This is a genomic window from Haemophilus parainfluenzae (assembly GCF_003253005.1).
GTDB lineage: Bacteria > Pseudomonadota > Gammaproteobacteria > Enterobacterales > Pasteurellaceae > Haemophilus_D > Haemophilus_D parainfluenzae_M.
The window spans coordinates 57,672-115,342 of record NZ_QEPZ01000004.1 but is presented as its reverse complement, the minus strand read 5'-3'; the positions used below and the strand labels follow the sequence as shown (position 1 = coordinate 115,342).

Sequence of the window (57,671 nt, the reverse complement as noted above, 5' to 3'; positions counted from 1 at the left end):
TAAAATACACAAAAAATTAGCCCATATTCTACCGCACTTTAATACTTTCAAAAAATTTTTTTATTAAATCTTTTCAAGATAAGAATTTAAGCGTAAATTAGACGTAATTTTTGAATGAAAATCTAATTATCATAGGATGTTATTAATGCGCTCATTTCCAAAATCAGACAAATTAGAACACGTTTGCTACGATATTCGAGGACCGGTTCACAAAGAAGCTTTACGCCTAGAAGAAGAAGGCAACAAAATTTTAAAACTTAATATCGGCAACCCGGCCCCATTTGGTTTTGAAGCGCCAGATGAAATTTTAGTCGATGTGATCCGCAACCTACCATCTGCACAAGGTTATTGTGACTCTAAAGGCTTGTATTCAGCACGTAAAGCTATCGTGCAATACTACCAATCCAAAGGTATTCATGATTCAACGGTAAACGATGTGTACATCGGGAATGGGGTATCTGAATTGATTACCATGTCAATGCAAGCCCTTCTTAATGATGGTGATGAGGTATTAGTCCCAATGCCAGATTATCCGTTATGGACAGCTGCGGTGACGCTTTCTGGCGGAAAAGCGATACATTATTTATGTGATGAAGAAGCGGGCTGGTTCCCTGCTATTGATGATATTCGCGCGAAAGTCAATGCCAAAACCAAAGCTATCGTCGTGATCAACCCTAATAACCCGACAGGTGCGGTTTATAGCAAAGAGTTACTCGAAGAAATTATCCAAGTTGCACGTGAAAATAATCTGATTATTTTTGCTGATGAAATTTATGACAAGATTCTCTACGATGGTGCAATTCATCATCATATCGCCGCCCTTGCTCCAGATGTATTAACCATTACGTTCAATGGTTTATCAAAAGCGTATCGTGTTGCAGGTTTCCGTCAAGGTTGGATGATTTTAAATGGGCCAAAACAACATGCAAAAGGCTATATTGAAGGCTTAGATATGCTGGCGTCCATGCGTTTATGTGCAAACGTACCAATGCAGCATGCCATTCAAACGGCATTAGGTGGCTATCAAAGCATTAATGAATTTATTCAACCTGGCGGTCGTTTACTTGAGCAACGTAATAAAGCCTACGAGTTGCTCACTCAAATCCCTGGTGTTAGCTGCGTAAAACCAATGGGAGCAATGTATATGTTCCCGAAACTCGATATTCAAAAATTCAATATTCATAGTGATGAAAAATTTGTGCTCGATTTATTACGTAAAGAGAAAGTACTTCTCGTGCATGGTAAAGGGTTTAACTGGCATTCACCGGATCACTTCCGTGTAGTGACACTTCCTTATACTGGCCAATTAGAAGAAGCCATTGGTAAATTGGCACGATTCTTAGAAACTTATCGTCAATAATAAAAAAGAGCGGTTAATTAACCGCTTTTTTTATTTCATGATTTACAACTACGCCCAGAAATAGCGCACCACATGGAAGAAAATTGGTGCAGAGAAACAAAGCGAATCCATACGATCTAAAATACCACCATGGCCACTGATCATATTCCCCCAGTCTTTCACACCCATACTGCGTTTCATTGCCGACATCACGAGTCCACCTAAGAATCCCATTAAGCAAATTAACAGACTCATTAAAAACGCTTGCCACGTATTAAATGGTGTCATCCAATGAAGCATCACCCCTAATAAACTTGCGCTTAATACCCCCCAAAAAAAGCCTTCTACCGTTTTTGATGGAGACAAGGTTGGCGTAATTTTATGTTTGCTGAAGAATTTACACCAAACACGAATCCACGATCACTTTTACCCATTGGGCCATCATAACGACGCGTTTTGCCTTAAACTTTCCCCAAAATACCACATAACTCACTCAACGCGGCAAGCCAAATAATACTTGAGATTTGAACTCCATCAAAAGGCGCGACAAAAGCAAAAGGAAGGTAAAGTGCTGCATCAGAGACTACATCAGTAATTTCATTAAGATAACCCCCTAATCGGCTTTTTTGATTGAATTCACGTGCGAGCATGCCATCAACAGCATTTAACGCCATACGCAAAAACAACCAAATAGGAATAAGGAAGAAAAGAGAAGAAAATGTCGGGAATAGTGCGAGAACCACACCTAATAAAGTTGAAAGTAAGCAAGCAATTAGCGTAACTTGATTTGCTGTTACGCTAATTGCCTAACTAAAGGCCGAAATAAATTCTGAAATTTGGGTTTTAAAGCATAGATACTCATCTACCATCTCTTTGTTTTTATTAAAAAATATAAATATGTTTCCAATAATAGGACGGTATAGAGTACTACTCAAGTTTTTTATTCATCCATATAACCTAAACTTCTCAAGGCTCGTTCATCATCCGCCCAACCAGACTTCACTTTGACCCAAAGTTCAAGGTGTACTTTATTATCAAATAAGCGTTCCATGTCAGCACGCGCTTCCATACCAATGGTTTTAATTTTTTGTCCTTGAGCACCGATCACCATTTTCTTTTGACCTTCGCGCTCAACCAAAATCAAGCCATTGATTTCATAAGTACCACGTTCATTTACTTTAAATTGTTCAATTTCAACAGTCACAGAATAAGGCAGCTCTTCCCCTGTGAAACGCATTAATTTTTCACGGATAATTTCTGACGCCATAAAACGCTGTGAACGGTCTGTTACATAATCTTCAGGGAAGTGATGAACACCTTTACGTAAGGACTGACGAACAATTTTCTCTAATTGATGGACATTATTACCACGTTGCGCGGATATTGGCACAATGTGAGCAAAGTTAAACTTACTGCCTAAATCTGTAATAAATAGCAATAAATCATCTTTATTCTTAATATTATCAACTTTGTTGATGGCAAGTACGACAGGCGCTTTGGCATTACGTAATTTATTTAACACCATTTCATCATCGGCATTCCAATGTGTGCCATCCACGACAAAAATAATGAGATCCACATCCCCGATCGCTGAGCTTGCTGCACGGTTCATTAAACGGTTAATGGCTCGTTTTTCTTCGATATGAAGCCCCGGCGTATCTACGTAAATTTCTTGGTAGATGCCTTCCGTTTTAATTCCCACAATACGGTGACGCGTGGTTTGCGCCTTGCGAGACGTAATCGAGATTTTTTGCCCCAAAATTTTATTTAACAGGGTGGATTTCCCTACATTTGGGCGCCCTACGATAGCGATAAAGCCACAATAGGTCTCTTGCTCTTGATTTAATTCAGTCATTTAATTTCCAATGTTTTTAAGATTTGTTCTGCGGCCGCTTGTTCTGCTTTACGGCGGCTAGAACCTTTCGCAATAAAAGTGCGGTCAATATTTGGTACGTTTTTTACCGTACATTCCACGGTGAAGGTCTGACAATGGGCTTCGCCTTCAATTTTTATTACTTCATAGGTTGGTAAGGCGAAATGCTTACCTTGTAAATATTCTTGCAAGCGTGTTTTGGCATCTTTTTGGTTATCACCCGGCTTAATTTCAGTGAGTAAAGTTTTATACCAACTACGCACAATATCTGCCGCTTTATCAAAGCTTGAATCCAATGCCATTGCGCCAATTACCGCTTCAACACAATCAGCTAAAATAGATTCTCGACGAAATCCTCCACTTTTCAACTCTCCAGAACCTAAGGACATATAATCCCCAAGTTCAAAATTTCGGGCAATCATTGCCAGTGTAGGCTCACGCACTAATGTTGCTCGCATTCTGCTTAGTTCACCTTCATTACAACGAGGGAATTGATGATAAAGCGCATCTGCGATGACATAATTGAGGATAGAATCACCTAGAAACTCTAGGCGTTCATTATGTTGAGTGGCGGCACTGCGGTGTGTCAGTGCCAATTTTAAGTTTTTTAGATCGGAAAATTGATAACCAATTTTTCGTTCTAGTCGATCTAAATGATTCATATTAATTAATTTTTGTAAAGAAACGGTCTAAACGGAAGCCTGTAGGCCACTCATTTGGTTCTTTTTCTAAACTCATCCAAATATAAGTGGCTTTACCCACGATATTTTTTTCTGGTACAAATCCCCAAAAACGGCTGTCATCACTATGATCACGGTTATCCCCCATCACAAAATATTGCCCTTCAGGCACAATCCATTCTGCAGTAGGTAAGCCTTCTTGTGGATAGAATTCAATCCCCGAATAACGGCGCATTGGCTCCACTAAAATCGTGTGTGTCACGTCACCGATTTCCAAATATTCCACTTGCGTTGGGAATGCTGGATTTGTGGGTTCTTGTTTATATTCAAACGCTTTAGTTTGGCAATCTACTTCGCATGGTTTGCCATCTTTACCATAAACCAGTGTTAAAGCACTTTTTTCAACATCAAGGATAATACGGTCACCGCCTTTACCCACAATACGTTTGATGTAATCCACACCTGACATATTGTTTTTAGATGTTAACGCAAGATTTTCAGCATATGCTGCTCGCGTTGCCCCTAAACTCGTACGAAGTAACGCTTGTTCCGGCGCTTTAAACACGATTACATCACCACGTTCTGGTTTGTTACCTTCAATAATCGTATTTTGGAAAATAGGATCTTTAATGCCATAAGTATATTTATTCACGACGAGAAAATCCCCTACTCGCAATGTTGCTTCCATTGATCCCGATGGAATTTGAAAGGGCTCAAAAATAAATGAACGAACAAGAAACACCACGGATAACACAGGAAAAAGCGAAGAAATAAATTCTGAACCTTCTGAAATTGGCTCAATTTTCGCTTTTTCTTCATCCGTTAATGCTTTACCTGAACGTTGTTCTGCACGTGCGATTTGACGACGGCGTCTCGGCATCACGGCAAAGCGGTGATAACACCATAAAATGCCGGAAAGTGCGGTTAAAATTAGCAATAAAATACTGAATGTGTTAGGCAGTTGGAAATAATCTAACGCTTTCCAACCGGCAAAGCCCACGGCTAACAACAGAATAAAAAATACATTCGACATTGCTCTACTTTCCTATTTATCTTTACCAACATGTAAAATCGCTAAAAACGCTTCTTGCGGCACTTCCACATTACCTAAAGATTTCATTCGTTTCTTACCTTCTTTCTGTTTCTGTAAGAGTTTTTTCTTACGGCTCACATCACCACCATAACATTTCGCCAATACGTTTTTACGTAATTGTTTTACGGTTGAACGCGCAATAATGTGGTTACCAATCGCCGCTTGGATCGCGATATCAAATTGTTGACGTGGAATCAGCTCACGCATTTTTTCAACCAATTCACGACCACGATAAGGGGCATTATCTTTATGAACAATCAATGCTAACGCATCAACACGATCACCATTAATCATGATATCCACACGCACCATGTCCGCCGCTTGGAAACGTTTGAAACCATAATCTAAAGACGCATAACCGCGCGATGTTGATTTCAAGCGGTCGAAGAAATCTAATACTACTTCGCCCATTGGAATTTCATAAGTTAACGCAATTTGGTTACCGTGATACACCATATTGGTTTGTACACCACGTTTTTCTACGCAAAGGGTAATGACATTGCCTAAGAATTCTTGTGGCACGAGCATATTACACTCTGCAATCGGCTCACGAATTTCCGCAATATTATTTAACGGTGGCAGTTTTGATGGACTGTCCACATAAATTACTTCACCATTGGTCATTTCGACTTCATAAATTACAGTTGGTGCCGTGGTAATCAAATCAAGATCGTATTCACGCTCTAAACGCTCTTGAATGATCTCCATGTGTAAAAGCCCCAAGAAACCACAACGGAAACCAAAACCTAAAGCCGTCGAGTTTTCTGGCTCATAGAAAAGCGACGCATCGTTTAAGCTTAATTTACCTAACGCATCACGGAAAGCCTCATAATCGTCAGAGCTAACTGGGAATAAACCAGCATAAACCTGCGGTTTTACTTTCTTAAAGCCTGGCAATACATGGCTTGCCGGATTATGTTGATGGGTTAAGGTATCTCCTACTGGTGCACCTAAAATATCTTTAATTGCACAAACAACCCAGCCTACTTCACCGGTATTTAATACGGTCGTATCCACTTGTTTCGGCGTAAAAATCCCTAAACGATCAACGTTGTAAGCCTGTCCGGTAGACATTACTTTGATTTTATCACCTTTACGCAATACACCATTTTTAATACGAACCAATGACACCACGCCTAAATAATTATCGAACCAAGAGTCAATAATCAACGCTTGTAATGGTGCATCAGGATTACCTTCTGGTGCAGGAATTTTCGCAACGATTTCTTCTAATACATCTTCGATACCCACACCAGTTTTAGCCGAACAGCGTACCGCTTCCATCGCATCAATACCGACGATGTCTTCAATTTCTTCTGCTACACGTTCAGGATCTGCTGCGGGTAAGTCGATTTTATTTAAAATCGGCACTACTTCTAAATCCATTTCAATGGCGGTATAGCAGTTTGCCAAGGTTTGTGCTTCAACACCTTGTCCCGCATCCACAACTAACAATGCCCCTTCACAAGCCGCAAGAGAACGTGACACTTCATAAGAGAAGTCCACGTGTCCTGGTGTATCGATAAAGTTTAATTGGTATGTTTCACCGTCTTTGGCTTGATAATTTAAGGTTACACTCTGCGCTTTAATGGTAATACCGCGCTCACGCTCAAGATCCATGGAATCCAACACTTGTGCTTCCATTTCACGATCCGAAAGGCCCCCACAGGTCTGAATTAATCGGTCAGAAAGGGTCGATTTACCGTGGTCAATATGGGCAATAATAGAAAAGTTGCGAATATTCTTCATAAATAGATTAGTTTTCTCAAAAATCATTAAATTTAACTGGTGGATTGTACCTGAAAAGCACGGAAATCGCTAGGGATGAAAGGGAAAAGTGCGGTTAAATTATCAAACCTTTTACATAAAACAAAACCCCGAATTACTTCGGGGTTTCTTTTTTCATTCAAACTGAAATTATAGGCTTTCAGTGAAAGTACGAGTAATAACGTCGCGTTGTTGTTCTGGTGTTAAAGAGTTGAAACGTACTGCGTAACCAGAAACACGGATAGTTAATTGAGGGTATTTATCCGGGTTGTTTACTGCATCTTCTAACGTTTCACGACGTAATACGTTTACGTTTAAGTGTTGACCACCTTCAACTTTAACAGTTGGTGCTACATTTACCGGTAATTCACGATATTCGATTTGGCCTAATTCGCTCACTGCTACTACTTGGTCTTCTGCGAATTCAGCTTTTGCACATAAACAACGAGCTTCATTTTTTTCGCTGTCTAATAACCAGAATGAGTTTAAAAGATTGTCATTTGCTGCTTGAGTAATTTGAATACCTTTGATCATAAAGTGCCTCCTAATTTGGCGGTTGTATATTTATTAAACTGTGCAAATTTTATCAAACTATTTGAAGAATTCAATTAATTTTGACCTAAAACAGATTCTTTTTTTCGAGTATTTTTGCAAAATTGATCTAGATTAAGATTTTAGCTGTAACAAGGCTTCAATACACATTTAGAATTAACAAAATATTAACACAACTCACAGATAAAGCCTTTCTAAGCAATTTCATTTATAATATGCCTAAGCTTATCCAATAAGGAAATACAGAATGAAAACCTGGACAGATGTTATCGGTCAAGAGAAAGAAAAACCTTACTTTAAACACATTCTACAGCAAGTTCATCAAGAGCGACTAGCCGGAAAAACCATTTACCCACCGCAAGACGAAGTATTTAATGCCTTTAAATATACGGCGTTTGATGAGGTGAAAGTCGTCATTTTAGGACAGGATCCCTATCATGGTCCAAATCAAGCGCACGGCTTAGCTTTTTCTGTGAAACCCGAGGTTGCCATTCCCCCTTCTCTACTGAATATGTATAAAGAATTGGCTAACGATATTCCTGGTTTTCAAATGCCAAATCATGGCTACTTAGTGAAATGGGCTGAGCAAGGTGTATTGTTGCTTAACACCGTGCTAACTGTAGAACGAGGCATGGCACATTCACACGCTAAATTCGGTTGGGAAATCTTCACAGACCAAGTAATTGCAGCACTCAATGAATATCGTGAAAAAGTAGTATTTTTACTTTGGGGAAGTCATGCGCAGAAAAAAGGGCAATTTATTGATCGCAATCGTCATTATGTTTTAACAGCTCCGCACCCTTCTCCACTTTCTGCACATCGTGGTTTTCTAGGATGTCATCACTTTTCTAAGGCCAACGAATACTTAAAGCGACACGGTTTAACTGAAATTGATTGGCAAGTTTAAGATTGTGGATCAACATCAAGCGGGAGATTTTTTTCCCGCTTTTCTTCCTTTTTCTGCTCTCGTCTTTTTTTAAAAAAATCACTCAATTTCTGGCCGCACTTTTCTGCCAGCACGCCAGAGGTAATTTCTAACGTATGATTCATTTTATAATCATCAAAGAAGTGAAAGCGAGAACCTACAGCCCCCGTTTTATAATCTGACGCACCGAAGACTAATCGTTTAATCCGGCTATGTAAAATCGCGCCAGCACACATGGTACAAGGCTCTAGAGTGACATAAAGTGTGGTATTGAGCAGACGATAATTTTGAATATTTTGTGCGGCATTACGCAATGCGACAATTTCAGCGTGAGCGGTCGGGTCATTTTCAATGATAGACAAATTCCAGCCTTCACCGAGAATATTTCCTTCATCATCTACCAACACAGCCCCGACTGGAATCTCGCCGAGTGCCTCTGCACGATCGGCAAGCATCAGGGCGTGTTGCATAAATTTCTCGTCTAAATCTGACCGCACTTTGAATGCCTAAACAGAGAAAGGATATTTGATTGGTTCGTGAGATTGATAACCCACCACCTTGAAATCATCCATCGTTACCCAAGTTTCAAGATCTTCAAGGGTTTTAACATCAGGATTAATTTCTAATTGTGGTGAAGGGAATGGTTCACGTTTTAATTGCACATCACGCATTAACTCAAGTTGGTCTTCATAAATATGCGCATTTACAATTTTATGATATGCCTTACCCGGTTTATTGCCGGTAATTTGCGCCATCAAAGCAAGGAAAGTAAAGACCTGAATTTGATTGAAGTTTAAGCCAAGTGGCACATCACAAGAGCGTTGGTAGCTCGTTAAGTGCAATGTATCGCCCACTAAAGAGAAAGTATGTGTGTACATGCAAGGACGCAAACAGCCTAGATCAAATTCGCCTGGATTGAAGAAAGTCAGAATTTCACCGCGGTCATCAATCCCTCGGCTTAAATTGTTCACAATTTTACGAAGTTGATCGATGGTTTCGCCATTCGGTTTACGCCATGCTCTGCCTTGTACACCATAAACGCGCCCCATATCATCAGTGCCTTTACGATGTGGATTGGCAAGCCAAGCCGCATTTTCATTGGCATTTGCATCCCATGTTTTGGTGCCAAGCTTGCGGAAATCTGCGGCGTTATCGTAACCACGGATATAGCCTAAAAATTCCGCAATCGCTGCTTTCCAATAGCTTTTACGCGTTGTAATTAAGGGGAATTGATTATTGGCAACATCATATTCTAAATCCGCATTAATCACAGTAAGGCAACGCTTGCCAGTACGCTCGTTAGCAACCCACTCACCTTCATTTACAATGCGTCGACAAAGATCTAAATATTGTTTCATAAAAAACTCCTTACTGATGAACCGCACTTTTCGTGCGATTGTATGCCCATGCCATAATTAATCCACCACCAATAATCATCGGTAAGCAAAGGGCTTGACCACGTGTCATGATGCCTAAGAAAGATTCCACTTCAGGCTCACGGACATATTCAACGATAAAACGAAAAATCCCGTAACCAACCAGGAATAATCCTGCTACAGAACCTGCAGGGCGAGGCTTTTTAATAAAGACATTCAGAATAATAAACAGCACGAAACCTTCTAAAAATGCTTCATAAAGCTGTGAAGGGTGGCGAGGCAACAATAATGGATCATTTGGGAAAATCATGGCCCAAGGCACATCGGTTTCTCGTCCCCAAAGTTCTAAATTGATAAAGTTACCAATTCGTCCCATTCCTAAACCAAATGGAATCAAGGGCGCCACGAAATCTGCCGTCTGCCAGAAACTTCTTTTTTGGGAATAAGAAGTCAAAATCATTGAGATAATCACACCAATTAACCCACCATGGAATGACATTCCCCCTTCCCAAACACGGAATAAATACAGCGGATCTTGCACAAAATGATCGAAATTATAGAAAAATACATCACCAATGCGACCACCTAAGAATACGCCCATAAAGCCATTAAAAAGTAACGTATCCACTTGATCGACGGTCCAGCCACTGTTTGACTGATTGGCACGACGAACCGCTAGCCAACGAGCAAAAATGAAACCTAATAGATACATTAAGCCATACCAACGCAGCCCTATATTGCTATCACCAAAAGTGAAAATAGTCGGATCAAAATGTGGCAGCATCAAAAATTCTGAATTCATAACATTCCTTATTTAATAAACATATCAACCGCGATCGCAATTAATAACAAGGCGAAGCCTTTTTTCAAGGTTGATACAGGGAGTTTTGAGGTCGCTGTTGCCCCTAGTTTAGAAGTGAAGAATGAAGTGCCCGTAATACCAAGCACGGCAGGCAAATAAACATAACCCAGAGAATAATCTGGCATGGAAGGATTGCCCCAACCACTCACCATAAAGCTAAACATGCCTGATAAACCAAGAAGTGCACCACAGAATGCAGAAGAACCGATGGCTTTTTTCATATCAATCCCGCGGGAATTTAAAAATGGCACGATAAAACCACCACCACCTACGCCCGCTGCGCTTGATGCCATCCCAATTAAAATACCACCAATAACAGAAGCTTGCGTTGTTAAAGGTTTGGTTTTCCCTGTGCTTTTCTTAATAGAAATCACCATTTTAGTCGCTAAATACACGACTAAACAGGCAAAGATTTTAGCGGATACCTCACGATCAAGCTTGCCAATAAACAAACCAGAGATAAAGACCGAAATCATGACCATCGGTGCCAATACTTTAACGGCATTCCACTCTATATTGCCTAGTTTATGATGACGCTGCGCAGAAGAAAATCCGGTAATCACAATGGTCGCAAATGAAGTTCCTAATGCAGCGGACATCAGCAATGGCTCAGGCACGCCTATCATCGGCAATAGATAAACCAAGGTCGGGACAATAATTAATCCTCCACCAATGCCAAATAATCCAGCGAGAAAACCAACAACAGACCCGACAAGCAAACAAAGTAGAATAAAAGTGAGCATTATTGTCCTCTTGACTTATAAGATGAACGTTTTTGATATTTAGAAAAACCACTTTTACGCGGCGCATGATAAGGTTTATTTGCCTCATGCTCTTGCGTATTTTCAAGTAATGTCTTTTCGTTGCCAAACATTACTTGAGCAAACTCTTTCATCGCTTTGCGATAAACATCTTTCTTAAAGGACACCACCTGACGTACGGGATACCAAAAATTTACCCAACGCCAACCATCAAATTCCGGTGATTTTGTTGTGTTCATATTAATATTTTTTTCATCCCCCACTAATTGCAACAAAAACCAACGTTGTTTTTGCCCAATACACATGGGTTTGCTGTCATAACGCAGCAATCTTTTCGGCAGCTTATAACGCAACCAATGTTTAGACGCGTAAAGCACCTTCACATCTTTGGGTTGTAAACCAACCTCTTCATATAATTCACGATACATAGCTTGTTCAGCACTTTCATTATCGTTAATCCCACCTTGCGGGAATTGCCACGAATTCTGCCCGTATCGTTTAGCCCAAAGCACCTGCCCTTTGCGATTACAAATGACAATGCCTACATTTGGACGGTAGCCATCAAAATCGATCACTATCGTTCACCTTAAATTTTGTACAAAAATAATTTACAGATTGTTTCATAAATTCGCTTTTTTATCAACCGAATGGGCATATTTACCCTATTGTGGATAACTCTGTGGGTAATACTTGGATAATCTAAATTTAACTGTGTATAAAGATCAAAAATCGCTTTTCACACTTCACTTTTTTCATTTTTGCATAACCTTTAATCAAAAACTTTCCGAAAAAAATGACCGCACTTTTTCTAATCAAAGTGAGGTCAAAAATTCAGCTATTTTTTAATTTAAACATTCTTTGCTTGGTGAAGAAATAACATCAGTGAGTTATTCAATATTTCTGTGGATAAAATTGTGATTGAGCAAATGGCGAGTGTTGCATAACTCTTCTCAGCATTTTAGCTTTAATTTTAGAGAGAAAATTTTCTCTTTAATTTCATTAAGATAAGGCTTGCTCACAGAAATTATCTTACTCACATTCAATCAAAAATTTTAGTGGTTATTTTTTATCCAAGCCTTTTTTGACTAACGCTAAATAGCGTTCCCACTCAAAATATTGACCCGGATCGATCTTACGACCAGGCGAAATATCACAATGCCCAACGATACGATCTAGCGTTATTTTCGGGTAAGCTTGCATGATATCTCGTGTTAATGCAGCAAGCATTTGGTATTGTTCCTCCGTAAAAGGTTGTTCATTACTGCCCTCTAGCTCAATACCAATCGCAAAATCATTACATTTATCGCGTCCTTCAAAGCAAGAAAGTCCTGCATGCCACGCTCTGTCATCGAAACTGACATATTGCGTCACCTTACCATCCCGTTCAATTAAACAATGGGCTGACACTCGAAATTGATAAATCTCTTCAAAATAAGGATGGATAGTGGGATCGAGTTTTCCTTGGAAAAAATCATCTACATATCCACCACCAAATTGTTCTGGTGGCAAACTGATGTAATGAATGACGAGTAATGAAATATCCTCTACATCAGGACGTTCATCAAAATGGGGGGAAATCACTTTTCTTGTCTGGCTTAACCAGCCATTTTTTATCTTATTCATCTGTTTTTCTGCAATTAAATTTCATTTTTGCGATCTCGATCGCAAAAGAAGTGCGGTCAGTTTTACTTTCATTTTTCCCTTTTACACAATGTTGCCGCCAATTCTGGCATTTTTTATTCAACCAAAAGGAAATTTAATTTAATGAAACTGACTTTTTCTAAACCTTTACATAAAGGTTTTACGTTAATTGAATTGATGATCGTGATTGCGATTATTGCTATTCTCGCGACGATCGCCATTCCGTCTTATCAAAATTATACCAAAAAAGCAGCCATCTCCGAATTATTGCAAGCTTCGGCACCTTATAAATCTGATGTGGAGTTATGTGTCTATAGCACCAATGCCCCTACAAACTGTTCAGGTGGTTCAAATGGCATTGCTGCAGACATCACTACTGCAAAAGGCTATGTTAAATCCATTACTACGAAATCGGGTGTGATTACGGTAACAGGAAATGGCACATTGGATGGGATTAGTTATTCATTAACTGCAGCAGGCTCTACCTCAGCAGGTGTCACTTGGACGACAGCTTGCCCAAGTAATGCGGATTTATTCCCAGCAGGTTTCTGCTCTCCTACCAAATAGCAAAACATGGCCTATCAAGCAATGGCAAAAAATGGCGAGATTTACCATATCTCGCCACAATATTGGCAACAAAACCAACAGCAACAAGCATTGCTGTTACGTTACTTTGCGCTACCACTTAAAGAAGACGAACATCATTTATGGCTTGCAGTAGATTCGCTGAATAATCTTGCGGCTTGTGAAACCTTTGCTTTTTTAAGTGGAAAATTGGTTGAACCGATTTTATTTGAAACGACTCAACTCAAACAACTTTTACAATCCCTTGCACCGAAAGCCAATCAAATAGAAGAACAAGCGACGTTTTATCATCATTCAGAAGACGAAAGCACTGCCAATTTATCTAATGAAGATGAACCTGTTATTCAATTATTAAACAGTATTTTTGAAACCGCCCTACAAAAAAATGCCTCCGATATTCATTTAGAAACTCAGCCAAATGGGCTTTTAGTTCGTTTGCGTATTGATGGCGTACTTCAACCACAGCCGATCATCAGTAAATCGCTCGCCAATCGTGTGATTTCTCGTTTAAAACTCTTAGCCAAACTGGATATCAGTGAAACTCGGCTACCACAAGATGGCCGCTTTCAATTCAAAACTATGTTCTCCGATATTTTAGATTTCCGCCTTTCTACCTTGCCCACGCATTGGGGAGAAAAAGCGGTATTACGATTACAACAAAATAAACCTGTTCAATTAAGTTTTGCTGAACTTGGCATGACACAAAACCAACAAAGTCAATTTCAACATGCACTCAGCCAACCGCAAGGTTTAATCCTGGTGACTGGACCAACGGGAAGCGGAAAAAGTATCTCACTTTATACCGCACTTCAATGGCTCAATACGCCAGATAAACATATTATGACGGCAGAAGATCCCGTTGAAATTGAATTGGAAGGCATCATTCAAACTCAAGTGAATCCGCAAATCGGTTTAGATTTTAGTCGATTACTTCGTACATTTTTACGGCAAGATCCCGACATTATTATGCTTGGTGAAATTCGAGACGAAGAAAGCGCATTAATGGCATTAAGAGCCGCTCAAACTGGCCATCTAGTACTTTCTACCTTGCATACCAATGATGCCATCTCAGCAATTTCGCGCTTACAGCAATTAGGCATTCAATCTCACGAAATTGAAAATAGTCTCTTATTAGTTATCGCACAGCGATTGGTGCGCAAACGTTGCTTAAAGTGCAGTCAAGAGTTTGGTGATTCTTGTGATTGCCATCAAGGGTATCAAGGGCGTATTGGGGTGTATCAATTTTTACAATGCGAAAACAACCGTTACCAAACCGATTTTGACTCACTTTATCAAAGCGCGTTAGAAAAAGTAAAAGATAACATCACTGATCTCGATGAAATTCAACGCGTGTTAGGTAAAAAATAGGTATCACTATGGCGAAGCAAAAACTCTTTTATTTCCAAGCCTATGATCAGCGGCAACAATGGCAAAAAGGTAGCCTTGTTGCTCAATCTAAACAAGTTGCTCAATTCCAGTTAATAGCAAAAGGTTTTAGCCACATTCGCTTGCAACAAGATTGGCAACTTAATCAGAAACCTAAAAATGCAGAAATCAGTGCCTTATTGAATCAACTGGCTACTCTGCTCAGCTCTGCTATTCCATTAAAAAATGCATTACACATTTTGCAAGACAACTGCACACAATTGGGTTTGCATCAGTGGCTTGACGCCTTAATTGAATTAATTGAAAGTGGTCTTCCGTTTTCACAAAGCTTGGAAATACAAGGAAAGTATTTAAATTTTCAAGAAATTCAGCTCATTCAGGTGGGAGAAATGACAGGAAAACTGGCAGAGGTATGCACTAAAATTGCAGAACGTCGAACGCAATCATTAACGCTTCAACGCAAATTGCAAAAAATTATGCTTTATCCAGCCATGGTATTAGGTATTTCGCTTTCACTTACGTTGATTTTATTACTTTTCGTTGTACCACAATTTGCTGAAATGTATGGTGAAAACTCAGCTGAATTGCCTACATTAACTGTCGTATTATTAGCTATGTCTCAATTCCTACAACATCATTTTGTTGCGCTAATGATTGCCTGCACTTTCGCTATTTTTATGTTGAAGATGGCATTAAAACATTCTCTTTGGCTGAATCAAAAAAAGAACGCCCTAATTAGTCGCATACCAATTTGGGGCAATATCATTTGCCTTTCTCGCCTAATCAGTTTTAGCCATAACCTGCAATTAATGCTTCAATCCGGAGTGGCATTAACACCTGCGTTAAATAGCTTCCTCCCCAAACAACAAACCTGGCAAACACAACGTACCTTAAAAGGTGATATTCTGCTACAACAAGAAGTGCGGTCAATTTTGCATTGGGTTTCTCAAGGTTATCCATTTTCAGAAAGTGTGAGCAGTCATCTTTTCCCAATGGAAGCTCAACAAATGCTACAAATTGGAGAGAAAAGTGGAAATTTTGCGTTGATGTTGAGTCATATTGCCGATAACTATCAAGAAAGGCTCAATCATCAAATTGATTTACTTTCCCAACTTTTAGAGCCTTTAATGATGCTCATCATTGGTAGTTTAATCGGTATTATTATGATGGGCATGTATCTGCCGATTTTTAATATGGGATCCGTAATCCAATGATGATATTAGCTTTTTTCTTATTGGGTGGTTTAGCGGGTATCTTTGTTTGGCTTTATATTGATCGTTTTATCCCCAATCTCCAACAAGAAATTTATCAGAACTATATCGAAATTTATCCTGAAAACAATTCTATTTTCCATAGCGAAAAAGCAGCGATTCAATCTCAAAAGTGCGGTCATATTTTCCTTTATTTTTTAGGGCTTGGACTCTGTTTTGCTGCACTCTATTACTTTCTACAAAATGAATTATTTACTTTATGGCTCGCGATTACGTTTAGTCTACTTTTTGTTATCAGTTGGCTAGACTGGCATTATCAACTGATTTCACCGACACCTTGCCTGTTTTTATTTTTCTTGGGTTTATTCGGCGCACATCAAGAATTTTCAATTCTGACGCTTTCTCAAAGTTTAGAAAGTGCGGTTAGTTTTTTCAGTGTTTTTTATATTATCTATCATTTGTCCAAATGGTTTTATAAGAAGGAAGCGTTAGGCCGTGGCGATTATTGGCTCGCTTTAGGAATCGGCACTTATCTCACCATCACTCACTTACCGCTTTTCTTATTCATCGCCTGTCTATTAGGCATCATAGTCTATTGGATTTCTCGTAAGCCCATTTTACCTTTCGGTCCCTTTCTTTGCTTATCTTTAATCATCACCAGTGCAATAAGCCTATAAATATAATATATTGGCAACATTGAAAAATATTGTGTTTAAGGGATAGATGTAAAACATCCCCCCTAAATCAAGTAGAAAGGAATATTATGACTTATATTGTGGGCCTCACTGGCGGCATCGGTAGTGGAAAAAGTACGATTGCAAATCTTTTTGTTGAACTTGGTGTACCCATTGTTGATGCTGATATAGTGGCAAGAGAAGTGGTTGAAAAAGGCTCGCCGCTACTAGCTCAAATTGCTGAGCACTTTGGAAAATCGATTCTGACTGAAGAAGGCGAATTAAATCGGGCCGAGCTACGAAAAAAAGTATTTGCAGACGAAAATGAGAAAAACTGGCTCAATCATTTATTACATCCCGCAATTCGCAAAAAAATGTTAGCACAGTTAAACTGTCAGACTGCTCCTTATACGTTATTTGTCGTCCCATTACTCATTGAGAATAAGCTCACCACGCTTTGTGACCGCATACTTGTTGTCGATGTAAAACCTGAAACTCAGCTGGCTCGTGCATCATCAAGAGATCATAATAATATTCAGCAAATTCAAGCCATTATGAATGCACAAGTCAGCCGTGAAGAACGATTAAAATGGGCAGATGATATTATTTCAAATGATGAAAAATTGCCTGAAAACTTACTACACTTAAAACAAAAAGTGCTAGAATTGCACCAATTTTATTTAAGTGAATCGAGAAAGAAAAATGTCTGATGAAATTTTTGAAGTCCCCTGCCCGACATGCCAAAAGCCCGTACCTTGGACTCAGGAAAGTCAATTTCGCCCTTTTTGTAGCAAGCGTTGCCAACTCATTGATTTAGGAGAATGGGCTGCAGAAGAAAAAGCCATTCCAAGTGATACAGCAGATTTTGCCATGGACCCCAATCTCAGTGATGAATGGAGTATCAAATGAGTCTTCAGCATCATGATAATGGTGAGCAGGGAGAGTTTTTCTTACTCGATGAACAAGGCAAGAAAATCGCGAAACTCACCTATTTTTATGAAACATCCGATACCATTAATGCTAATCATACGTTTGTTGATGATTCTCTTCGAGGGCAAGGTGTGGCAGACAGACTCTATCAAGCCTTAATTCATTTTATCCAGGCTAAAAAGCTCACTTTGCACCCAACTTGTAGCTATATTGCAAGAAAATGGGAACGAACCCAATCTGCTCAATCACAAGCTTAAACCTATTAATAAGCGTTTTATTTTTAAGGATATTTTTCCGGCTTCGTGCTATCCTTAGCCCCATCTATTTCTGAGAACCATTATTTATCATGCAAGAAAATTATTTAAGTCAGCAGCGATTTGCTGATCTTCCATTACATCCTATCGTACAAAAAGCCCTACAAGACAAGGGATTTGAATATTGCACCCCAATTCAAGCGTTATCATTGCCGATTACCTTACAAGGAAAAGATGTTGCCGGCCAAGCACAAACCGGTACGGGTAAAACGATGGCATTTTTAACAGCAACATTTCATCACTTATTAACGCATCAACCTGATTTTGCTACCAATCAACCTCACGCATTAATTCTTGCTCCAACCCGTGAACTGGCTGTGCAAATTAATAATGATGCAGAGTTGTTAGCTAAAACAAGTGGATTACGAACCGCACTTGCTTATGGTGGTGATGGCTATGATAAACAGCTTAAAGCTATCGAAGCCGGTGTGGATATTTTAATTGGCACTACTGGCCGTGTGATTGACTACGTGAAACAAGGCATTATTCGTTTAGATGACATTCAAGTTGTGGTACTAGATGAAGCGGATCGCATGTTTGATTTAGGATTCATTCGTGATATTCGTTATTTATTACGCAAGTGTCCTTCTCCGCAAGAACGACTCACCATGCTCTTTTCTGCAACGCTCTCTTACAAAGTACGAGAACTTGCCTTTGAAGATATGAATTCCCCTGAATATATCGAAATTGAACCAGAACAAAAAGCGGGACATCGAATTAAAGAGGAACTCTTCTATCCGTCAAATGAAGACAAAATTCCTCTCTTACTGACATTAATGGAAGAGGAATGGCCCGAGCGCTGTATTGTCTTTGCAAATACTAAACATAAATGTGAAGAAATTTGGGGCTATTTAGCGGCGGATGGCCATCGTGTGGGATTACTCACTGGAGATGTAGCACAGAAAAAACGTCTTTCATTGCTCAAACAATTTACCGATGGTGAGCTCGATATTCTCGTGGCAACGGATGTTGCAGCGCGTGGGTTACATATTTCAAATGTGACTCATGTTTTTAACTTTGATCTACCCGATGATCGAGAAGATTATGTTCACCGTATTGGCCGTACTGGTCGAGCGGGTGAAAGTGGGGTGTCTATCAGCTTTGCTTGTGAAGAATATGCAATGAATTTACCGGCAATTGAAGAATACATTGGTCATTCTATTCCTGTCAGCCAATATGACCCGAATTCATTGATTAGTGATATTCCAAAGCCTTATCGTTTAAAACGCAATCCTGTGCCTCAAATGCGAAATACTGCAGCAAGAAAAACAAACTACCGTCGTAAAAACTAAAAAGAAAAGCTGATGAACTCCTTCATCAGCTTTTTTATGATTAATGCAATCCGACTCTTCGACGTGCAGTACGCATCAATAAGAAAACCCATGGCCATAACACACCTGATGCGATGGCACCAAAGATTTCCTGCCAGTTGAAAAATGCCCCATGCAAGGATAATTCAACCAAGAAAATAGCCACTCGAATCGCAAAAACGAAAAGAAGTACCAATAAACTTTGGAACCAAAGAGAAAGGTTGCGCAAAATTAGGTAATATTTGGAAACAAAATAGAAAGCAACAGAAAGCACCAGTGCATGAACCCCAAGAATAGAGCCTAGCACGATATCCCATAAAACCCCGAGTAAAAATGCCCACCCAATGCTTACTCTATCAGGTAACGCAAGCGTCCAATAAAGCAAAACTAAAACCAACCAAGAAGGTTTAAAAGCTTGAAAGCCTGCTGGCCATGGGGCTAATTCCATAATTAATGCTACAACAAAGAAGCATAAAATGGTCGCCCATTGAAAAATAAAACGCCCTTGCATTAGTCTTCTTCCCTATGTTGTTGCTGTTCTGGAGAAATAGGTTCCTCCTGTTGAGGCATTGTAGTCGGAATGTCAGGATCTACAATTTCTTTTCCTGTATGTGGCTGTGAGCCATCCTCTTGATCATCTGTAATTTTGGTTTTGCTCACTGAATGAGTTGCTTCATTAGCTTGACTTTCCAAACGTTGCTGAACAAGACGACGTACTTCTTCTGGAGACATGGATTTCACTTTCGACATATCAAGATTGCTCGGCCAAAGTAAAAGCAAATAACGTAAACGATCTAATTCGGCCAAAGGTTTCGCTTTTACCGTCGCAAAATAATTAGAACCATCACGAGAGACACTTTGTACCACTGCCACTGGATAGCCTTCCACAAAACGGCCGCCCAAACCTGAAGTTACTAATAAATCGCCTTTTTCAATATCTACGGAACGAGGCACATTATCTAAGGTAAGTTCATCAGAATGCCCCGTACCACTCGCTATCACACGCACATCATTACGTAAAACTTGTACTGGAATTGAATGGGTTACATCCGTTAAAAGCAATACGCGACTCGTATTTTCACCCACAGATATAATCTGCCCAATCATTCCTTTTTCATCAATCACGGGCTGACCAACATAAGCGCCATCACGTTCCCCTTGATTAATCACCACTTGTTGACGATAAACATCAGTTTCAGCGGTAAGCACTTCGGCAATTTTTTTGTATTCATCTGTGCGTAAAGGCGAATTAAGCAGTAAACGAAGACGTTGGTTTTCTACTTTGAGTTGATCCAATAATAAAAGATCAGCATTTTTCTCACGCAATTGCTCACGCAATACTTTATTTTCAATGAGTAACTTATTGGTATCAACCAAGTTGCTTGATACACCATCTAGAACTGTTCTTGGCCCATTCGCAAGGTAATACAATCCTCCAACGGCAGTTTCCATCACACTACGCGCCTTTGTCATTGATGAGGTTTGTCCATCAACTAAAATGAGTGTCATCGAAGCAATCACCGCTAATGCGAGTCGAATACCTAATGGTGGTGCTTTACCAAAAATGGGTTTCATTCACTGTCCTAGGGTTGAAAGGAAAAGTGCGGTCAAAAAATCAGACGAATTAAAAACGTCGATTTTTCTGACCGCACTTTTAGAAATTAAATTTCGTCGCTGAAAATATCGCCGCCGTGCATATCAATCATTTCGATTGCTTCACCACCACCACGAGCTACACAAGTTAATGGTTCTTCTGCGATGATTGCTGGTACGCCACACTCTTTTGATAACAATATATCAATGTTGCGTAATAAGGCACCACCACCCGTTAACACCATACCGCGTTCAAAAATATCCGCGGCGTGTTCTGGTTGGCATTCTTCAAGCGCTGTACGTACCGCTGCAACAATACCATTTAATGGTTGTTGAAGGGCTTCTTGTACATCACGAGAAGTTAATTTGAATGAACGTGGTGCACCTTCCGCAAGATTGTGACCGTGCACTTCCATCTCTAAAATTTCATCGCCTTCTTGAATGTACGCTGTACCAATTTCATGCTTGATACGCTCTGCAGTTGGCTCACCAATAACGGAACCAAAAGTACGACGAACATAAGAGATGATCGCTTCATCAAAACGGTCACCACCAATACGTACAGAAGATGAGTACACGATACCGTTTAAAGAAATCACCGCTACTTCAGTGGTACCACCACCGATATCAATGACCATTGAACCAATCGCAGTAGAAACTGGCAAGTTTGCACCGATAGCTGCCGCCATAGGCTCTTCAATTAAATACACTTCTCGTGCACCTGCACCTAATGCTGATTCTTTGATTGCGCGACGTTCAACTTGAGTTGCACCAGCAGGAACACAAACGAGTACGCGCGGGCTAGGACGCATGAAGTTACCGCTATGTACTTGTTTGATAAAGTATTGCAACATTTTCTCTGTCACAGAGAAATCAGCGATTACACCATCTTTCATCGGACGAATAGCCACGATACTTTTTGGGGTACGACCAAGCATTTGTTTTGCTTCTTTACCTACTGCCGCAATACTTTTGTATGCGCCCATACGGTCTTGACGAATTGCCACAACTGAAGGTTCATCAAGTACGATACCTTGGCCTTTTACGTAAATTAATGTATTTGCTGTACCTAGATCGATAGAAAGATCGTTTGAAAATAAACCACGAATTTTTTTGAATAACATAAGAATTCCGTCATTAGTTTGGTGAAAAATTACTCATTTCTGAGCATAGAAAAAAATTGTGCTAAATGTACCAAAAAATCGAGCTTGATAACAGGATTTTTTGCCTTGATCCTCTACACTTACCTCGCTATTTTTTCTAACAAGGTAAGTGCGGTCAATTTTAGTGGCGTTTTATGCCTGATTTCGGTCAGTGAATTGCCACTTACCGTTACCTAAAATCATCAGTTGTTGCTGATGGAAAGCCTGCAAGGTTGAACGATGTCCCACGCTAATAACGGTTGTATAAGGTAAGCGTTCTTTTAATAGACGATACATCGTATCTTCTAAGCCTTCATCCATACTCGCTGTGGCTTCGTCCAGGAATGCGACTTTCGGTTTGTGTAATAGCAAACGAGCAAAAGCCAAACGTTGTTGCTCACCAAGTGATAGAATACGTGTCCAATCTTGCTCTTGCTCTAAACGATCTTGTAAATGCCCTAAAGACACTTGTTTTAACACCTCAATCATCTCATCACGATTAAAGTCCTTTTCTTCATTCGGATAAGCCAACGCAGTCAATAAACTACCCTGTGGTAAATAAGGTTTTTGCGATAAGAAAAGTTGGTGAGTTGGACAATACACATCCCCTTCAGAATACGCCCAAAGCCCTGCTACTGTTCTCAATAACGTGGTTTTACCCACGCCTGAATTACCTTGAATTAATAAGGTTGAACCTTGTGGCAGCATCAAATTTAAATTCTCAATTAAGGTTTTTCCAAATGGATTACTGATGCTTAAATCCTTAAAGATCACGTCAGTTTCATGTTCGTGTAAATAGGAGGTAGATTGACGATTAGCCATATCAATCGCATAACCAAAGCCGGTCAAACGATCCAATGTGGCTTTGTATCCGGCAAAACCATCGTAAGAATTACGGAAGAATGAAAGATTGGAATGCAACTTACCAAATACTTGTAGCGTTTGCATAAGATCACCAAGTTTAATTTGCTTCTCAAAATAGCGACCGACTTGAATAAGCAAAGGAAACACAACAGAAACTTGGCTAACCACTAGGTTAAAACCAGAGAATTTTAAAGTTCGATAAACAATATCCCACATATTATTGATCACCGAGCCGAATTGTTTATAAAGTTGGCTACTCTCGACTTTCTCCCCCGCATAAAAGGCCACACTTTCCGCATATTCCTTGATACGAATTAAAGAATAACGATAGTTAGCGTTTAAACGTTCGTTGACGAAATTCAACATAATTAACGGACGTCCCAAACGGAATGCTATCGCGGTAGTAATAATCACATAAGCGAAGACCAAGAACACCATCATGCGTGGAATTTCAGTACCCAATACCATCATTGGTCCCGCTAATCCCCACAATAAGATCGTATAAGAAATCATGGAGGTGACGGCATCAATCACTCCTGTACTTAAAGAGAGCGTGGTTCGAACATAGGATTGCACATCTTGTTGAATACGTTGATCGGGGTTATCTAAGTTGGCAGACACATACTGGGTTTTATAGTACGCGCGGTCCCCCATCCATTTATCTACTAACTGACCATTCAACCATTCGATCCAATCAATAGAAAAACGTTGCTCTAAATAATAGCTCAGCAATGCAGCAATCACTGAGCTTGTCGCAATCACACAAAACAGCACCATTTGATCCCAAAACACAGGTTCATTAAATTCCTGCAAGGATGTGTACATATTGTTATACCACTCGGAATGCACCAAGCTGATACGTACACTGACCAATGTCATCGCTACAATTAATAAGAAAAATAGCAAAGGTTTAATACTTCGGCGTGGTGAAAGATACCCACCAGCAAATTGCCAAAATTGTTTTCCCCAATGGGTAAAACGGACTAATAAGAAAATACCAAAGCTAAACACAACAGCCGTCATCGCTAATGTTTTTACTATCCATAAAAGTGAATTAATGGCTTCTTGAGCGTAATCCATAATCAACCTATAAAATTTAAAAAGTGCGGTCATTTTAGGCGGTGTTTATTTTTAAGCAAGAAAAAATGTGATGGAGATAACATTTTTTGACTTTGTCACAAGCGGGTAAGAAATCAAGTTGATATAATCCAAAATAGTTAAATTTTTAATAAATTAGAGGTCGACATGAGTGAAACTGCGATTACCATTGGTTTACTTGCCTTAGTTGCCATCATTGGTCTATGGATCGGGCATTTTAAAATTAAAGGTGTAGGACTAGGTATTGGTGGCGTGCTATTCGGTGGTATTTTCGTTGCCCATTTTACCACGCAATATGGCATAAAACTGGATAGCCATACGTTACATTTCGTACAAGAATTCGGGTTAATTCTGTTTGTTTATACGATAGGTATTCAAGTCGGTCCCGGATTTTTTTCTTCCTTACGAAAATCAGGCTTAACTTTAAATGGATTAGGGATCTTAATCGTTGCACTCGGTGCACTCGTGACGACTCTCATTTATAAGCTTGTAGATATTCCTCTTGATGTGACGCTTGGTATTTACTCTGGTGCTGTCACCAATACGCCATCTCTCGGTGCGGGTCAGCAAATTCTTTCTGAATTAGGGATGTCGCAAACGACATCTAATATGGGGATGGCCTATGCGATGGCCTATCCTTTTGGGATTTGTGGCATTTTGCTTTCTATGTGGCTTATTCGTCTTTTCTTTAAAATTAAAGTGGATGAAGAAGCAGCAAATTTTGAAAAAGAAACGGGTAACGATAAAGAAGCGCTCAAAAGCCTATCTCTAAAAGTCACCAATACCAATCTCAACGGCATCCATTTGATTGAAATTCCAGGTTTTGATGATGAAGATGTCGTCTGCTCTCGATTGAAACGAGGTGAGCTTGTTATTGTGCCGAAAGCGGATACCGATGTTCAGCTTAATGATATTTTACATTTAGTTGGTAACCCTGAAGGCTTGAAAAAAATGCATCTGATTATCGGGGAAGAAGTTGATGTTCCAGTCGCAAGCCTAAGTGGAGAAATTCGCTCTGAGCGAGTAGTCGTGACAAATGAAAAAGTGCTTGGAAAACAGATTCGTCATCTCGGCATTCATCAAAAATACGGTGTAGTCATTTCACGTTTAAACCGAGCAGGTGTCGAATTAGTACCAACTGCACATACAACACTTCAATTTGGTGATGTATTACACATGGTGGGTAAAACTGATATTCTCAACCAAGCCATTTCAGTGATCGGGAACGCCAAACAGAAACTGTTACAAGTACAAATGTTGCCAGTATTTATTGGGATTGGCTTAGGGGTATTACTCGGTTCCATTCCTTTCTATATTCCAGGCTTCCCTGTGGCATTGAAATTAGGGCTAGCGGGCGGACCATTAGTTGTCGCGTTAATCTTGGCTCGAATTGGTTCTATCGGCAAACTCTATTGGTTTATGCCGCCGAGTGCGAACTTGGCATTGCGAGAAATTGGTATAGTGCTCTTCCTCGCTGTAGTCGGTTTAAAATCTGGTGGTAGCTTTGTTGACACACTCACTCATGGTTCCGGTCTTGAATGGATGGGATATGGTATTTTTATTACGCTTATTCCATTGATCATTGTCGGTGTGATTGCCCGCTTATATGCGAAATTAAATTACCTTTCACTTTGTGGTCTGTTGGCGGGTTCGATGACGGATCCTCCAGCACTCGCTTTCGCCAATGAACTGAAAGAAGGAAGCGGCGCTGCCGCACTCTCCTATGCGACAGTCTATCCGCTCACAATGTTCTTGAGAATTATTTCACCGCAATTATTAGCCATTCTATTATGGGTTTAACTCCTTCAAACTTGGGGCAGAATAACTGCCCCAATATTTATGCTAAGCACCATTACAACCATAAAACAATTCAAATAAAATCTGCTCCAAGCCTACCCCTTTCCCTCATTCAATGATAGAATTCATCGCTTTATTTAAATAGGAAAAGAAATGTCATTAGTTGAATTTGTAATTGATAAACTCGATGATTTAAAAGGCACTGAAATTGTGCATTTTGATGTAAAAGGCAAATCATCGATCACTGAAAATATGATTATTTGTACTGGTACATCCAGCCGCCAAGTCTCTGCGATGGCTGATAACCTTATTGCAGAATGTAAAAAAGCGGGTTATGAGACCTTTGGTGAAGAAGGCCGTAATACGGCTGATTGGATCGTGGTGGATCTTGGTCAAACCATCGTGCACATTATGCAACGTGATGCACGTGAGATGTATCAGTTAGAAAAACTTTGGGCATAAAGTGCGGTCAATTTTGACTGTGTTTTAAAAGGGAAAAGGATGAAAATCACATTAATCGCTGTGGGCACAAAAATGCCGGCTTGGGTTACCACCGGATTTGAAGAATACCAACGTCGTTTTCCTAAAGATATGCCTTTTGAACTTATTGAAATCCCTGCAGGCAAGCGTGGAAAAAATGCGGATATTAAACGCATCTTAGAGCAAGAAGGCAAAGCGATGCTCGCGGCTTGCGGAAAAGGCAAAGTAGTCACATTAGATATCCCAGGCAAACCTTGGACAACACCACAACTTGCTGAGCAATTAGAGGGTTGGAAAAATGATGGTCGCGATGTGTGCTTACTCATTGGCGGACCTGAAGGTTTATCCCCAGAATGCAAAGCAGCAGCAGAACAAAGTTGGTCCCTATCACCACTCACACTGCCTCATCCATTAGTGAGAGTTGTCGTGGCAGAAAGTTTATACCGTGCTTGGTCACTGACAACAAACCATCCTTATCACAGAGAATAACGTATTACATTACCGATGAATATAAAAAAATTCTTTTCTGCACCAACCAATGAACCGATCCGCGATAAAAAAGCGGAGCGGAATTTGTTTGCACGTCGAACATTGGTGGCATTGATCGGTATTTTGGCTCTCAGTGGCGTGCTATTTGCCAATATTTACCATCTTCAGGTGGTGAATTACGACATGTATCAAACTCGCTCTAATGGTAACCGTATTAAATTACTTCCGCTTCCTCCTACTCGCGGATTAATTTACGACCGTTACGGCGAATTACTGGCAGAAAACCTCACCTTTTTCGGTTTATATATCGTGCCAGAAAAAACAGAAAATTTAGACCGCACTTTTGAAGAATTACGCTATGTTGTGGGACTCACAGATGAAGACATTGAACATTTCAAAAAAGAGCGTCGTCGTGGTACACGCTATACGCCGATTTTACTCAAGCCCAGCCTAACGGAAGAACAAATTGCCCGTTTTGCGGTAAATCAATATAAATATCCAAGCCTTGATGTACGTCCTTATTTCAAACGAAATTACCTATATGGTGAAGCCATGACCCATATTTTGGGTTATGTTGGACGAATTAATGACCGAGATGTTGAGCGCCTAAAAAAAGAAGAGAAATTTGCTAACTATTCCGGTTCTACGGACATGGGGAAACTGGGTATTGAACGTTATTACGAAGAACAACTCCATGGTACAACCGGTTTCGAAGAGGTTGAAATTAATAACCGTGGTAAAGTTATTCGTAAACTACGTGAACAACCAGCCAAAGCGGGTAAAAGTATTCATCTGACCATCGATTTTACCCTTCAACGCTATATTATGTCGCTCCTTTCAGGTCAAAAAGGCGCTGTTGTTGTGCTTGATCCGAAAGATAACAGCGTATTAGCGATGGTTTCAACACCAAGCTATGACAATAATTTATTCGTCGATGGTATTTCTTCTAGTGATTATAAACGTTTACTCGAAGACCCTACTCGACCGCTTTATAGTCGTGCGACACAAGGTGTCTATCCACCAGCCTCTACGGTAAAACCATTCGTTGCTGTTGCGGCATTAACTGAAGGGGTGATTACACCTAACACCACGATTTTTGACCCAGGCTACTGGACATTGCCAAACTCAACAAAACGTTTCCGAGATTGGAAAAAAACGGGGCATGGTTATACGGATTTAAACAAAGCTATTACTGAATCATCGGATACCTTCTTCTATCAAACCGCCTTTAATTTAGGGATTGATCGTTTCTCCATGTGGATGAAACGTTTTGGGTTTGGTATGCCGACAGGGATCGAAATTCAAGAAGAAGCCACGGCTAATATGCCGAGTAAAGAATGGAAACAAAAACGTTATAAAAAACCTTGGGTACAAGGCGATACAATCTCAGTGGGTATTGGGCAGGGGTATTGGACAGCGACACCATTACAAGTGGCAAAAGCGACCTCTATTGTAGTCAATAACGGTAAAATTCATACACCACATTTAATGAAATCAGTTGAAGGTGCCACCATTGAGCCCTATCAAGACCCACTTTTATATGAAGATATTACCGATCCTAAACAAGCTTATTGGGACGCAGCTAAGCGAGGTATGTTCAATGTGGTGAATTCAGGTGCGGGGACTGGACGAAAAGCATTTATCGGCACGAATTACCATGTAGCAGGGAAATCCGGTACTGCGCAGGTTTTCAGCTTAAAAGAAAACCAAAAATATAATGCGGCTGGTTTGAAAAAAGAATTGCATGACCATGCTTGGTTCACTGCTTATGCACCTTACGAAGATCCGAAATTAGTTGTCACGATTATTTTAGAAAATGCAGGTGGCGGCTCAAGCAATGCTGCGCCAATTGTGCGTCAAATTATGGATTTCTATCTAAATAAGCGCTTGCCGCAAATTGAACGTCAACAAAATGCTGAAAAAGAAAAGATGACGGACCAAACTGAGTTAGACGTACCAACGCAAGAACCCCAACCAAGTGAGAATGAATAATGGAAGAAAAAGTACCTTTATGCTTGCGATTATGGCAACGCTTACATATTGATTTCTTATTATTTATTGGTTTAGCTGCCATTACTGCCTATGGTATGCTTGTGCTTTATAGTGCATCTGGCGCGAGTGAAGTCATGTTCCAAAACCGTATCATTCAGGTCATATTAGGTTTTGTTGTCATGATGATTATGGCACAGCTTCCCCCTAAATTTTATCAGCGCCTGGCTCCTTATTTATATTTGGTTGGTTTTATTATGCTGATTTTGGTTGATGCCTTCGGCACAACCAGTAAAGGAGCACAGCGTTGGTTAGATCTCGGCTTTATTCGCTTTCAGCCGTCTGAAATTGTAAAACTTGCGGTGCCATTAATGGTCGCCGTGTATTTAGGTAATCGCCCATTACCACCTAAAATGAGCGAAACCTTTATTGCTATCGCTATGATTATGGTGCCAACTTTACTTGTTGCCATCCAACCTGACTTGGGTACATCAATTCTGGTTAGTGCATCGGGCTTATTCGTGGTATTCTTAGCAGGAATGAGTTGGTGGCTTATTCTTGCTGCAGTAGTTGGCTTAGCGGCATTTATTCCTATCATGTGGATGTATTTAATGCATGACTACCAACGCATGCGTGTATTAACCTTACTTGACCCAGAGAAAGATCCTCTTGGGGCGGGTTATCATATTTTGCAATCCAAAATTGCTATCGGTTCAGGCGGTATATCAGGCAAGGGATGGATGCAAGGGACACAATCCCAATTAGAATTTTTGCCTGAACCACACACTGATTTTATTTTTGCCGTGATGAGTGAAGAACATGGAATGGTCGGCTTTCTTATTCTGATGGCAATTTATTTGTTTATTATTATCCGTGGCTTAATGATTGCGGTAAATGCAGAAACCTCTTTCGGGCGTATTCTTGCTGGTGCTACCACACTGATATTCTTCGTTTATGTTTTCATAAATATTGGTATGGTGAGCGGTATTTTGCCCGTGGTTGGTGTGCCTCTGCCTCTCTTTAGCTATGGGGGCACCTCTTATGTCGCTATCATGGCGAGCTTTGGTTTAGTGATGTCCATTCATACTCACAAACCTCGCTTTATGAAAGGGAACTAATTTCCTTTTTGGCTTTCTTATAGGAATACAGCAATAATATTGACAGTAATAAGTATGAAATTAAAAAACATCTTAAAAACGACCGCACTTTTCACATTAATTATGGGATTTAGTTTATCTAGCTTTGCTGATACCCCAAAAATGTATGGCATCCAAGGGGATTCTTTATCTATAAAAACAACTATTCCTACACCACAAAGTTATGAAGTAAACGGCAAAACTTATACTACACAAGGGGATGAATCAAAAAACTATTCAAAAGAAGGCGCCGCAAGTTATTATCACAATAAATTTAATGGAAGAAAAACAGCCAATGGTGAACGCTACGATTCATCACTTTTTACAGCTGCACATAAAACATTGCCTTTAAACTCTTATGCGGTTGTCACAAACTTACACAATAATCGCAAAGTGATTGTACGGATTAATGATCGAGGTCCGTTTAGTGAGAAACGTATCATCGACTTATCACATTCTGCAGCTAAAGAATTGGGGCTTATTGCTCGTGGAACGGGACATGTTAGAATTGAAGCATTACATGTAGATAATCAAGGTCAAATTTCAGGTGCAGGTGCTAAAACACTCGCTAAGCATGCTAAAACGCAAGAAGCCAGTGATCGTTTAGCCATCAATAAAAATAGCGAAAAAAAAAATCAGAACTCAGACAGCACAAGCGATGCAAAAACTGTCTTCAAGTTAAAACTACTCGCGCTGTCGTCAAAAAATCAAGCAGAAAACATCATCACAAAGCTCGCATTAGATGACATAAAAACCGAAATTAACCAAAATGGACGAAACTACGAAATCCATTTTGGCCCAATTTCGGATCAAGCGGATATTAATCAATTAAAAACAAAATTACAAAAAACGATCAATGGGCAACCTGTAATCGTTTATACTTATAAAAACCAATAAGCTATTAAAGGAAATGCTATGTTAAAACAATCGGCAAAATTGAAAAAAATTGTACTCTGCTCAGGATTAATGGCAGCATCAACATTTGCTGCTGCTGAGGATATTCAATACGGTATCGCAGTACCGGAAGTGAATGCACAAACTTATGTTTTAATGGATTACAATTCTGGTGCAGTACTTGCATCACTTAACCCAGACCAACGCCAATACCCTGCTTCATTAACAAAAATGATGACTAGCTACGTGGTTGGTACGACATTAAAACAAGGTAAAATCCACAATGAAGATATGGTGACGATTAGCGAAACCGCTTGGGGTAGAAATTTCCCTGATTCGTCAAAAATGTTCTTAAATTTAAATCAACAAGTGTCTGTAGGTGATTTAAACAAAGGGATTATCATTGTTTCTGGTAATGACGCTTGTGTGGCAGTGGCTGAACATATTTCGGGCACAATAGCTAACTTCGTTGATACTATGAATAAATACGTTCAACAATTTGGCTTAAAAAATACTAACTTCACTACACCACATGGTTTAGACGATCCAAACCAATATTCAACTGCACGTGATATGGCGATTATTGGTGCACACATTATTCGTGATTTACCGGAAGAATATAAAATCTACGCTGAAAAAGACTTTACTTTCAACAAAATCAAACAACCTAACCGTAATGGATTATTATGGGATAAAACCATTAACGTTGATGGGATGAAAACCGGTCACACAAGCCAAGCTGGCTATAACCTTGTCGCATCGGCAACAAGTCCAAACAATATGCGTTTGATTTCTGTTGTCATGGGTGTACCAACCTATAAAGGCCGTGAAGTAGAAAGTAAAAAACTCTTACAATGGGGTTTTGCTAACTTTGAAACATTAAAAACCCAAAAAGCAGGCGAGGAAATTTCAAAACAATCTGTTTACTACGGTGATAAAGGTGACGTTAAACTTGGTGTCTTAGAAGATGGCTTTATTACTGTACCAAAAGGTAAGCAAACTGACTTAAAAGCACGTTATGAATTAGATAACAAGTACTTACAAGCACCTTTAACAAAAGGCCAAGTAGTGGGTAAAATCGTTTATCAATTAGACGGCAAAGATGTCGCCACTGTGAACCTTCAAGCATTAGAAGATGTGCAAGAAGGCGGTTTCTTAGGTAAAGGTTGGGACTGGTTAGTGTTAACGGTTAAAGGATTATTTAACTAAACACCTTGAAAATTAACCGCACTTCCCCATTTATATCACATCAATAAATTCGTAAGGTGTGTGAATTTAACTGATTCACGCACCTTACTCTTAAGTAAGGATTTAACATGACAACAGAAAATGATTATGAAAAACTGAAAGAATTAATGGAATTCCCTGCTGCAATGACATTTAAAGTCGCAGGTGTTAACCGTGAGAACTTAGCACAAGACATCGTTGCGGTGATACAAAAATATTTACCGGGTGATTATATTCCAAAGGAAAAACGCAGTAGTAAAGGTACTTATAATTCAGTTTCAATTGATATCGTGGCACAAAACTTTGAGCAAGTAGAAACGCTTTACAAAGAGCTTGCTAAAGTTGAAGGTGTCAAAATGGTTATCTAAGATGAAAAAAACAGATTTAATTGTCCGTCAATTAGGATTACAAGATTATCAAGAGATCTGGCATAAAATGCAGGAATTCACGGATAATCGAAATGCAGAAACAACTGATGAAATTTGGTTAGTTGAGCATCATCCTGTTTTCACACAAGGCCAAGCAGGCAAACCAGAGCACTTATTACAAAGTAGTAATATACCTGTTGTTCAATCAGATCGTGGCGGTCAAATTACTTATCATGGCCCAGGTCAGCAGGTGATGTATGTACTCATTGATATTAAACGTCATGAACATTTAAATGTTCGTCAATTAGTGACCGCACTTGAACAATCTGTCGTGAAAACCCTCGCAGACTATGGCATTGAAGGTTATCCAAAACCCGATGCACCAGGCGTATATATTGACGGCAAAAAAATCTGTTCATTAGGTTTACGTATCCGTAAAGGGTGCTCTTTCCACGGTTTGGCATTTAATATCAATATGGATCTCAATCCCTTCCATTGCATTAATCCTTGTGGCTATGCAGGACTTGAAATGTGTCAACTTGCTGACTTTATCGGTAAAGAAGAGGCGACACTTGACAAGGTTTCCCCCAAATTAATTAAACACTTTGCCGAACTTTTGGGCTATAATGTTACAAATTTATAACATTCACTTTTATAACACATAAAAAATGCCTGAATCAGGCATTTTTCTTTAGGAAAGAACAATGTCAACGCCTTTTAAAATGGAACGCGGCGTAAAATACCGCGATGCAGCCAAAACATCAATCATCCCTGTTAAAAACATCGATCCTAATCAAGAATTATTGAAAAAGCCGGAATGGATGAAAATCAAATTGCCATCTAGCTCATTAAAGATCGAGACCATCAAAAACGGGATGCGTCGTCATGGCCTACATTCTGTCTGCGAAGAAGCGTCTTGTCCAAATTTACACGAGTGCTTTAACCATGGTACGGCAACCTTTATGATTCTGGGGGCAATTTGTACTCGTCGTTGCCCTTTCTGTGACGTTGCACATGGTAAACCATTACCGCCCGATCCGGATGAACCACGTAAATTAGCTGAAACTATCCAAGATATGAAGTTGAAATATGTGGTGATTACCTCTGTAGACCGCGATGATTTACCTGATCGTGGTGCAGGTCATTTTGCTGAATGTGTAAAAGAAGTGCGTGCATTAAACCCTGGCATCAAAATTGAGATTTTGGTTCCGGATTTCCGTGGACGTATTACTCAAGCCTTAGAAAAATTAAAAGACAATCCACCAGATGTGTTCAACCACAACTTGGAAAATGTACCACGTTTATATAAAGAAATTCGTCCAGGTGCCGATTATCAATGGTCTTTAAAATTGCTTCATGATTTCAAAGAAATGTTCCCAAACATTCCAACTAAATCAGGCTTAATGGTGGGATTAGGTGAAACCAACGAAGAAATTCTTGAAGTAATGGAAGACTTACGTGCGAATGGCGTCACCATGCTTACACTGGGCCAATATCTCCAACCAAGTCGCCATCACTTACCGGTTGCGCGCTATGTGCCACCAGCTGAGTTCGATGAATTCCGTGATAAAGCCAATGCAATGGGCTTTGAACACGCGGCCTGTGGTCCATTTGTTCGCTCTTCTTACCATGCTGATTTGCAAGCAAGTGGTGGATTAGTGAAGTAATTAAAACAGCTAAAAAAATGACCGCACTTTTAATCTCAAGTGCGGTCATTTTTTATATTATCTTTTACAGCTAGTCAGTCGCTTCCGGCTTTCCTTCCTCGCCCTCATCAGTCTCCATCATGCTTTCTTGACGAAGATCTTCAAGCGTACGACCATTAATTAAGTAGCCATTTTCCGTTTTTTCCACTCTAGAAACGTAATTATCACCTTCTTCTACAAATTCTCGGTGAAGTTTTCCATCATGTTTCACAAAGCTACTTAAATATTGCCAAAAGTATGAATTTTCCTTAATGGCTAAGGCTTTTTCATTTTGATCATCAAACAACATTTTACTTAATGTCAGATTAAATGTGCCTTCAATATTATCTGGAATCATGTCTGATGAATCATCTTCGGGCACTTGAGGCACAATACCACTCACTTCCAATTTAACAGAATAAGCATTAGTCTCTGGATAAGTATTTAGATTTAAATTCAACGTTGCATTATCAACAATTAAATCAAGCTCTTTCCATGAATTTTTGATGTATTTATCAAATGTTGCTGACGTTAAATGTGTGCTGCATAAGGCCCCATAAAACGGTGCTGAGCAAAATCTTGCTGATAAATGCGCTTTGCTGTGATTAATTTTAAATGGTGCATCAACCGCTAATTTTTCAAATTCGAAACCTGCACTTGGGTAACTCGCTTTATTCGCAGACAATGTGATATGTTCATTATATTGATCATTGTCTAATGTTTCCGTCTTATCACTGGCTGATACGTCATCAAGCACTAGATCGGCCATATTAAATGATTTTAATGCGGCCTCAATATTGGTTTTGCCACTAAATTCTCTCACCCATTTATCTTTGGCATTCAAGAAGTCTTTATTGTCTTTTGACGGTGCCTCTTTCTCAGCAAAAGCATCTAATAAAAACGGTACAAACGCCAATTCGTTTGCCACGTTGTAATCATCTAACTGAATATTAACTTTACCGCCTTTAGCTTCCCATTTACGCTCTTCATCGGCAGGAGTTTGTTTCACACTTTCAACATTTAATTTGAAATCCACATTGGCTTTGGTTAAATCTGTATTCGCCAACTTAAGTTCAAGACTGGCATTTTGTAAGTTAAAGTAAGGTTGATTATTTTTAGGCACATTGACAGAAAGTACCGATAATGAACCATCAAAACGATCGTTTTGTGTAAAAATTTTCGTTAACAAATTGACGCCGTCTTTAATATCTAATGAGCCATCACTTAATTTTTTAAATTCATGATGAAAATTGACCGCACTTGGCACGCCATTTTGTTTAATCAATAAATTCAAACCACCTGCTGTTGCTTGGCTTTCTTCTGTCGTACGGCTTTTATTGGCAATGCGTAAAATATCACTACTAAATTTTGTACTTAGATCACGTTTATCTGATTCTCCAGGTTTCACATCAAAATGATAAGTGGCATTTTTAAAATAAACATGTGTATTTTCCCCATTTAACAATGCCACTTCGGCATTTTTCGCGGTTAAGTCAATACTTGATAGGTCATATTGATTTGCTCCAACAGGCACAAGGCGAGCTTCACCCTCAATTTCTTCAAGTTTCGTGTCTTTATCGTAATTAAAACCACTTAAGTTTGTTTTTAGCTCAACTTCTTTATTTTTTAAGAAATGAAGACCAATAGAAAGGTTTTGGGACTTATTCGCAAAATCACGGAATTCCGTCAAAATATCAGACTGTAAATAATCCCCTACCGGCGAAAATTTACTATTAATCGTGTTTTTATCAATCGTGATATTTAATGTTTTATTTAATTGACGAACTAATTGATCAGATAACTGAGACTCCGCTGTAATGAAGAAAGGCAGTGCGGTGAGCTTAGTTGAAATCACATTTGTGCTTTTCGCATCGCTATCTTTTACACTAAAGATTAACTCTCGAATAAAAAAGTTTTTCGCAGTTTGTGTCACATTTAATGTTGCTTGGTTATCCAAAGAATAAGGGAAATTTTTTAATACCTGATCGATTTTATGATTGGTGTAAAATTGTGCGCCGATCCCAAGTGCCAATGCGATAGCCGAAATCGTCAATGCTATTGTTCTTTTCTTGCTCATAATGTCCCCAAATACGATCTCAATTTACGATCTCAAAATCCTTTTGAAAAATTAACCGCACTTTAATCTTCAAAGTGCGGTCAGTTTCCAGTCTATTTTAACCTAAGATTTTATCTAACTCTTGACTTACAGCTTCCACTTTTTGAGTACCATCTAAACGGAAATATTGCGTATTACCTGCTTTTGCTTCAGCTTGATAATAATCAATTAATGGGCTGGTTTGTTTGTGGTAAACCGCTAAACGATCTAACACAGTTTCTGGTTTATCATCGGCACGGATAATTAAATCTTCACCCGTTACATCATCTTTACCTTCCACTTTTGGTGGGTTGTAAATGATGTGATAAGAACGACCAGACGCTTGGTGAACACGACGACCACTCATACGTTCAACGATCACTTCATCCGGCACATCAAACTCTAAAACGTAATCAATTTTCACGCCTGACTCTTTTAACGCATCCGCTTGTGGAATCGTACGTGGGAAACCATCTAATAAGAAACCATTTGCACAATCTGGTTGAGAAATACGATCTTTTACTAACGCAACAGTTAATTCATCCGGTACTAATTTCCCTTCATCCATTAATGCTTTTGCTTGTTTGCCTAATTCTGTCCCAGCTTTAATCGCGGCACGGAACATATCCCCTGTTGAAATTTGTGGGATACCAAACTTGTTCATAATAAATTGTGCTTGTGTGCCTTTTCCTGCACCTGGTGCACCTAAAAGAATAATTTTCATACAAATCTCCAATAAATAATAGCCCCGTTTAAAATACCGTTAAAGCCTTGTTTGGTCAAATGATTTTACTGTTAATTTTGACCGCGCTTTATTTTATTTTAAGCTTTTTCATTTCCTTTTTCATTCCATGGTGCCACCCAGAATAAACAAATCATTCCTGGGATAGCGAGGAATAAACAAATCCAGAAAAAATGATAGTAGCCTACTGCCTTAACCAAGTAACCCGATAACATACCAAGCCCTTTACTCGGTAAAGCAGAAAGACTGGTAAATAAGGCTAACTGAGTAGCAGTATAAAGTGGATTGGTTTCACGGGCCATAAAGGCGACAAAGGCAGCAGTACCCAGACCGACACCGATATATTCCCCCGCAATCACGAAACCTAATTTCCAAAGTTCTGCGGCGCCAATTGGGTCAAAATGCCCAAATGCCGCTAACCAAATAAATCCACCAATAGTGATTAATTGGATAAAACCAAATACCCATAATGCACGATTAATGCCTAAGCGCAACATAATCACGCCACCCACGAGACCGGCTGAGATACTTGCCCAAAGTGAGGTACTTTTTACCACCAACGCAATATGTTCTTTTTCAAAGCCCATGTCATAGACAAATTTCGTTTGTAACGTGGTAGCAAATGAATCACCAAATTTATACAAGAACAAAAAGAGTAAAAAACCGATCGCTTGGGCAACACCTTTACGTTGGAAGAACTCTTTCAGCGGTATCCAAAACACCATATAGAAAGGTTGATCACGATCGACCTGTGCAATGTTTGGTTCTTTCGCTAAAAAGAGCGTCATAAATATGCCCACTAGCATACAAAGTGCGGTCAATAAAAAGACGGTTTCCCATGGATAAATTGTCGCTAAATAAAGCGATAGCCCACCTGGAATTAAGCCTGCAACACGATAAGCATTGATATGAATGGTGTTTCCCAATCCTAATTCATTGTCCGTTAAAATTTCACGACGATAAGCATCGAGTACAATATCTTGTGTCGCTGAGAAAAAGGCAATGAATGTGGCAATTTTAGCCACTGTACTTAATTCAGCCACGGGATCAAACTGACTTATCGCATAAAGGGAAATCAGCAAAACCATTTGAGAAATCAATAACCAACTACGGCGACGCCCTAAAAAATGCGGGAAATAGCGGTCTAATAATGGCGCCCATAAAAACTTCAAACCATATGGCACCATCACCCCTGTCAATGCACCGATTAATTCAACGGAAAGCCCTTTATCTGTCAACCATACAGGCAACATTTGCAATAACACGAAAAGTGGTAAACCCGAACTAAATCCAGTGAAGACACAGATCAGCATTTTGCGGGTAAATATTTGACTAGAAAGGGATTGTTCTGACATAAAGTGCGGTTATTTTTGAGCGTGTTTTATCTGATTAAAATATTAAGGGCGGAATGATACTCCGCCCAATAAGAGTGAGATTAATCTCGGTATCCTTTCGGATTATTTTTTTGCCAATTCCAAGTATCTTTCATCATTTGCTCAAGACCACGTTCTGCTGTCCAATTTAACTCTTTTGCAGCAAGACTTGGATCGGAATAGCAGGTTGCAATATCGCCTGGACGACGCGCAACAAGACGATACGGAATTTCGATATTGTTCGCTTGTTCAAACGCTTTCACCATATCAAGCACAGAATAACCGGTACCTGTACCTAAGTTATAAATGTGTAAACCTGCGTCATTTTCATGGCGATTTAATGCTTTTAAGTGACCAATCGCTAAATCCACCACGTGAATATAATCACGTACACCTGTGCCATCATGAGTATCATAATCGCTACCAAATACCGAAAGTTGCGGTAATTTACCGATCGCAACTTGGCTGATGTAAGGTAATAAGTTATTTGGAATACCATTTGGATCTTCACCAATCAAGCCGCTTGCGTGAGCGCCTACTGGATTGAAATAACGTAAAATCGTCATGCTAAATTGTGGTTCAGCTTTCGCAACATCGGTCAGAATTTGTTCCACCATGTATTTAGAGGTTCCGTAAGGGTTGGTTGTACCGCCCACTTTGCAATCTTCTGTAATTGGAATAATTTCCGGATCACCATAAACCGTTGCAGATGAACTAAATACAAAGTTCCACACGCCTGCTTTTTTCATTTCTTGAATGAGAACAATCGTGCCTGCGACGTTATTCATGTAGTATTCAGCGGGTTTTTGGACACTTTCTCCCACGGCTTTTAAACCTGCAAAATGGATTACCGATTGAATGCTGTTTTCAGCAAAGATTTTTTGTAATAAAGCACGATCCAAAATATCGCCTTCATAAAATTTCACGTCTTTGCCCGTGATTTCTTTGACGCGTTCTAAAGATTTTGGCGATGAATTGCATAAATTATCCAATACCACGACATCTTTATTTGCATTTAATAATTCCACTACGGTGTGTGAACCGATATAGCCAGCACCACCCGTTACTAAAATAGCCATGAGTTACTCCTTAATTATTTTTGTTCGCGAATTATAACATTGATTTCTACGATACATAAATTTATCCCCTCTTTTGACCGCACTTTGGTGTGATCGTTGTCACAGAATAAACATTTTTCTATAGGAATTTGATTTTGGTCATTGAAGCACCTCTCGATGAGGCGAATAATAGCCTACGAAAATCAAAAGATAAAGGAAGACAACATGAAACTTCAAAAAACTGCACTTGCATTACTCGTTGGTTGGTATGCCGCCAATGCAACCGCTTATTCTGAACAAGGCCAAGCAGGTAATACCAAAAGCTGGGAAAGCGCTGAATACCTCAAAGACTGGGGCTTAACCTCAATGAATGCTTCCACGGCTTATGCTCTTGGCTTTAATGGTTCAGGCGTAAAAATTGGCGTGATGGATTCAGGTGTGCTATTAAACCACCCTGAATTTCAAGACGGTCGAATCCACGTTGTAAAAACAGAAGGGACTTATAGTAAAGATGGCATGCGTTATCCCGATGCATCGGTGGGAAATGGCCCAATCAATAAAAACGAACCCGTAAAAAACGGCAAACGTAATTTTGATAAAACAGATAATGGCATTTTCACTAAAGGCGAAGCCTTCAATATTGACGGCTCGTGGCATAAATATACCAATGATGCTCATGGTACCCATGTTGGCGGGACAATGGCGGCAACGCGTGATGGAAACGAGATGCACGGTGTAGCATTCGGCGCTAATCTGTATTCTGCTAATACCGGTGGTAACGACAACATGACCTATGGTCCAAATCAAGACTATAGTTTCTTCTTACAAGGCTACTCTGCCCTAGCAGATGCCGGAGCAAAAGTGATTAATAACAGTTGGGGTTCAAACCGTCGTGTCAATTCATCCTTTGCTGGTGCCTTAGGCTATAAACCAAAATATGATTGGCGTGATGTGCCTGAATATGGCGTGCAATATTATGATGTACCAAAAGCACCTGAGCCAATTTCCAGTCCTGCGGCACATATTTATTTAAGTAACTTAGGCGAGGCTGAAAAAGCTTATTATCAATTTGTGACCAGTGGTGAGAAAAACTTTGTTGATGCGGCTTATGAAGTGGCAAAAAATAAACAAGTAATTCAAGTCTTTACCGCGGGTAACCGCAGTATGATGGCTGAGTCCTTTACGCGTGCGATGTTGCCTTATTTCAGACCTGATGCAGAAAAATACTGGGTAAACGTCACCGGTCAAGTCGGCGGTGAAGGCTATCCGAATGACTCAAATGGAGATGTGAGTGATGAAAAAGCAGGCGCAGATATTCAAGAATTTAACCTCGCCGGCCATTCAAAATGGTGGACGATTGCGGCTCCATCCGCCAACATCTATTCCTCCTACATTCAATTACAAGACAACAATACTTATGGTGACCCTATTTACAAATCAGCTGGTGGTACTTCAATGGCTGCCCCACACGTAAGTGGTGCATTAGGTGTCATTCTTTCTCGCTATCCATACATGACAACCAATCAAGCGCGTGATGTCATGCTAACCACAGCAAGACAAACCACGCTTCGTAAAGGGCTTGAAGGTAAACCGTTAGAACGTTGGGAAACTGAACAAGGTATACCGAGTAACGTTTGGGGGTGGGGGATTTTAGATCTTGGCAAAGCCATGTTTGGCCCAGGTCAATTCTTAGGAAACGTGGAAATCAACCTCAATCAAAATGATGTTTGGTCAAATGATATTAGCGATAAAGCCATCAAAACACGTCAAGTCGAAGATCAAGCTGAAGCGGCAACTTGGACAACACGCAAAGCTGAATTACAAGCATTAATGCAAAATCATGCAGGAGCGACAGCTGAAGAAAAAGCAGAATATCAAGTAGGTTTAGCGCGTGAAGCCGCTCGTAATGAACGTGCCGCACAAGGCTATGTTGGCGCACTCACTAAAAATGGGACTGGCACCTTAATCCTCACCGGTAATAACAGCTTCACTGGTGAAATTACTGTGAATGAAGGTCAGCTTTCAGGGTTAAATCAATCTCTTGGTTCTACACAGCAAGTTATTGTGAAACAAGGTACAACATTGGAAGTATTACCGAAAGCAGAAGTCACTAAACCAAGTGATAATGGATTTGTCACCAAAACCTTAACCAGCACCGCGAAAACGGTTACCGCAACAGTGGAAAAAGGTGGTCATTTCTTACTGAATAATGGTATTGCTAACGTCAATGCAACCTTTGCCGACGGCTCTATTTTAGTGCCAAATAAATTTGACGAAGAAATTCTGCCTCAATTACAACAAAATCCACAAAAAGCAGTGTCAGTACAAGGTACTGGCTCATTTGTAGGAGCTGAAAATGCGATAGTTGAAACACCTCGCACTTATGATTTCTTTGCCGTTAAAAATGAAAGTAATGCAAATACGCTGAAAGTAACCGTTCATAAAAAAGCCCTTTCATCTGCAGCAACCACTGAAAATGAAGTGGCTATCGCCAATGCATTAGATGCAGCGACAAACAGACCGGCTTACCAAAGCCTTATTTGGGGAACAAAAGAGAATGCTCGCCAAGCTTTTGCTCGTTTAAGCTATGATGAAGATCTCGCAGCTCAACAACACAACGTGTTAAATGGTTTATTGATTCGTCAGCAACTTGCTCAACCAGGTGCAGTAAGAGCTCAACTTAATGCAGGTACACAAATTTGGACAAGTGGCACCTTCACCCACTTCAGCACGGATAGTTTAAGCAGCCATGCGTACAATCAACTTGTGGGTATTGATGCAACCATTGATACAAACAAACATTTAGGTGTATTTGTCGGCTCAACACAAAATAGCCACAAAATTGACCGCACTTCGAAAGATCGTGCTATACATTTAGGCTTAACAGCTGAACATCGTTTCAACGTATTAACACCAAAAATTGGCTTTATTCAAAGCTGGGGAAAACACGAACAACGTGCTGAATTTGCACAAGGTGTGAAAAGCCATAACCAAACACAAAATGTCTTTGCTGAACTTGCCTACACTGGCTTAAAAGGGGAACATTTTGCGATTGAACCTTATGCTGGCGTAAGCTATATGCATATCAAAAACAAAGGTATGACAAAAGACGAAGTGCAGTTAAAAGACAACAATCGTGATTTAATCATTACCTCTGTAGGTTTACGTCCATCTATTCCATTTGCAATTGGTGGCGTTCAATTAAATCTATTAGGCGATGTAGCTTATCATCGTTTCCATAAAGATAAAGCCGCTGAAGGCAGCTTGGTAATCAATAATCAAGGTGTCGCGAATCTTTATGGTAAAGAATTGAAAAATGTCGTCACGACAGGTGTGGCATTACAAGCGCAATTCACGCCGACATTCAGTGTGAAAGTGGGCTATCAAGGTGCTTACAACCACGATACCAAAGCCAATAATGTGAATGCAGAATTACGCTTCTCTTTTTAACGATATTCAATAAGACAAAAGTGCGGTCAGTTTTGACCGCACTTTTTTTGGTTACTTCAAAAATGCCTCATGATAGGCAATATGCTAACCAATAAAACTGGCGATGAAGTAATAGCTATGATCGTAGCCTTTGTGGAAACGCACATCGAGCGGTTGATTTGCTGCACGACAGGTTTCAATAAAATCTTCGGTAAGTAATTATGTTGTCAAAAACTCATCTTCCAAGCTCTGATCAATACACATACCTTGCACTTTATATCCTTGTTGAATGAGCGAGTTGGCATCATATTGCTGCCATTTTTCACAATCTTTCCCTAAATAAGCAGTAAAAGCTTTTTCTCCCCAAGGCACAAGACTTGGCGACAAAATGGACGAAAAGGCAGAAACACTTTGATAACGTTCCCGGTTTCGTAATGCTAATACCAAGGCACCGTGTCCCCCCATTGAATGTCCCATAATGGAACGTTTGCCGTTGGTAGGAAAATTTTCCTCAATCAGACGGGACAACTCGTTCAAAATATAATCATACATTTGATAATTCATCGCCCAAGGCTGCTCGGTCGCATTAAGATAAAAGCCCGCACCTTGCCCTAAATCGTAAGCCACATCGTTCGGCACTTGCTCTCCGCGAGGGCTGGTATCGGGGGCAACCACAATCACTTGATGGTCTGCCGAATACGGGATCAAATTGGTCAGCATGTTTTCCCGCTACACCGTTTAGATCGCCCCACCTCGGGCGTATTGCTGTTTGCCTTGAATAGCAAAATGGCGAAAAGGATGTGTGAATTATTCGAAAATTATCAAATGGAAAAAGGTTATTTGGCGGTGGTTCGAGGTTATTTACAAGGACAAGCCAGAGTAGCGTATCCGCTCAAAGTGATTTTAGATAAAGTGGCGGATAAATTTTCGCAGGAAAAGGAATCGAAAGAGGCGATTACCGATTATCAAAGTTTAGCAGCAGTGGAAATACCTTACCCTGTGGGCAAGCATCAAACGGCACGTTATTCATTGGTCGAACTTTTCCCGCAAACGGGGCGAAAACATCAGCTAAGACGGCACTTGAAGCACCTTTTCCACCTGATTATGGGCGATACTAAATATGGTGACTTACATCAAAACGGTGCCTTAAGTGAACACTCAGGCGTAAATTGATTGATGTTACATTCGCATTTTTTGCGTTTCGTTCATCCGAAAACTTCGCAAAAAATCACGATAAAAGCACCGCTTGATGACCAATGGCAAAGGCTTTTTCAGTTCTTTAATTCGAGTTTTCCTGATTTTTAATTAGACAAAAAGAGAAACAAAATGGATAATGCACTAATTTCATTAAAGCATGAGCAACAACAAGAAGCGGTTGAAGAAATCCAGAAACTTGCAAAACAAGGCATCAGTATGGGACAAGCAATTCAAATTATTGCGAATCAGTTAAGAGAAAAAATATCAACAAAATCAATTAGATCAAACGGAGGGAATTAAATGAAAAAAATGATGATTGCAACATTAGCACTTATTTCTGCTAGTGTAATGGCTGCACCTAAAACAGAAACCACATCTACTGCTAAAGATCCAATAAATGGTCAGCCTGCAGTTGTTTTAAATGTGTATGATGTTAGCTCAAAATCACCCAGCCTTGTAAAAGGAACTCAAATTTCAAGAAGTCAAAATCAACAACTCTGTTGGAGCTCTCTCAATGTGCCATTAACAGGCCGAGTACGCATTGCTGAAGCATTTTATGCACCAGCACCAACCAATTTTGCCTCTGAAGGAATGAGCGTTACTGCATCGGAAGACAAAAAAGAGTTCTTAATTATTGGTGATGTGATTGCAAAAGATAAAGAAAATATTACCCGTTGTTGGAAATTTGGTAAATCAGATCCAATTGGTAAATATGGAATGGAAGTGCAAATTGGTAACTATGTATTTAGAAACCTTGCATTTGAAATAGTAAAATAATATATAAGCATCAGACAAAAAATCTGCACCTTAATTAGTTGAACTAAGCAATCAACTAATTAAGGTGCAGATTTTGTATAGCCGATATCTGGATAAAAACCTTCTCTCTATTCCAACATTGCTAGCACATTACTACAGCCCATATAGAGATAGATCGGCTGACCTTGATAAGAAAAACGCGTCGTGCCGTCCGGCATTAAGCCTTTATCTTGCGTATCACGCACTGAAACGCATAAGTTGGTTTTACCTGAACGGCAAAAACTCGCATTCGCCACATTCTGCAGTGTAAAGCGGAATAACGTGATCGCCTGGTTTTACACTTAACACATCTTCACCCACAGCAACAACTACACCCGCACCTTCGTGCCCAAGCACTACTGGGAATACGCCTTCAGGATCGCTTCCTGATAACGTAAATGCATCAGTATGGCACACGCCCGTGTGAGTGTTACGAATTAACACCTTGCCTTTGCGTGGCATTTCTACGTCAATTTCCACAATTTATAAGGGTTGATTTGGTGCGAATGCAACCGCCGCACGAGATTGCAACTTTTTATTTATAAGGAAGGGAAATGACTTACGCCACCGCTAAAGCTGCTGAAAAAATCGGTATCTCTGCCCACACTTTACGCTTTTACGACAAAGAAGGCTTATTGCCTAACGTTGGATGCGATGAACACGGTAATCACCGTTTTACAGATAACGACTGGCAATGGTTGAGTTTATTACAATGCTTGAAAAATACAGGAATGAGCTTAAAAGATATTAAACGTTTTGCGGAATGTACCATCATCGGCGACGATACCATTGACGAACGTCTTGCATTATTTGAAAGCCAAACAGAAAATGTGAAGTGCCAAATTGCTAAATTAAAACGCTATTTAAACTTACTGGAATACAAGTTAGCATTTTATCAAAAAGCCAAAGCGTTAGGCTCAGTGGAAGCCGTGAATTTGCCACAGATTCCTGAAACAACCTAAGTTAAGAGTTTGGTCCAACTTTTGGGTTGGTCAAAGTTGACCGCACTTTTGCTCATGCTCATAGATAAATAAAAAGGCATCAATTTGATGCCTTTTTATTCATTAACATGAAAAATTAACGTTCATTCCAACGTTTGATAGATTCACGAATCACTTCTTTCGCTTCTTCTACATCGCCCCAGTGAGTCACTTTTGTTGAACCTGGTTTTTTCAATGCTTTGTAGTTATTGAAGTGGAATTCAATTTGTTTGATTAATTGCGCAGGTACATCTGCAAGACTGTTGTATGCATTGCCGGTGTCGCGATCATCTGCTGGCACACAAACGATTTTATCGTCCACTTCGCCATCATCAACGAATTTCATTACACCAATTACTTTTGCTTCAAGGAATACACCAGTTGCAAGTGGTTGGCGAGTTAATAATAAAACGTCTAACTCATCGCCATCTTCGTCTAAAGTTTGTGGAATGAAACCATAGTTAGTTGGTTTTGCGAAGATCGCTGGCTCAACACGGTCTAATTGGAACGCTGCAACTTTACGGTTCCATTCGATTTTGTGGCAGCTACCTTCTGGAATTTCATTTACCACATTGATAATGCCAGCATCTACATCGCCTGGCGTTAAAATTTGATTAAAATCAGCCATTGTTTTTCCTTTTTTTGATTACGTTAAAAACTTTCAGAGTATAGCAGTTTTTAGTCGATAAAAAAATATGCGAAAAACATCCTCAAAACTGACCGCACTTTCCCGCCAGACTAACAAAAAAACGATTGCGCAAACGTTTACTTTTAAATAATTTGCTATAAAATAGCACGTCTTTTTTTGATTATTAACCTAGGGGACTTTATGTCAAGTTTAGAAAAAACCTTTGAACTCAGCAAACGCGGTTCAACGGTTCGTCAAGAAATCATCGCGGGTTTAACCACCTTCTTAGCCATGGTGTATTCCGTGATTGTTGTGCCTAAAATGCTTGGTGATGCGGGCTTTCCGGCTGAATCAGTGTTTATCGCAACCTGTTTAGTAGCAGGTCTTGGTTCGATTTTAATCGGCTTTTGGGCAAATGCGCCAATGGCGATCGGCTGTGCCATTTCATTAACCGCTTTCACCGCATTTAGCTTGGTGATCGGTCAACATGTTTCTATTCCTGTGGCATTAGGTGCGGTATTCCTCATGGGTTTAGTGTTCACCTTAATCTCTGCGACAGGTATTCGTTCTTGGATCTTACGTAACCTGCCATCAAGCATCGCGCATGGTGCAGGGATCGGGATCGGCTTATTCTTACTTTTAATCGCCGCAAACGGCGTAGGCTTAGTGGTCGGCAACCAAGCGGGTTTACCGGTTAAATTAGGTTATTTCACCTCGTTCCCTGTGATGATGTCTTTAATTGGCCTTGCATTCATTATCGGCTTAGAAAAAATGAAAGTGAAAGGCGGAATTTTATGGGTCATCATCGCCATTACTATCGTAGGTTTAATCTTCGATCCAAACGTCACATTCAATGGCCAAATCTTCAAAATGCCAACCTTTGGTGAAAACTCACTTTTCTTACAATTAGATTTACAAGGTGCGTTACAACCGGCCATTTTACCCATTGTCTTTGCGTTAGTGATGACGGCGGTATTTGATGCAACAGGTACGATTCGTGCCGTTGCAGGACAAGCTGACTTATTAGATAAAGACGGACAAATCATCAACGGCGGTAAAGCCTTAACCTCTGACTCTGTAAGTAGCTTATTCTCAGGTTTATTCGGTACTGCGCCAGCAGCCGTTTATATCGAATCTGCAGCAGGTACAGCCGCAGGCGGTAAAACGGGTATCACCGCTATCGTAATCGGCGTATTGTTCTTATTAATGTTATTCTTCCAGCCACTTGCATTCTTAGTGCCAGGTTATGCAACTGCGCCGGCGTTAATGTATGTGGGCTTATTAATGCTAAGCAATGTAAGCAAATTAGACTTCGATGATTTCGTCGGCGCAATGAGCGGCTTAGTTTGCGCAGTATTCATCGTGTTAACGGCAAACATCGTAACCGGTATCATGCTTGGCTTTGCGGCATTAGTGATTGGTCGTATTGTGAGTGGTGATGTGAAAAAACTCAACATCGGCACGATTATCATCGCCATTGTCCTTGTCGCATTCTATGCTGGCGGCTGGGCAATTTAATTAAATACAATCTTGATAAGGCGAACAAATAGTTCGCCTTTTTTATTTCTAGCCTAAAAAACAATCGAAAAACCAACCGCACTTTTACTTTACAAATCCCTAAATCCGCCTAAAATACAGGCCTTTAATACGGCTTGCCAAAAGCAAGCTACTGACCTGAAATCAGACAAGAGAACATTATGACAACCCCATTTAAACCTGAATTACTCTCCCCTGCGGGCTCCCTTAAAAACATGCGCTACGCCTTTGCGTATGGTGCAGATGCCGTTTATGCAGGCCAACCTCGTTACAGCTTACGTGTACGTAACAATGAATTTAATCATGCCAATTTAAAAATCGGGATTGATGAAGCCCATGCGCTTGGCAAAAAATTCTATGTAGTGGTGAACATTGCACCGCATAACTCCAAACTCAAAACCTTTATCAAAGATTTACAACCTGTCATCGACATGGGCCCTGATGCCTTAATTATGTCTGACCCAGGCTTAATCATGTTGGTGCGTGAAAACTTCCCGGATATTGATATTCACCTTTCTGTACAAGCGAATGCGGTAAACTGGGCAACCGTAAAATTCTGGAAGCAAATGGGATTAACTCGTGTGATTTTATCGCGCGAATTATCCATTGAAGAAATCGCTGAAATTCGCCAACACGTGCCAGATATCGAACTCGAAATTTTCGTACACGGTGCGTTATGCATGGCGTATTCTGGCCGTTGCTTACTTTCTGGCTATATCAACAAACGCGACCCAAACCAAGGCACTTGCACGAATGCTTGCCGTTGGGAATATAAAATGGAAGAAGGCACTACGGATGAAGTGGGCAACATCGTGCCAAAAATCGATCCTGCTCAACAAATCGAAGTGAAAAATGTGGCGCCAACCTTGGGCGAAGGTGCAGTGACGGATAAAGTCTTCCTTTACACCGAATCACAAAAGCCAGATGAGCAAATGACGGCGTTTGAAGATGAACACGGCACTTACTTTATGAACTCAAAAGACCTGCGTGCAGTACAACACGTAGAAAAATTGACCGCACTTGGTGTGCATTCTTTAAAAATCGAAGGCCGTACTAAATCATTCTATTACTGCGCAAGAACCGCACAAGTTTATCGCAAAGCCATTGATGACGCGGCAGCAGGCAAACCATTTGATGAAAGCTTAATGGATACGTTGGAATCCCTTGCGCATCGTGGTTATACCGAAGGTTTCTTACGTCGCCATACGCACGATGAATACCAAAATTACGAATATGGCTACTCTATCTCTGAACGCCAACAATTTGTCGGTGAATTTACCGGTAAACGTAACGAACAAGGTATGGCTGAAGTAGCGGTGAAAAACAAATTCTTGCTTGGTGATGAAGTGGAAATGATGACGCCACAAGGCAACATCGTTTTTAAAATTGAAAAAATGCTCAATCGAAAAAATGAAAATGTGGAAGCCGCACTCGGCGATGGCCACTTTGTCTTTTTAGATGTGCCACAAGACATCCAACTTGATTATGCGTTGCTAATGCGTAACTTGGTCAACACCAACACACGCAATCCACACAATTAATTTGTTAAAAAATTGTTGCATTTGTTAATGAATACACTATAATACATCCCATACCTGATTTGTTAATTCAACAACTCATAGTATGACTCCAAATATTTTGCCCTTTCAGCTTTTTGAAAGGGCTTTTTTTATGTCCTAAAAAGATACTCCAAAATCATATAAATCACTCCATTTTAAAATCAATTAACCTCATATTATTTATGAAAAAATATATAAACTAATTATTATTGACATAAAAATAAGGGATTATATTATGTGAGTGAAACTATCCTGTTACGCCCACTAAACCTAAGATGGACTCGGTAATAGCTTACCTTACGTACAGAGGCAAACTTTACAATGTAATGTAACCAATGTTGGATAGCTAGTGATAGAATTTACTCAATTTTTTGTAGTTTATTGGATTGCCCATTACGCTAAACAGAGCTATAGAGTATTTAAAGGGCTTTCGAATATCAAACTGTAAAGTAAATATTTTATCTTAAGTATTTAAATTAAATTTAAGATTATAAGTTGATAATTGAAATGAAAAAAAACAAAAGAGATGACTTTACAAGCAAGGATAAAGAAATACTTGCAAAAGCTGTTAATTATAGATGTTCAAATCCAGATTGTCAGGTATTAACTACAACAGCAAAATCAAATGATCACAACAACATTACCAATATTGGTCAAGCTGCCCACATTACTGCAGCAAGCAAAGGAGGACCTAGATATGATGAATCCTTGTCACCAAAAGACAGAGCTTCAATATCTAATGGGATCTGGCTTTGTAGTAACTGTGCAAGCTTGATTGATAGAGAACCAGATAAATATACAGCTGAATTATTAAAAGAATGGAAAGAAAAAAGCTGTGAGGATACACGCTCTAATTTGGGGAAGAAACAAAATCCTGAAAATCAAAATAAACTAGAAAAAATTGATTTAATTCTTGACTATGTAAAATCAATAAGTGATGACGGAACGTATGTAACCTTCAAAAAAATAGATAAAAAACGAATAGATGAATTCATTATAAACTTCCATAAATGTCAAAAAAAACCATTAATCAATTGTATCATTCCTTTCTGTCAAGAATGTATTAAGACATTTGAATTAGCTGACACAATAGATATGGTGGAAAAGAAGTATGCTATTAAAGCATGGCAAGAAAAGATGGATAAAATTCAAGAGACAACTTCAAGTTTATTAGGGTTTATTTTAGACGATACTTTTAGGGAACATTATCATTTTTTTATGGGAAGTCATATTAATAAAAATAATCTAGCAGACTTGGTACATGAGGCTCTTGAATATTCTCTTATTCCATCTAGTAGTTCTGATAAAACAAAAATTAACGTTTGGAGAACTACTCCCGACTACATTCAGGCTCCTATATATCTAGAAAAGGATGAAATTAAAATTTTATTGAATGATACGAAATTAGAAAAAATAGAATATTTAGGATTTGGTGCAAACTGGAGAGACTTAGGAGATATTCTAGACAATAGATTAAAAAATAAGACATTGGCCGCTATTTGTTGCACGATTATCATAAAGAATTTACATAATAAATTGAATAGTGAAGAAATAAGTGACTTATTTTTTAGATATCAATGGCATATTGGGCTTGAATAAGGTTGGATCCTGTCAAAAATTCATATGGTCTTAAATTTAATTAGTTTTTAGCCTCGCAAAAACTAAAAACCACAAAACACGTTGTTATTACCATCCAGTGTTTGAACAATCAGTAGGATACGTTAGTGGTGGATAACAAAATGTTTAAATATTGGCATTATGACACAGTATGCAACATCTAATGTCTGACCAGTAGGTAACATTGAAACATAAGTTATTGGAAAGCTAATAACCTCAATGTGATATTTTGTACATCACTTAAGCAATAAATTGCATAATAAAATGGAACATCATGAGCAAAAGAGTTAACAAAAGCTTGCATGTCATCTAGTTTGTAACCACCTATTTCTAATTAAAACCAAGATAGGATAATATCTCTTAATTTTCTCTAACAATTTAAATAAGTTAATCTATTTATATAACAGTGATATAGTCGTTACACTTATATCTTTATCATAAAATTAATTAGTATGATGAGCTATTTAATCTGCTGATTTATTCTTGTATTTCCTCCTCATTCGCTCTAGACTATGCCCCATTTTTATCTTTCATGATTTACAATTATGCGTGTTTCTGACTTTCATTTTGACTTACCTGATGAGCTGATTGCTCGTTACCCTAAAGAAGATCGCTCTTCTTGCCGCTTATTACAACTCAATGGTGAAAACGGGGAAATTTCTCACCGCACTTTTACGGATGTATTGGATTTAATCGACGAAGGCGATTTGTTGATTTTCAACAATACGCGTGTAATCCCTGCTCGTATGTTTGGTCGCAAAGCCAGTGGCGGAAAAATTGAAGTGTTGGTGGAACGTGTTTTAAGTGAACATCATTTCTTAGCGCATATTCGCTCGTCAAAAGCCCCGAAAGAAGGTACTGAATTATTTTTAGGTGAAGATAAGCTCGGTGAAAATAATGGCGTAAAAGCGATTATGATTGGTCGTCAAGATGCGCTTTTTGAGGTGGAATTAGCGGATAAAAGCCGCAATGTGCTTGATGTGTTGCAAGAAATCGGTCATATGCCTTTGCCGCCTTATATTGATCGCCCTGATGAAGAAGCGGATCAAGAATGCTATCAAACCGTGTATAACAAAGTGCCTGGTGCAGTCGCTGCGCCAACAGCAGGTTTACATTTTGATGATGAGCTTTTACAAAAATTACACGAAAAAGGCGTTAATTTTGAATTTGTAACTTTGCACGTGGGCGCAGGTACATTCCAACCCGTACGTGTTGAAAATATCGAAGATCACATTATGCACGCGGAATATGTGGAGCTTTCTCAAGAAGTCTGCAATGCCATTATTGAAACGAAGAAAGCGGGCAAACGTGTTATTGCGGTAGGTACAACATCAGTGCGTTCTGTTGAAACCGCTGCTCTATCTGCAGAAGAAAATGGCAACCCAGATTTAATTGAACCTTATTTTTCTGATACGTCCATTTTTATTTACCCGGGCAAATCATTCCGAGTGGTGGATGCGTTAATTACCAACTTTCACTTGCCAGAAAGCACATTAATTATGTTGGTGTCTGCCTTTGCAGGCTTTAGCCACACCATGAACGCCTATAAAAGTGCGGTCGAAAATCGCTATCGTTTTTTCAGTTATGGCGATGCGATGTTCATTACTAAAAATCCCAATGTGAAAGGCTTAGAATAAGTGGTTTGACTTATTTTCAACCAACTCATAAAATACCTATCAGGAAGCCTGTACTAACAGGCTTTTTTATTGAACAACAACCTACGAACTGTTTATTCGTTGGAGCAAAAATGAAGTATGAATTAGATAAAACAAGCGGCAATGCTCGTCGTGGTCGCTTGGTATTTGAACGTCCACAAGGCACGTTCAGTGTAGAAACCCCTGCGTTTATGCCAGTGGGTACTTATGGCACAGTGAAAGGTATGACGCCAGAAGAAGTGCGTGCGACAGGTGCAGAAATTTTACTGGGTAACACCTTCCATTTATGGCTTCGTCCTGGACAGGATGTGATGCGTAAACACGGTGATTTGCACGATTTTATGCAATGGCATCGCCCGATTTTGACTGACAGTGGTGGTTTCCAAGTATTTAGTTTAGGTAAATTACGTAAAATCACCGAAGACGGCGTGAAATTCCAAAACCCAATTAATGGTGAACGCATTTTCCTTTCACCTGAAAAATCCATGGAAATTCAATATGATTTAGGGTCTGACATTGTGATGATTTTCGATGAATGTACGCCTTATCCAGCGACTTTCGATTATGCGAAAAAATCCATGGAAATGTCTCTTCGTTGGGCAAAACGCAGCCGCGATCGCTTTGATGAATTAGGCAATAAGAATGCCCTATTTGGTATTATTCAAGGTGGCGTATTTGAAGAATTACGCAAAGTATCACTAGAAGGTTTAGTGAATATTGGCTTTGACGGTTATGCGGTGGGTGGTTTAGCGGTAGGCGAACCTAAAGAAGATATGCACCGCATTTTAGAATACATTTGTCCACAAATCCCGGCTGACAAACCGCGTTATTTAATGGGCGTGGGTAAACCAGAAGATTTAGTAGAAGGTGTACGTCGTGGCATTGATATGTTCGACTGCGTAATGCCAACCCGTAACGCACGTAACGGTCATTTATTCGTGACTGACGGTATTGTTAAAATCCGTAATGCAAAATATCGCGATGATACTAGCCCGTTGGATCCTGAATGTGATTGCTACACCTGTAAAAACTACACCAAAGCCTATTTATATCATTTAGATAAATGCGGTGAAATTTTAGGTGCACGCTTAAATACCATTCACAATTTACGCTATTATCAACGTTTAATGGCGGAAATTCGTCAAGCTATCGAAGACGATCGTTTTGATGATTTTGTCGTGGAATTTTATGCTCGCATGGGCAAACCTGTTCCACCATTACAATTATCGGATAAATCATAATTGCTGAAAGTGCGGTAGAAAAATCCAATGTTTTTTGACCGCACTTTTTAACAAAGGAAACCCTATGCAAATCCTCGAACCTCAACAATTTGCCACTTGGAATGAACCGATTGATATGCTTTATGCTTGTCATAGCAAAGTGAAACGCTTTTGCAAGCAGCTCACAATTCTTCCTGGTTATTTAGAAAAAAATGGTGTGAATCAAGCTGTATTAAATGATGTGAAAACCATATTGCAGTATTTTAATCACGCTGCACCACTTCATCATGATGATGAAGAAAAAGATTTTTTCCCTGCTTTAATTGAAAAAGCACCTCAAGCGAAAGAGTCGGTGGATGAATTAGAACGACAACACGTCACCTTGCATGAAAATTGGGCAAAGCTTTCGGAGCAGCTAGAAGAATTGATTGCAGAGAAACGCACTGATGTAGATGAAAGGCTGATTACGCTGTTTGTGGCGAGCTATGATAGACATATTGCCCTTGAAGAGCCGCTATTTGAGCTTGGTAAGCAATATTTATCAGCAGAACAACTCACGGCTATGGGCAAAATTATGTTTGCGCGTCGCCAAGCTTAAATCATGAAATATCAATTAAATTTGACCGCACTTTCCTGCCCAATTCCACTTTTAACCGCGAAGAAGGCTTTGGCAAATTTAGCGCCAAATGATGAATTAATTTTGCAATTAAATCGTCAAAGTGCGGTAGAAAATTTTGTTGTGTTTTGTGAAGAAAATCAATGTGAATTAGTGGATCAACATTGGCTTTCCGAGCAAATCTTCGAAGTTTGCTTGAAAAAAATCAATTAATCCAAAAATTCTAGGTGTTATTGCCTTCATCGGCTTTTACTGAATGCCGTTTTATGGTATTTTACGCACACTTTTAACTTTTCATTTTATAAGGAAAACACAATGGAAGCACAAAGCCCAATGTCCACGTTATTTATTTTCGTGATCTTCGGTTTAATTTTTTATTTTATGATTTACCGTCCACAAGCGAAACGTAATAAAGAACACAAAAAATTAATGTCTGAATTAGCGAAAGGCACTGAAGTATTAACCGCTGGTGGTTTGATTGGTAAAATCACTAAAGTAACCGAAGGTGCTGAAATTGTTATCGCTTTAAACGATACTACTGAAATCACGATTAACCGTAACTACATCGTTTCAGTATTACCGAAAGGTTCTGTAAAATCTCTCTAATTTAAATTCCTAAAGGGAAAACTATGTTAAATCGTTACCCATTATGGAAGAATCTAATGGTGATCCTTGTGGTCGCCATTGGTGCTTTATACTCTCTTCCAAATATCTATGGTGAAGATCCTGCGGTGCAAATTTCCGGTACTCGCGGACAACAAGCAGACACCACCGCATTAACTGAAGTACAAAACGTACTGAAAGAAAATAACCTTCCAACCAAATCTATCGTTCTTGAAAATGGCTCTATTCTTGCCCGTTTCACCAACACAGATGACCAACTTCTTGCCAAAGATAAAATTGCAGAAAAACTTGGCAACAACTACACAACCGCATTAAACCTTGCACCGGCAACACCGGCTTGGTTAAGCAGCATTGGGGCTAACCCGATGAAATGGGGTTTGGACTTACGTGGTGGTGTACGCTTCTTAATGGAAGTGGACATGAATTCTGCGCTTGCTAAACGTCAAGAACAGTTACAAGACACATTACGCAACGAATTACGTAAAGAAAAAATTCAGTTTACGGCGATTAAAAATGGCGACAAATTTGGTACAACGGTCACATTAGAAAATGCTGACCAAATGTCAAAAGCAGCGCGTATTATTCGTCAGTTACACCCAACATTAGAAGTGTCTGATATTGGTGACAACACCTTAAACCTTGCTCTTTCTGAAGCGGCATTAACAGAATCACGTAACTTAGCGATCGAGCAAAACTTAACGATTTTACGTAAACGTGTTGCTGAATTAGGCGTAGCTGAAGCGGTTATCCAACGTCAAGGTGCAGAACGTATCGTAATCGAATTACCGGGTGTTCAAGATACTGCGCGTGCAAAAGAAATCTTAGGTGCAACTGCAACGCTTGAATTCCGCATTGTGAATTCGTTGGTGAACCCAGAATCAGCAGCGCGTAGTATGTTACCTTCTGACACAGAGATCAAATATGACCGTCAAGGTAGACCTGTTGCACTTTACAAACGTGCGGTATTGGGTGGTGAACACATCATCAACTCAAGCTCGGGTTTAGACCAAAACACCAGCACGCCACAAGTAAGTGTAACCTTGGATAGTGAAGGCGGCGAAATCATGTCGCAAACGACCAAGAAATACTACAAAAAACCAATGGCAACCTTGTACGTAGAATACAAAGACAACGGCAAAAAAGACGAAAATGGCAAAACCATTTTAGAGAAAAATGAAGAAGTCATTAACGTCGCAACCATTCAAGGTCGCTTTAGTTCTAACTTCCAAATTACTGGTGTAAGCAGCTCTGCAGAAGCTCAAAACCTTTCTATGTTATTAAAATCTGGTGCATTAATCGCGCCAGTGCAAATTGTTGAAGAGCGTACAATTGGACCTTCTCTTGGTGCACAAAACGTAGAACAAGGTATTGATGCAAGCTTCTGGGGCTTAATTGCCGTCATTGTCTTCATGCTGATTTACTATAAAATCTTCGGTATTATCGCAAGCTTTGCCTTGGTGATTAATATCGTTTTATTAGTTGGTTTGATGTCTATCCTACCAGGTGCAACACTCACTATGCCGGGGATTGCGGGTATCGTATTAACCCTAGGGATGTCGGTGGACGCTAACGTACTTATTTTTGAGCGTATCAAAGAGGAGATTCGTAATGGTCGTCCAATCCAGCAAGCCATTAACGAAGGTTATAACGGTGCATTCACCTCCATCTTCGATGCAAACTTAACTACAATTTTAACGGCAATCATTCTTTATGCTGTGGGTACTGGCCCAATTCAAGGCTTTGCGGTAACTCTTGCATTAGGTGTGGCAATTTCAATGTTTACGGCAATTACCGGAACACGTGCTATCGTGAACTTCCTATACGGCGGTAAACGTCTTGAAAAATTATCAATTTAGGTAGGATAAGATGAGATTATTTGCAAAAGATAAAAACGGACATTTTATCCGTGAAGTGAATGGGATTAAATTGCCATTCCCTCTCACTGAATTTATGAAAGTGAGATTTGTGGGATACGCATTTTCTGCGATTTTAATGGCGATTTCCCTCTTCTTCATTGTGACAAAAGGCTTCAACTGGGGCTTGGATTTTACCGGTGGTGTGGTATTTGATACTCACTTCTCACAACCGGCTGATTTAGAGAAAATCCGTGGCACATTAAATCAAAATGGTATTGCAAGCCCGATTGTACAAACAACCGGTTCTGTACAAGACGTGATGATCCGATTACCAGCTGATAATAACGATTCTGCCATTGGTGATCACGTTAAAAGCATGCTTCAAACGATTGATCCAAATATTCATATTAACAGTATTGAATTTGTGGGTCCAAACGTCGGTGAAGAACTGGCTCAAGGTGCTGTTTATGCGACCCTTGCGACTTTGGCAATGATGTTAATTTACGTTGGCTCACGTTTTGAATGGCGTTTAGGTTTTGGTGGTATTGCCTCACTTGCGCATGATGTGGTGATTACACTCGGTGTATTCTCTGCATTACAAATCGAAATGGATTTAACCTTCGTGGCAGCAATTCTTTCTGTTGTAGGTT

Annotated in this window: 54 protein-coding genes and 5 pseudogenes (1 of these 59 only partly in view); 35 read left to right on the top strand and 24 right to left on the bottom strand. The window is 39.6% G+C overall.

Annotated elements, in window-relative coordinates:
* Nucleotides 1-145 precede the first annotated feature (145 nt).
* Complete coding sequence (locus tag DPV97_RS06245) at nt 146-1,360, top strand: pyridoxal phosphate-dependent aminotransferase (RefSeq protein WP_070712820.1); 1,215 nt, start codon at nt 146-148, stop codon at nt 1,358-1,360.
* A gap of 48 nt (nt 1,361-1,408) precedes the next feature.
* Here the strand turns inward: DPV97_RS06245 and DPV97_RS06240 are convergent.
* From DPV97_RS06240 to grcA, 7 genes and pseudogenes are all read right to left on the bottom strand, one after another.
* Nucleotides 1,409-1,747 (bottom strand): annotated as a pseudogene (locus DPV97_RS06240) (phosphatidate cytidylyltransferase); the annotation flags it as partial.
* Nucleotides 1,738-2,201, bottom strand: a pseudogene (locus DPV97_RS06235) (CDP-alcohol phosphatidyltransferase family protein); the annotation flags it as partial. The pseudogenes DPV97_RS06240 and DPV97_RS06235, both read right to left, overlap by 10 nt.
* 78 nt (nt 2,202-2,279) lie before the next feature.
* Nucleotides 2,280-3,194 carry a GTPase Era gene (gene era, locus DPV97_RS06230; RefSeq protein WP_070712823.1) on the bottom strand — a complete coding sequence of 305 codons (915 nt, stop codon included), beginning with the start codon at nt 3,192-3,194 and terminating at the stop codon, nt 2,280-2,282.
* Nucleotides 3,191-3,874 (bottom strand): ribonuclease III, encoded by a 684-nt coding sequence (rnc, locus tag DPV97_RS06225; RefSeq protein ID WP_070712825.1) that lies wholly within the window; start codon nt 3,872-3,874, stop codon nt 3,191-3,193. Before rnc ends, era begins: the two co-directional genes overlap by 4 nt.
* Nucleotide 3,875: 1 nt before the next feature.
* Nucleotides 3,876-4,925 (bottom strand): signal peptidase I, encoded by a 1,050-nt coding sequence (gene lepB, locus DPV97_RS06220; RefSeq protein WP_070712826.1) that lies wholly within the window; start codon nt 4,923-4,925, stop codon nt 3,876-3,878.
* 12 nt (nt 4,926-4,937) lie between these two features.
* A complete protein-coding gene (gene lepA, locus DPV97_RS06215) occupies nt 4,938-6,734 on the bottom strand; it encodes a translation elongation factor 4 (RefSeq protein ID WP_070712827.1) in 1,797 nt (598 codons plus the stop codon).
* A 168-nt stretch (nt 6,735-6,902) separates the two neighbouring features.
* Nucleotides 6,903-7,286, bottom strand: a complete 384-nt coding sequence (gene grcA / locus DPV97_RS06210) for an autonomous glycyl radical cofactor GrcA (protein WP_005697846.1) — start codon at nt 7,284-7,286, stop codon at nt 6,903-6,905.
* Nucleotides 7,287-7,536: 250 nt separating this feature from the next.
* Here grcA and ung point away from each other — a divergent pair, with 250 nt between their 5' ends.
* Nucleotides 7,537-8,211: a uracil-DNA glycosylase gene (gene ung / locus DPV97_RS06205; protein WP_315940673.1), complete on the top strand. Its 675-nt coding sequence runs from the start codon at nt 7,537-7,539 to the stop codon at nt 8,209-8,211.
* On the opposite strand, the gene tadA is transcribed toward ung, so the two are convergent.
* From tadA to ampD, 6 genes are all read right to left on the bottom strand, one after another.
* The gene (tadA, locus tag DPV97_RS06200) at nt 8,208-8,726 is read right to left on the bottom strand and encodes a tRNA adenosine(34) deaminase TadA (RefSeq protein WP_111382926.1); all 519 of its coding nucleotides are present in this window, start codon (nt 8,724-8,726) and stop codon (nt 8,208-8,210) included. The genes ung and tadA overlap by 4 nt on opposite strands.
* Before the next feature lie 9 nt (nt 8,727-8,735).
* Entirely contained in the window at nt 8,736-9,587 is an 852-nt protein-coding gene (locus DPV97_RS06195; protein WP_049381840.1) for a thymidylate synthase, read from the bottom strand.
* A gap of 10 nt (nt 9,588-9,597) precedes the next feature.
* A complete protein-coding gene (lgt, locus tag DPV97_RS06190) occupies nt 9,598-10,407 on the bottom strand; it encodes a prolipoprotein diacylglyceryl transferase (RefSeq protein ID WP_049381839.1) in 810 nt (269 codons plus the stop codon).
* A gap of 8 nt (nt 10,408-10,415) precedes the next feature.
* Nucleotides 10,416-11,210, bottom strand: a complete 795-nt coding sequence (locus DPV97_RS06185; RefSeq protein WP_070712833.1) for a sulfite exporter TauE/SafE family protein — start codon at nt 11,208-11,210, stop codon at nt 10,416-10,418.
* Nucleotides 11,210-11,803 (bottom strand): RNA pyrophosphohydrolase, encoded by a 594-nt coding sequence (gene rppH, locus DPV97_RS06180; RefSeq protein ID WP_070712835.1) that lies wholly within the window; start codon nt 11,801-11,803, stop codon nt 11,210-11,212. Before rppH ends, DPV97_RS06185 begins: the two co-directional genes overlap by 1 nt.
* A 484-nt stretch (nt 11,804-12,287) precedes the next feature.
* Complete coding sequence (gene ampD, locus DPV97_RS06170) at nt 12,288-12,851, bottom strand: 1,6-anhydro-N-acetylmuramyl-L-alanine amidase AmpD (RefSeq protein WP_070712836.1); 564 nt, start codon at nt 12,849-12,851, stop codon at nt 12,288-12,290.
* Between the two features lie 141 nt (nt 12,852-12,992).
* Here ampD and DPV97_RS06165 point away from each other — a divergent pair, with 141 nt between their 5' ends.
* The 8 genes from DPV97_RS06165 (at nt 12,993) to rhlB (ending at nt 19,261) form a co-directional block, all read left to right on the top strand.
* Nucleotides 12,993-13,436 (top strand): prepilin-type N-terminal cleavage/methylation domain-containing protein, encoded by a 444-nt coding sequence (locus DPV97_RS06165; RefSeq protein WP_070712838.1) that lies wholly within the window; start codon nt 12,993-12,995, stop codon nt 13,434-13,436.
* A 6-nt stretch (nt 13,437-13,442) separates the two neighbouring features.
* A complete protein-coding gene (locus DPV97_RS06160) occupies nt 13,443-14,822 on the top strand; it encodes a GspE/PulE family protein (RefSeq protein ID WP_070712839.1) in 1,380 nt (459 codons plus the stop codon).
* Nucleotides 14,823-14,830: 8 nt separating this feature from the next.
* Entirely contained in the window at nt 14,831-16,054 is a 1,224-nt protein-coding gene (locus DPV97_RS06155) for a type II secretion system F family protein (protein WP_070712841.1), read from the top strand.
* A complete protein-coding gene (locus tag DPV97_RS06150; RefSeq protein ID WP_070712843.1) occupies nt 16,051-16,728 on the top strand; it encodes a prepilin peptidase in 678 nt (225 codons plus the stop codon). The genes DPV97_RS06155 and DPV97_RS06150 overlap by 4 nt, the downstream gene beginning before the upstream one ends.
* Before the next feature lie 86 nt (nt 16,729-16,814).
* Nucleotides 16,815-17,435 carry a dephospho-CoA kinase gene (coaE, locus tag DPV97_RS06145; RefSeq protein WP_070712845.1) on the top strand — a complete coding sequence of 207 codons (621 nt, stop codon included), beginning with the start codon at nt 16,815-16,817 and terminating at the stop codon, nt 17,433-17,435.
* On the top strand, nt 17,428-17,634 hold the full coding sequence (yacG, locus tag DPV97_RS06140; protein ID WP_005695505.1) for a DNA gyrase inhibitor YacG: 207 nt from the start codon (nt 17,428-17,430) through the stop codon (nt 17,632-17,634). Before coaE ends, yacG begins: the two co-directional genes overlap by 8 nt.
* Entirely contained in the window at nt 17,631-17,912 is a 282-nt protein-coding gene (locus DPV97_RS06135; protein WP_070712846.1) for a GNAT family N-acetyltransferase, read from the top strand. Before yacG ends, DPV97_RS06135 begins: the two co-directional genes overlap by 4 nt.
* An 89-nt stretch (nt 17,913-18,001) precedes the next feature.
* Nucleotides 18,002-19,261, top strand: a complete 1,260-nt coding sequence (gene rhlB / locus DPV97_RS06130; RefSeq protein ID WP_070712848.1) for an ATP-dependent RNA helicase RhlB — start codon at nt 18,002-18,004, stop codon at nt 19,259-19,261.
* Nucleotides 19,262-19,301: 40 nt separating this feature from the next.
* On the opposite strand, the gene mreD is transcribed toward rhlB, so the two are convergent.
* From mreD to DPV97_RS06110, 4 genes are all read right to left on the bottom strand, one after another.
* A complete protein-coding gene (gene mreD, locus DPV97_RS06125) occupies nt 19,302-19,790 on the bottom strand; it encodes a rod shape-determining protein MreD (protein ID WP_070712851.1) in 489 nt (162 codons plus the stop codon).
* Nucleotides 19,790-20,854 carry a rod shape-determining protein MreC gene (gene mreC / locus DPV97_RS06120; RefSeq protein WP_070712853.1) on the bottom strand — a complete coding sequence of 355 codons (1,065 nt, stop codon included), beginning with the start codon at nt 20,852-20,854 and terminating at the stop codon, nt 19,790-19,792. Before mreC ends, mreD begins: the two co-directional genes overlap by 1 nt.
* 86 nt (nt 20,855-20,940) lie before the next feature.
* On the bottom strand, nt 20,941-21,996 hold the full coding sequence (locus DPV97_RS06115; protein WP_070712855.1) for a rod shape-determining protein: 1,056 nt from the start codon (nt 21,994-21,996) through the stop codon (nt 20,941-20,943).
* A gap of 171 nt (nt 21,997-22,167) precedes the next feature.
* Nucleotides 22,168-23,958: an ABC transporter ATP-binding protein/permease gene (locus DPV97_RS06110; RefSeq protein WP_032804019.1), complete on the bottom strand. Its 1,791-nt coding sequence runs from the start codon at nt 23,956-23,958 to the stop codon at nt 22,168-22,170.
* 165 nt (nt 23,959-24,123) lie between these two features.
* Between DPV97_RS06110 and DPV97_RS06105 the strand changes: the two genes are divergently transcribed.
* From DPV97_RS06105 to lipA, 10 genes are all read left to right on the top strand, one after another.
* The gene (locus tag DPV97_RS06105) at nt 24,124-25,776 is read left to right on the top strand and encodes a putative transporter (protein WP_005697927.1); all 1,653 of its coding nucleotides are present in this window, start codon (nt 24,124-24,126) and stop codon (nt 25,774-25,776) included.
* Nucleotides 25,777-25,926: 150 nt separating this feature from the next.
* Entirely contained in the window at nt 25,927-26,235 is a 309-nt protein-coding gene (gene rsfS / locus DPV97_RS06100; protein ID WP_005695495.1) for a ribosome silencing factor, read from the top strand.
* Between the two features lie 39 nt (nt 26,236-26,274).
* A complete protein-coding gene (rlmH, locus tag DPV97_RS06095) occupies nt 26,275-26,742 on the top strand; it encodes a 23S rRNA (pseudouridine(1915)-N(3))-methyltransferase RlmH (protein ID WP_005695494.1) in 468 nt (155 codons plus the stop codon).
* Nucleotides 26,743-26,757: 15 nt separating this feature from the next.
* The gene (gene mrdA / locus DPV97_RS06090; RefSeq protein WP_070712856.1) at nt 26,758-28,734 is read left to right on the top strand and encodes a penicillin-binding protein 2; all 1,977 of its coding nucleotides are present in this window, start codon (nt 26,758-26,760) and stop codon (nt 28,732-28,734) included.
* On the top strand, nt 28,734-29,849 hold the full coding sequence (rodA, locus tag DPV97_RS06085) for a rod shape-determining protein RodA (protein WP_070712858.1): 1,116 nt from the start codon (nt 28,734-28,736) through the stop codon (nt 29,847-29,849). The genes mrdA and rodA overlap by 1 nt, the downstream gene beginning before the upstream one ends.
* Nucleotides 29,850-29,903: 54 nt before the next feature.
* Nucleotides 29,904-30,764: a septal ring lytic transglycosylase RlpA family protein gene (locus tag DPV97_RS06080; protein WP_070712859.1), complete on the top strand. Its 861-nt coding sequence runs from the start codon at nt 29,904-29,906 to the stop codon at nt 30,762-30,764.
* Between the two features lie 18 nt (nt 30,765-30,782).
* Complete coding sequence (locus tag DPV97_RS06075; RefSeq protein WP_070712861.1) at nt 30,783-31,970, top strand: D-alanyl-D-alanine carboxypeptidase family protein; 1,188 nt, start codon at nt 30,783-30,785, stop codon at nt 31,968-31,970.
* 107 nt (nt 31,971-32,077) lie between these two features.
* Nucleotides 32,078-32,356 (top strand): DUF493 family protein YbeD, encoded by a 279-nt coding sequence (gene ybeD / locus DPV97_RS06070; protein WP_049362289.1) that lies wholly within the window; start codon nt 32,078-32,080, stop codon nt 32,354-32,356.
* A 1-nt stretch (nt 32,357) separates the two neighbouring features.
* The gene (lipB, locus tag DPV97_RS06065) at nt 32,358-32,999 is read left to right on the top strand and encodes a lipoyl(octanoyl) transferase LipB (RefSeq protein ID WP_070712863.1); all 642 of its coding nucleotides are present in this window, start codon (nt 32,358-32,360) and stop codon (nt 32,997-32,999) included.
* Nucleotides 33,000-33,060: 61 nt separating this feature from the next.
* Nucleotides 33,061-34,023 carry a lipoyl synthase gene (lipA, locus tag DPV97_RS06060; protein WP_005697928.1) on the top strand — a complete coding sequence of 321 codons (963 nt, stop codon included), beginning with the start codon at nt 33,061-33,063 and terminating at the stop codon, nt 34,021-34,023.
* Between the two features lie 70 nt (nt 34,024-34,093).
* Here lipA and DPV97_RS06055 read toward each other — a convergent pair whose 3' ends face one another.
* From DPV97_RS06055 to galE, 4 genes are all read right to left on the bottom strand, one after another.
* The gene (locus tag DPV97_RS06055) at nt 34,094-36,118 is read right to left on the bottom strand and encodes a hypothetical protein (protein WP_070712865.1); all 2,025 of its coding nucleotides are present in this window, start codon (nt 36,116-36,118) and stop codon (nt 34,094-34,096) included.
* A 97-nt stretch (nt 36,119-36,215) separates the two neighbouring features.
* Nucleotides 36,216-36,860: an adenylate kinase gene (adk, locus tag DPV97_RS06050; protein ID WP_070712866.1), complete on the bottom strand. Its 645-nt coding sequence runs from the start codon at nt 36,858-36,860 to the stop codon at nt 36,216-36,218.
* Nucleotides 36,861-36,958: 98 nt separating this feature from the next.
* Nucleotides 36,959-38,233 carry an MFS transporter gene (locus tag DPV97_RS06045; protein WP_070712868.1) on the bottom strand — a complete coding sequence of 425 codons (1,275 nt, stop codon included), beginning with the start codon at nt 38,231-38,233 and terminating at the stop codon, nt 36,959-36,961.
* Nucleotides 38,234-38,313: 80 nt separating this feature from the next.
* Complete coding sequence (galE, locus tag DPV97_RS06040) at nt 38,314-39,330, bottom strand: UDP-glucose 4-epimerase GalE (protein WP_005695480.1); 1,017 nt, start codon at nt 39,328-39,330, stop codon at nt 38,314-38,316.
* Between the two features lie 204 nt (nt 39,331-39,534).
* On the opposite strand from galE, the gene DPV97_RS06035 reads away from it, so the two are divergent.
* On the top strand, nt 39,535-42,759 hold the full coding sequence (locus DPV97_RS06035) for a S8 family serine peptidase (RefSeq protein WP_070712870.1): 3,225 nt from the start codon (nt 39,535-39,537) through the stop codon (nt 42,757-42,759).
* A gap of 84 nt (nt 42,760-42,843) precedes the next feature.
* Here DPV97_RS06035 and DPV97_RS06030 read toward each other — a convergent pair.
* A pseudogene (locus tag DPV97_RS06030) lies at nt 42,844-43,437 on the bottom strand (alpha/beta hydrolase-fold protein); the annotation flags it as partial.
* Here DPV97_RS06030 and DPV97_RS06025 point away from each other — a divergent pair.
* From DPV97_RS06025 to DPV97_RS06015, 3 genes and pseudogenes are all read left to right on the top strand, one after another.
* Nucleotides 43,435-44,043 (top strand): annotated as a pseudogene (locus tag DPV97_RS06025) (pseudouridine synthase); the annotation flags it as partial. The pseudogenes DPV97_RS06030 and DPV97_RS06025 sit on opposite strands and share 3 nt — an antisense overlap.
* Before the next feature lie 21 nt (nt 44,044-44,064).
* A complete protein-coding gene (locus DPV97_RS06020) occupies nt 44,065-44,235 on the top strand; it encodes a YoaH family protein (protein ID WP_080350016.1) in 171 nt (56 codons plus the stop codon).
* 9 nt (nt 44,236-44,244) lie between these two features.
* Nucleotides 44,245-44,712 (top strand): PM0630 family protein, encoded by a 468-nt coding sequence (locus DPV97_RS06015; RefSeq protein ID WP_243585220.1) that lies wholly within the window; start codon nt 44,245-44,247, stop codon nt 44,710-44,712.
* A 131-nt stretch (nt 44,713-44,843) separates the two neighbouring features.
* Here the strand turns inward: DPV97_RS06015 and DPV97_RS06010 are convergent.
* Nucleotides 44,844-45,213 (bottom strand): annotated as a pseudogene (locus DPV97_RS06010) (alcohol dehydrogenase catalytic domain-containing protein); the annotation flags it as partial.
* A 71-nt stretch (nt 45,214-45,284) separates the two neighbouring features.
* Between DPV97_RS06010 and DPV97_RS06005 the strand changes: the two are divergent.
* Nucleotides 45,285-45,692, top strand: coding sequence for a MerR family transcriptional regulator (locus DPV97_RS06005; protein WP_070712874.1), 408 nt, complete (start codon nt 45,285-45,287; stop codon nt 45,690-45,692).
* Nucleotides 45,693-45,807: 115 nt separating this feature from the next.
* Here the strand turns inward: DPV97_RS06005 and DPV97_RS06000 are convergent, their stop codons facing one another.
* Entirely contained in the window at nt 45,808-46,338 is a 531-nt protein-coding gene (locus DPV97_RS06000; protein ID WP_005695476.1) for an inorganic diphosphatase, read from the bottom strand.
* Between the two features lie 201 nt (nt 46,339-46,539).
* On the opposite strand from DPV97_RS06000, the gene DPV97_RS05995 reads away from it, so the two are divergent.
* From DPV97_RS05995 to secF, 10 genes are all read left to right on the top strand, one after another.
* The gene (locus DPV97_RS05995) at nt 46,540-47,856 is read left to right on the top strand and encodes an NCS2 family permease (RefSeq protein ID WP_070712877.1); all 1,317 of its coding nucleotides are present in this window, start codon (nt 46,540-46,542) and stop codon (nt 47,854-47,856) included.
* A gap of 179 nt (nt 47,857-48,035) precedes the next feature.
* The gene (gene trhP / locus DPV97_RS05990) at nt 48,036-49,415 is read left to right on the top strand and encodes a prephenate-dependent tRNA uridine(34) hydroxylase TrhP (protein ID WP_005695474.1); all 1,380 of its coding nucleotides are present in this window, start codon (nt 48,036-48,038) and stop codon (nt 49,413-49,415) included.
* Between the two features lie 525 nt (nt 49,416-49,940).
* Entirely contained in the window at nt 49,941-51,032 is a 1,092-nt protein-coding gene (locus tag DPV97_RS05985; RefSeq protein ID WP_133253113.1) for a hypothetical protein, read from the top strand.
* Between the two features lie 563 nt (nt 51,033-51,595).
* Complete coding sequence (queA, locus tag DPV97_RS05980) at nt 51,596-52,687, top strand: tRNA preQ1(34) S-adenosylmethionine ribosyltransferase-isomerase QueA (protein ID WP_070712881.1); 1,092 nt, start codon at nt 51,596-51,598, stop codon at nt 52,685-52,687.
* 110 nt (nt 52,688-52,797) lie between these two features.
* Nucleotides 52,798-53,946, top strand: coding sequence for a tRNA guanosine(34) transglycosylase Tgt (gene tgt / locus DPV97_RS05975; RefSeq protein ID WP_070712883.1), 1,149 nt, complete (start codon nt 52,798-52,800; stop codon nt 53,944-53,946).
* Nucleotides 53,947-54,010: 64 nt separating this feature from the next.
* On the top strand, nt 54,011-54,523 hold the full coding sequence (locus DPV97_RS05970) for a hemerythrin domain-containing protein (protein ID WP_065243811.1): 513 nt from the start codon (nt 54,011-54,013) through the stop codon (nt 54,521-54,523).
* Between the two features lie 3 nt (nt 54,524-54,526).
* Nucleotides 54,527-54,754 carry a sulfurtransferase TusA family protein gene (locus tag DPV97_RS05965; RefSeq protein WP_070712885.1) on the top strand — a complete coding sequence of 76 codons (228 nt, stop codon included), beginning with the start codon at nt 54,527-54,529 and terminating at the stop codon, nt 54,752-54,754.
* A 102-nt stretch (nt 54,755-54,856) separates the two neighbouring features.
* A complete protein-coding gene (gene yajC, locus DPV97_RS05960) occupies nt 54,857-55,147 on the top strand; it encodes a preprotein translocase subunit YajC (protein ID WP_005695468.1) in 291 nt (96 codons plus the stop codon).
* Nucleotides 55,148-55,170: 23 nt separating this feature from the next.
* Entirely contained in the window at nt 55,171-57,021 is a 1,851-nt protein-coding gene (gene secD, locus DPV97_RS05955; RefSeq protein ID WP_070712887.1) for a protein translocase subunit SecD, read from the top strand.
* A gap of 10 nt (nt 57,022-57,031) precedes the next feature.
* On the top strand, nt 57,032-57,671 hold the 5' portion of the coding sequence (secF, locus tag DPV97_RS05950) for a protein translocase subunit SecF (RefSeq protein WP_070712888.1). It continues 335 nt past the right edge of the window; 640 of the gene's 975 nt are visible here — the first part of the coding sequence; its start codon is at nt 57,032-57,034; its stop codon lies off the right edge, out of view.

Excerpts from the sequence above, each read along its gene's own strand:
- rodA (WP_070712858.1), top strand. The coding sequence starts at position 28,734 with ATGGAAGAAAAAGTACCTTTATGCTTGCGATTATGGCAACGCTTACAT.
- ampD (WP_070712836.1), bottom strand. The coding sequence starts at position 12,851 with ATGAATAAGATAAAAAATGGCTGGTTAAGCCAGACAAGAAAAGTGATT.
- era (WP_070712823.1), bottom strand. The coding sequence starts at position 3,194 with ATGACTGAATTAAATCAAGAGCAAGAGACCTATTGTGGCTTTATCGCT.
- DPV97_RS06185 (WP_070712833.1), bottom strand. The coding sequence starts at position 11,210 with ATGCTCACTTTTATTCTACTTTGTTTGCTTGTCGGGTCTGTTGTTGGT.
- DPV97_RS06075 (WP_070712861.1), top strand. The coding sequence starts at position 30,783 with ATGTTAAAACAATCGGCAAAATTGAAAAAAATTGTACTCTGCTCAGGA.
- lgt (WP_049381839.1), bottom strand. The coding sequence starts at position 10,407 with ATGAATTCAGAATTTTTGATGCTGCCACATTTTGATCCGACTATTTTC.
- DPV97_RS06045 (WP_070712868.1), bottom strand. The coding sequence starts at position 38,233 with ATGTCAGAACAATCCCTTTCTAGTCAAATATTTACCCGCAAAATGCTG.
- secD (WP_070712887.1), top strand. The coding sequence starts at position 55,171 with ATGTTAAATCGTTACCCATTATGGAAGAATCTAATGGTGATCCTTGTG.
- yajC (WP_005695468.1), top strand. The coding sequence starts at position 54,857 with ATGGAAGCACAAAGCCCAATGTCCACGTTATTTATTTTCGTGATCTTC.
- lipA (WP_005697928.1), top strand. The coding sequence starts at position 33,061 with ATGTCAACGCCTTTTAAAATGGAACGCGGCGTAAAATACCGCGATGCA.
- ybeD (WP_049362289.1), top strand. The coding sequence starts at position 32,078 with ATGACAACAGAAAATGATTATGAAAAACTGAAAGAATTAATGGAATTC.
- lipB (WP_070712863.1), top strand. The coding sequence starts at position 32,358 with ATGAAAAAAACAGATTTAATTGTCCGTCAATTAGGATTACAAGATTAT.
- DPV97_RS06110 (WP_032804019.1), bottom strand. The coding sequence starts at position 23,958 with ATGGATTACGCTCAAGAAGCCATTAATTCACTTTTATGGATAGTAAAA.
- DPV97_RS06105 (WP_005697927.1), top strand. The coding sequence starts at position 24,124 with ATGAGTGAAACTGCGATTACCATTGGTTTACTTGCCTTAGTTGCCATC.
- queA (WP_070712881.1), top strand. The coding sequence starts at position 51,596 with ATGCGTGTTTCTGACTTTCATTTTGACTTACCTGATGAGCTGATTGCT.
- coaE (WP_070712845.1), top strand. The coding sequence starts at position 16,815 with ATGACTTATATTGTGGGCCTCACTGGCGGCATCGGTAGTGGAAAAAGT.
- galE (WP_005695480.1), bottom strand. The coding sequence starts at position 39,330 with ATGGCTATTTTAGTAACGGGTGGTGCTGGCTATATCGGTTCACACACC.
- DPV97_RS06055 (WP_070712865.1), bottom strand. The coding sequence starts at position 36,118 with ATGAGCAAGAAAAGAACAATAGCATTGACGATTTCGGCTATCGCATTG.
- lepA (WP_070712827.1), bottom strand. The coding sequence starts at position 6,734 with ATGAAGAATATTCGCAACTTTTCTATTATTGCCCATATTGACCACGGT.
- DPV97_RS05995 (WP_070712877.1), top strand. The coding sequence starts at position 46,540 with ATGTCAAGTTTAGAAAAAACCTTTGAACTCAGCAAACGCGGTTCAACG.
- DPV97_RS06165 (WP_070712838.1), top strand. The coding sequence starts at position 12,993 with ATGAAACTGACTTTTTCTAAACCTTTACATAAAGGTTTTACGTTAATT.
- mrdA (WP_070712856.1), top strand. The coding sequence starts at position 26,758 with ATGAATATAAAAAAATTCTTTTCTGCACCAACCAATGAACCGATCCGC.
- DPV97_RS06245 (WP_070712820.1), top strand. The coding sequence starts at position 146 with ATGCGCTCATTTCCAAAATCAGACAAATTAGAACACGTTTGCTACGAT.
- DPV97_RS05965 (WP_070712885.1), top strand. The coding sequence starts at position 54,527 with ATGAAATATCAATTAAATTTGACCGCACTTTCCTGCCCAATTCCACTT.
- rhlB (WP_070712848.1), top strand. The coding sequence starts at position 18,002 with ATGCAAGAAAATTATTTAAGTCAGCAGCGATTTGCTGATCTTCCATTA.
- DPV97_RS06195 (WP_049381840.1), bottom strand. The coding sequence starts at position 9,587 with ATGAAACAATATTTAGATCTTTGTCGACGCATTGTAAATGAAGGTGAG.
- rsfS (WP_005695495.1), top strand. The coding sequence starts at position 25,927 with ATGTCATTAGTTGAATTTGTAATTGATAAACTCGATGATTTAAAAGGC.
- DPV97_RS06035 (WP_070712870.1), top strand. The coding sequence starts at position 39,535 with ATGAAACTTCAAAAAACTGCACTTGCATTACTCGTTGGTTGGTATGCC.
- DPV97_RS06155 (WP_070712841.1), top strand. The coding sequence starts at position 14,831 with ATGGCGAAGCAAAAACTCTTTTATTTCCAAGCCTATGATCAGCGGCAA.
- DPV97_RS05970 (WP_065243811.1), top strand. The coding sequence starts at position 54,011 with ATGCAAATCCTCGAACCTCAACAATTTGCCACTTGGAATGAACCGATT.
- rlmH (WP_005695494.1), top strand. The coding sequence starts at position 26,275 with ATGAAAATCACATTAATCGCTGTGGGCACAAAAATGCCGGCTTGGGTT.
- mreD (WP_070712851.1), bottom strand. The coding sequence starts at position 19,790 with ATGCAAGGGCGTTTTATTTTTCAATGGGCGACCATTTTATGCTTCTTT.
- yacG (WP_005695505.1), top strand. The coding sequence starts at position 17,428 with ATGTCTGATGAAATTTTTGAAGTCCCCTGCCCGACATGCCAAAAGCCC.
- DPV97_RS06115 (WP_070712855.1), bottom strand. The coding sequence starts at position 21,996 with ATGTTATTCAAAAAAATTCGTGGTTTATTTTCAAACGATCTTTCTATC.
- mreC (WP_070712853.1), bottom strand. The coding sequence starts at position 20,854 with ATGAAACCCATTTTTGGTAAAGCACCACCATTAGGTATTCGACTCGCA.
- DPV97_RS06160 (WP_070712839.1), top strand. The coding sequence starts at position 13,443 with ATGGCCTATCAAGCAATGGCAAAAAATGGCGAGATTTACCATATCTCG.
- trhP (WP_005695474.1), top strand. The coding sequence starts at position 48,036 with ATGACAACCCCATTTAAACCTGAATTACTCTCCCCTGCGGGCTCCCTT.
- DPV97_RS06020 (WP_080350016.1), top strand. The coding sequence starts at position 44,065 with ATGGATAATGCACTAATTTCATTAAAGCATGAGCAACAACAAGAAGCG.
- DPV97_RS06080 (WP_070712859.1), top strand. The coding sequence starts at position 29,904 with ATGAAATTAAAAAACATCTTAAAAACGACCGCACTTTTCACATTAATT.
- DPV97_RS06150 (WP_070712843.1), top strand. The coding sequence starts at position 16,051 with ATGATGATATTAGCTTTTTTCTTATTGGGTGGTTTAGCGGGTATCTTT.
- DPV97_RS06135 (WP_070712846.1), top strand. The coding sequence starts at position 17,631 with ATGAGTCTTCAGCATCATGATAATGGTGAGCAGGGAGAGTTTTTCTTA.
- grcA (WP_005697846.1), bottom strand. The coding sequence starts at position 7,286 with ATGATCAAAGGTATTCAAATTACTCAAGCAGCAAATGACAATCTTTTA.
- rnc (WP_070712825.1), bottom strand. The coding sequence starts at position 3,874 with ATGAATCATTTAGATCGACTAGAACGAAAAATTGGTTATCAATTTTCC.
- DPV97_RS06005 (WP_070712874.1), top strand. The coding sequence starts at position 45,285 with ATGACTTACGCCACCGCTAAAGCTGCTGAAAAAATCGGTATCTCTGCC.
- tgt (WP_070712883.1), top strand. The coding sequence starts at position 52,798 with ATGAAGTATGAATTAGATAAAACAAGCGGCAATGCTCGTCGTGGTCGC.
- DPV97_RS05985 (WP_133253113.1), top strand. The coding sequence starts at position 49,941 with ATGAAAAAAAACAAAAGAGATGACTTTACAAGCAAGGATAAAGAAATA.
- lepB (WP_070712826.1), bottom strand. The coding sequence starts at position 4,925 with ATGTCGAATGTATTTTTTATTCTGTTGTTAGCCGTGGGCTTTGCCGGT.
- adk (WP_070712866.1), bottom strand. The coding sequence starts at position 36,860 with ATGAAAATTATTCTTTTAGGTGCACCAGGTGCAGGAAAAGGCACACAA.
- DPV97_RS06000 (WP_005695476.1), bottom strand. The coding sequence starts at position 46,338 with ATGGCTGATTTTAATCAAATTTTAACGCCAGGCGATGTAGATGCTGGC.
- DPV97_RS06015 (WP_243585220.1), top strand. The coding sequence starts at position 44,245 with ATGATGATTGCAACATTAGCACTTATTTCTGCTAGTGTAATGGCTGCA.